The organism is Ruegeria sp. C8, from assembly GCF_056537565.1.
Genome location: NZ_JBQFRV010000006.1, coordinates 1 through 57671, shown reverse-complemented (window position 1 = coordinate 57671; position 57671 = coordinate 1). Strand labels below are relative to the sequence as shown.

Here is a 57671-nt window from a genome sequence, read left to right as displayed (position 1 = left end):
GAAGAAATCGGAACTCATGACTATGACCGGCAGCAATATCACCAAAGCCAAGAAACCCCACTTTAGCGCGGCGCTTTCGACCTTTTGACCAAATGCCGTTCCTCGACCAAAGATGACAGCGTCGCCTAGCCACCCGAGCAGCAGAGCGTTGGCAACAAAGACTGTCGCGAACATGCCTGGTCGATCCAATGACAACTCAAGACCAGGTAGAGCAAAGTAGCAAACTGGAAAGAACGCAACGATCCAAACGTAGTATGCGATCCGTCCAATCATGTCAGGTCTCCTGCGAAAGCTTTGTGACCGTCCGGCTAAGGCGCTCTAGTTTTGTTCCGGTACGGCTTATTACGCTGCTTAGGTAGCGTAACGCCAGGGGAGATGTTCGTCGAGGCGTGTGATCTTGTGGTCTGCGAATTGGGTAAGGACCCAGGTGAGGCAAGCCTGTTGTGCGATGGCTTCGAGCTCGTTTACGGATGCGTTCAAGGGGTTACCCCCCCTTTTTCCTCGCCAAGGAAAAAAGGGGGTAAACCGGGGGTAGCCCAAGCGAGTCTTCAACGGTTCTTCCCAAGTTTCTAAATTGGCGGGTTTAGCTACCTGCTCTGAACGGAGCTCATCGGAGAACACCGGTTATCTTTTCTATATTTTATCTTTTCTATATTTTCTCTTTTCTAAAGTTTCTCTTTTCTAAAGTTTCTCAGTTCTATCTTTTTCACTTTTCTATCTTTTTGCCTTTCGAATTCATATCTGGCCTCAAGCAAGTTACTTAAAAAATATAATATAATCAATATGTTACGTTGATTTTTTGTTGACATGCAGTTTTAGACATGTCAAAAGAACTGCGTGAAAACAATCAAATGGAGATGCGCATGCTTGAGTATATTCGAACCGCCTACCATCAACTTCACGTCGCAGCAGTTATCATTCATGTTCTGCTTGTTTTCGGCGAACTGCTTCACATTCTGCCACATGCATAAGGACCCCCAAGTGACCTGTACGCACTTTGATATAGCCATGCAGGTGCAGCCTCTCCTTCGACACCGTATTATTTCAGCCTAACGGGCTTGATACGCGGTCGGCGTCGAATGAAAGGCTGCACCGGCTTCTGCTCCTCGATCATAGAAAAAGTCAAAAGAAAGTACCTTTTCCCGTTCGTATCGCGGCACATCCAACATCCGACCGCAAAGCGTTGCTGGTGGATTATTGCGATTCCAAAAAGGTGCGGCTCGCTCTCCTCGGTTCTGTTATGAAAGACCTCAAGCTTTGCTTTTTGGCTGGTTCGCACACCAGAGCGCCTTTCATGAATCTCCAAAAAAAGTGCTGCGTCGGATGGAGAAAAAATCTCTACAAATCCTGTAACAAAATTTCTTTTGCCGCAAATATCCAGCACGCCAAGCCAAGCAGAGCATTCATTGTGATTGGGTATCCCATTTGGGTACAGCTTTGCAGATCCTGTCTTTGTCATATTGCATAACCTCATTTGCTCGATGGCAAATGTATGTGCGGACGCAAGCAACAACGGCCCGTCCCGCGGTTGTTGGTAAGTTGTTTGTTGCAATGTCGTTACCAAACTTCTGGCTACGCGAACGTCCAACAACAAGTTGTGCCGCTAGCCAAATGGAGTTTACGCGATGGGAAAAGCTGCCCGGAGTTCAAAGACCCGACAAACTGAACTCATTGGAGTTAGGTTGAACTCGGATTTGAAAAGCCTGTTGGATGAACGGGCCAAGGAAAATGGTATCTCACCTACTTCACAGGCTCGCGTCCTGCTTGCACGTTCACTGGGGTTCTCAAACGAAGTGGAAACGCGGCCACCATCTCGGCGTTGCAGTCAAAAAACGATCTCACAAGATCTAAAACGCGCCGTCTGTTTTCTGGATCTTTTGCAGGACATGCGCAGGGAACTTCAATACCTCGCGCATACCCTAACGCGCACTCATAACGATCCTTCTGAAAGCCGCGCCATTGCTGCTGCTCTGGCCAACATATCTGCTTCCCTACATGGCATCCAAATCCACGTGACAGGAGGCAACACATGATCATCAAAACATTTCGTGTCCCTACCGGTCATACCAACAAGATTGCCAAATACCTTGCCGCCAAAGGCGAAAACGAGCGGGTTGATTGGCTTTGCGGTCATCCTGATGACATCCAAATCATGGGTGAGATTTCGAAGCTCTCGGGAAAAGCTTTCTCAGTAAGACACGTGGTTCTGGCACCCCAGGTCCGTTTAGATCACACTCAGCTCGCGCAAGTGATCAAGGCATATTGCCAAGAGTATCGAGTACCCAATTCCAGCGTAAGACGCCTTTGCCTGATCAAGCATATGAAACCGCGTGCTTCCATGAAGTGCACAAATGTTCACTGGCATCTTGCGATACCGGAGACAGATTCCCTTAGTTTGAGAGTACTCAATAGTTCCTTCACACGAATCCGAGACGAGAAGTTGTCCCGAATGTCCGAATTAATGCTCGGCCACCCTATTGTGCCAGGGCGTTTCACGACACAGGTTTTCGAAGTTCTACAGAAGGAGCGTCCTGACCTCGATCTCTCCGCATACAGAATTGCTTTGTCCCAGGCTCGCCCGAAGCCTGATCACTATAATTGTGCTCGGAGCACAGGTGAGGCTGAGCGACGTTTCGATCTCTGATCTCCAGCTTCATTGCATCAGCATCGCACAGATTGTGGCATAACAACTGAGACCTTTCTTAGTCTTCAGGTGCTACCAAACGTCCTTGATCATCCAGTTTTAACGCCGCGAATTTGCGTCCAGAATACCCTGGCCACTTGTCCGCATAATCTAAACAAATGATCAGAACGTTTTCGCCCCGCAGTGACTTGAGCTTGCCTTGCTGTTTACCGGGAACCCTAAATATTGCCCATGCGCCTTTCGTTTGAAGGCCGTATGTTCGGAAGTCACTTGTAAAAATCAAACCCTTGTGCTGCTGGACCAATTCACGAATGCTCTCCAGCGCTTCGCGCCGAGAGGCCGTCCAGGATCCGTCTGAGTTCACCGTCTGGAGAAGATTCTTGATTTCTCCGTGCGGTTTTGAAGAAAGCTTTTGGTCTAAAATTCGAACCATTATTCTCTCAAGTCTGATATTCGTTTGACCCAGAGAATGAGTCAAATTCGCTGCTAAACGTGAAATTCCGAGCAACTTCTTTCAAAGCTGCCAACAACGTTGAAATCCAGTTCAATAGCTGGCTAAGCGTCCCCGCTTCAGACTCCCGCAAAACTTCTTCCGTTTGTAGGATGGTATCTTTCCATGCGTTTCCAAAGATCGTTGTCCACGCGTGCGGTATGTGAATAACCAGTTTAATCATGATATCTTAATAGGTGATTGAGAAACCTCAATAACGCTGAATTCACCATCTTCATCTTTTGCAGCTGCCAAATGCTCCCCTCGATACGTCACCTCTTCGGACCACCAGGGACCACCAATGCCACCTGGTAAGTCGGCCCAAACATACCACTTTCCATCTTGGTCCTGCTCCAGTGTCCAATCGAAATGAGGCTCACCAAAAGGCCCCTCAAAAAGGCCGGCGGATTTCGCAGCCCCTTCCCTAAGGGCGGCTTTCCCAAGGCGCAGCAGATCAGCGATCCGCAGCTCGCCGGTTAGCTGAAAGGTTTCAAAGTTATAGGGGCAAGAGGCTTCCCACATAACAGTCGCCCATTCAGCGTCGGGAACATCAATAAGACGATCAGCGGATGAGATACTCTTTGTCATCAATCTTCTTGAATCAGGATAACGTTGCAGGCGCGCCTATGCTCGCGAAGCGACAGTTGCATCGGCACTAGATCAAGAATTTGACGCCATGCGTCAAACATATCAAAGTCTTTGCTCATCGATCCGCCGAACGCTTCATACGGCTGCTATTTATACTCGTGCGCGAGGCTGCTCAAGACACGATGGCGCCCCTTGTATGGCTTCGAACATTCATGTTTGTCCAATACCTCTTCGATCTCCGATTTGTAGATCTCGCGTTTCTCAACCAGAAGAGCGCTCAAATTTTCGATGACGGCTCGGTTTTTTTCGATGACGTCCTTCGCCCGAGAATTGGCCGTTTCCAAACGTTGCAAGACGTTGCGCCGAATTTGTTCATCCTGAAGGATGTTAGTAAGGTTCGTCACTTCGACTGGCCGCCACAGCAAAGGATTTGCGCCAAGTCCAAACATCTCTTCCAGGCGCGTCGCAAGAAGTGTCGCTTGCGCAAGGTCACTTTGCGCACTGCCGCCAGAGCCAGTAGAAACCGATCCAAGAAAAGCCATTTCCGCTTCGCGCCCCGCAAGAAGCATTGCCAGCTTCGCTTCAAGCTCAGCGAGCAATGGAAATGGGCTCTTTTTCTCAAAGGACACGACCCCACCTCCAGTTCGGATCTCGGCACGATCAGGCACGCCAAGCCCGAGAAGGCTCCCGGCAACAATGTGACCCGCTTCATGATAAGCAGCCCGCAGCAGATCCGATTGCGAACTCTCAGGTACAATATTCTCCGCGGCAGTCCACAGATGAGCATCTTCCAACGTGGCTCCTTTGTATCTCGCCAAACTGCGGGCTTGTCGCACAATCGCCGCCGCATCCGCGCCTGTGCAGCCAATAAGATGTGCAGCCACGTCCTTAATCGTGCGCAGCGTAATTTCATCACCGCAATGATCTAAAAGAATGTCGACAAGTGCGTCTTTTCCGGGCTGTGACATCTCAATTTTCAGATCAAAACGCCCCGAGCGCACCAACGCGGCATCCAGTTTTTCTGGATGGTTACACGCCCCAACAACCAAGACACCCTGACGCTGATTGGCTTTGTCCATTGCCTCAAGGAGGGCATTGAGGGCCGATCTGGTATAGTTTGCATTCTCACCGCTTGCGGTTGCACGATCCTCAAAAGAATCGATTTCATCGATGAACAGTACCGTTGGCGACCTTCTGCACGCTTCATCGAAGGATTTGTTCATTGCCGCCAGAAAATCGCCCAGGTGGCCATGTTGCTGCCAGTCGGCGTAGCTCGTCGCAATGAAATGCGCACCGATCTGACTGGCAAGCCTCGAAGCGGCAAAAGTCTTACCTGTGCCCGGGGCACCAAACATGAGAATACCTCTGGGAATTTCCGACCAATCCAATTGACCGCCTCTCCATGTTTGAATGTCGGCAGACAGTTGCTTCAGAACCGCTTTGGTCGAACCCAGGCCCTTTACTGCGTCAAGCGCTGACTCATCGGCCGCAATCGAGTTGTCATCGGCAAATCGAACAAGCGCTTCCACCATCTTCTTGGTGTCCGACTGTCTCACTGCGGTGGTCAGCTGTTCCAGCGTCAAACACTGCAACGCCTGTGCTTGAGGCAGTTGCCCCAGGATCGGTTGGAATTCCGGGTTACAGCATGGACGGTGCAGTACTTGATGGAGTTTTAGAACGATTTGCTGAGAGACATCCGCTAGCCGCACAACTTGTGTTGCCGCCTGTCGGATTGTTTCAGGAATTTCCTCCAAACACTCGACAATGCACAGGAGCGGCAGTGGCTCCGCCATGCGATCAGACAAGTTTTTCTCAAACTCATCTTTCCCTTTGGCCCGGCGCGATGAATAGGTCCTGGAAGTCCGAGTAATAAGGCTGATCTTTGGAAGGTGCTTCTGAGAGTTCTTTGCTGCTGGCATGAGGCCGCGTTCAAAAGCGTCCTCGACATGCTCAACCCATGCCGGATCACCGGTTTCAACGACGGTGAACCCATATGGGGCATACAAGCTTTCGATGACGGTCTTTTGGTCCTCGGGGAAGCTTGCAAACAGCCGGATCAAAGCTGCCGCAGAGTGGATATCGAGTTTTGGTGAGCAAGCGAACCACTTCGTCCCCACACCCGCTTTTCCCTCATCTGCGCCCCAAGCATTTTCTTGAAAATCGGCAGAGCATAGTTCACGCAGCGCGTCATCGAACCAGGTGTTGAGTTGTCTTAGAAAACTGGAAGAAGTCTTAGATCCTCGTGGCATCGAGCACCCCTTTTGTCGGATTCAATCTGAAGCAGCTTGGAACGGTCGAACTACGACCAGGGACTATCCAAGCGATATCAGCCGCACGCTGGGGCGACTGAACAGTTCAGGTTGTTTCACAACAAAAGTCATCAATATTTCCAATTTGGGATCAGCAATTTAGCGCTGTTTGGCTACGAGTACAAGACCCGACTAACTACCTTCGTCAGGGTTCAAGAATCCGGATTTTTGTCCATAATTTTGTCTCATTATTTAGATACCCAGACATGGTGCCAGAACAAGGTTAACTTGGGATTAACGTTTTCAGCAGAGTTTGTCGTTGAGCGTTGACAGAGGCGATAGGGCTCAAGCCTTTTGGGGTACTTCGCCGGGGCCATGCATAGTCAAAAATCTAATTTGAGATATACTTTTTATATAAAAATTATATAACTTGTTGCACTCGGGTTTTCCCTGGGTAGTATCACCTTGAGATTGAAAGGTTGAATTCCTATGCCTACGACCATGGTCATTTTCACAAGCAAGAAGCCAGCAGACGTCGCGAACTTGGGCGGGACTGGGTGGTGGAAAGTTGACCCCGTAAAGGCACGGGGCGCGACCCATGTTGTCCTTACTCACAACGCCTTCGACAAGAGGCGACCTGGGGATCCAGAGCATCACGGTGAATCGTTCATGGTAGCGACGATAAAAGATGTCTTGCAGGATGAGGACGGTCGTTGGCTTATTCAGTTTGATCAGTATGCAATGACAAGTGCAGGGCTGAAGTGGCCCGGCTATAGAAACCCTGTCAACTATACGGACACTGAGATAGTTCTCGATCAGCTTGAGATCGGCGATTGGCAAAAAGTGCAAGAGGTCTCATTTAAGGACGCGCAGGCAATAAGGCGGCGTGACGATGCCTCCGCGACGCGCATGCAAGCGAGGCAGGCTGCAACATCAGGCACCGGCGAGCTGACATTTGGCGAGATCATCGAACTGTACCGTGAACGCATTGCAGTTGATCTCGGTGTCGAGCCAACGGCCGTAAAAATCACGATAGAGACCTCAAAATGAGCACCGCGCTTGGCACGAAATCACAAAACTATGTCAGCAAAAGATTATCCGTGAGCGGACTTTATGCATACATGAAGGCTGGCTTTGCATGATCATCTGCGAACGGGTTGATCATAGTCGTTCAATCTACTTTAACGCACCAAGGCCGCCACTTAACTACCGCCAGGATTGCTTGGCGAAACTGAAGATACCTGGAGGACTCCAACAAGTGTTCCGAAGAAGACTACTTAGATTTTTGCAGGGTAGACTTGCGCCGCACGTACAGCCTGGAACCTTGTCGATTGTCACAGAGTAAGCCGCTACGCCCTACTCAACGCACCAAACACACCGAAGCTCGCTGGTGAGCGTTTAAGCCAAGCCAAAAAGCAAGACTATTTTCGGAGCCCGAAATGAATCCCATCCCACAACCCGGTTCGGTCGTCAAAGTACGCTCAGCCATCTGGAAAGTATTGGGTCTTACGCAACTGAAAGGCGGCGACAGCGAAGTCCACTGTCGTGGGGTGTCCGGACTTGTCAGGGACAAAGAAGCTCGCTTTATCTGGCGGGTTGAAACAGGATCTCAAGTTCTAGATCCGGCCGAGGTCAGGCTCGAACATGATAGCTCACCGGGGCTCATGGACACAAAACTCTTCCTCGAAGCGGCCTTTAGACAAACCGCAACAACGACAAGGCAACCTTTGACCTTTGGACAAGCCGCCATCGATGACCTCAGTTTCCAGCATTTACCTGTTGAAAGGGCTCTTTCTCAGGACCGCGTCCGGTTGCTTATTGCTGACGATGTTGGCCTTGGGAAAACACTTGAAGCTGGACTTATCACCTCGGAGCTAGCACTCCGAGGGCGGGCCAACAGGATTCTTGTTGTAACTACACGCGCGATGCTAACGCAGTTTCAGAAGGAATTCTGGACACGATTTTCCATCCCGCTTTCAAGGCTGGATAGCGCCGCAATTCGCCGAATGCGGAACAAAATACCGGCGCATTACAACGTTTTCGACCAATTTGATCGCTCTATTGTATCCATCGATACTTTGAAGCGAGATGCGCAAATCCGGGCCGCAATCGATGCATCCTATTGGGACCTGATTATTATCGACGAAGCCCATAATGCGGCCCGCCGCAAAAACACAGCTGGCACCAACTCTCAACGGGCTGAGCTTGCGAAACTGCTTTCGCGACGAACAGACTCACTACTCTTGCTAACAGCAACACCGCATGATGGATCACACGAAAGCTTTGCAAGCTTGATCGAAATGCTTGATCCAACTCGCGTGCCCGATCCTACTAAGCTCAAGCGCGAAGACATCGAAGATTTGGTCGTTAGGCGCTTTCGATCATCACCCGAGGTCATAGAAGATCTGGGAGAAATCGTGCCGCAGAGAAAACTGATCAGAAGAGATTTCCCTCTCAGCCCCGAAGAAGAGGCTGCATATCAATTGATTGCGGATCTTCATCTGGATCTTGACGAAGAAAACAAACGCGGTCGCGCAATTGATCTCTTTCGAACAACCTTGGCTAAGGCCATTTTTTCTAGCCCTGCCGCCTGTCTGGAGACACTGAACAATCGCATTCGGGGTATCGAGAAAGGAACGTCTCGCGGCACCGAAGAGGATCAAGAACGCCTGCAAGCGCTTGCCGATCAGGTTGAGAAAATTGGTGTTAGCGAATTCAGCAAGTATCAGGATTTGCTGGAGGCTTTGAAGGCGGCAAAATGGACTGGAAGCAAGAAGCGCGACCGCCTTGTTGTTTTCTCAGAGCGCATCGCCACTGTGTCCTGGCTTGCCGAACGGATGCGAGAGGATCTAGGGCTCAAAGAAGATCAGATTGCTCGAATTGACGGCGGTAGCGTTGAAGCCGACATCAAAACCCAGAAGGTCATTGAGGATTTTGGGCAAGAAAACTCATCTATCCGGGTTTTGATTGCATCCGATATGGCCTCCGAAGGCCTTAACCTCCACTTCCAATGTCACCGGCTTATCCATTTTGATCTGCCTTGGTCTCTACTGCGGTTTCAGCAACGCAACGGTCGGATCGACCGTTACGGGCAAGATCGTGCACCGCAGATCACATATTTTGTCGGCGAAAGCAGCCACCCAAAAGTTCGCCAGATGTGGGTTTTGGACAAGCTCGTTGAAAGAGATGAGAAAGCCCAGGAGGGTGTAGGCGACCCTGCTGTTTTCCTTGGCCAAGGGGATGCCGAAGGTGAGGAGGTTATCGTCGCAGAGGCTGTCGCGTCAGGGGTCGGCGAAGACGCCTTTGCTCGAGATATGGATGAGCGTGCTTCGCAAGCAAAGGCTCTTGATGATGCATTTGACGCGATCTTTGGGGACTATGCCGACAACGTGGAAGAACAAACGAGTGCCGCCTCAACTACAGAGGCGAAGCCTCCGAGATTGTTTGAAGACACGTTCTCTTATACAGGCAGCATGTTGGAACGGCTCGGTCGACCTGAAGAGCGGGTTTTTAACACACCCCCAAGCATCTCTGAGGCCCAACGCATCATAAAGTTCCAGATACCAGACGATATGAAAGCGCGTGACGGCTTCGGTTATGCAAGTGCTGGGGCGGTTGATGGGCGATACATGCCGGAAGAGGCAGTGGACCGCTCTGGTAAGATCGAACTGACAGATCAGGCGGATACAATTACTAGGGCCATTGATGAAGCTAAAATGAGAGAGCGGTCCTGGCCAGACGTCCAGTATCTTTGGGACGGCCACCCAATTCTGGAATGGTTTGCCGACCGCTCAAATACGTTCTTTCCTCAACACTCGGCGCCGATTGCCTCGCTAAAGGGCCGACTTGCTGATGGTGAAATAGCTTTCGTCATGCACGGAGCCGTACCCAATTCGCTGGGCGCACCTGTCGTCGACCGGTGGGCCGTTGTTGTTCGGAGCGCGGATGGCGAATTTTGGATTGAAGAGATAGCGGAATTTCTCAGCCGCACCCAACTTAATGGGAGCACACCAAGTCAGCCAATTTCGCGCCAAGAAGACGCACAAAACGCACTGCGCTCGGCCGTTGATTGCTTCCAAACGCATCTACGTCAACTTCGAAACCAAAAGGCACAAGACATTGAAGCTGAAATGAATACTGTTTTGGCACGCTTGTCAGACTTGGAAAATCGCCACAAAGCCCAGTTGGACTTTGATTTAGGGGAAGTCACGTTCAATGAAGGCGCTTTGACTACGGCACAAAAGCGCGCACTGACTCTGCGGCAAAACAAAGAGAAGAGAATAAATCGTCTTTTTGAGGACTGGACCGAGTGGTTCGAAAGAACGCGCAAAGTTATTGATGACCCAAATCCGCATGTCGACGTCAAAGCAGTGTTCGTAGGGTAAGCTTATGGAACTCATTGGAATTGAGAATGAAGCAGAGTTTTTTCCTTCCGGGACCCTGTCAGACGTTCTGAAAGAAGAATTGGCCGATATCACCGCCCGTTGGTCTGGGTTAGATAAAAAAAGGCACCCCATCGACCGTTTGCAGGGTGTTTCTGGCAAGACGTTGGATGCTTACCGACAAATTCGGGCATCCAGTGAAGCGCCGAAGAGACTTGGGCTCACCCAAGAAGCTCGCTTCAAGGTTTTAGAAGCACTCGGCTATGAGTGGAAACGGGAAGCGATGCCCGCGGGTTTGGATGGCCAAACACTGATACCGCTTCTGGGCAAAGTCTCAAATGCAGATGGTAAAGATGCGCTTTGGATAATCGAAGCCCCGGTTCCGAGTAACGAAGACGAAGCGTCCGACCCACTGGATGCGAAGTTTTCCAAAGATCAGTTTGCAGAAGAGGACCGGGACGCGGCTCTATTGGACCAGACAATCGGCGAGTTTTTAGCCAAAGGCGTGTTTGAATTACCGGATGGACCTAGAAATGTATTGATTGTTGGTCTTTCCCAACTTGTCCTTGTAGATAAACGCAAATGGCCTGCGCGGTCGGTACTACGCTTCAATTTGCAAGAGATCTTTGCACGATCCGAACGTGACACGCTGGTTTTGACGGCTTGCCTGATTGCAAGAGAGGCTCGGGTGCCTGAGCAAGGCGTGCCGATTTCCGATAGGCTTGAAGAAGAGGCTCAGCGAAACGCCAATGCGGTGACATCATCGCTTAAGAAAACAGTGCGAGATGCTATTGAGCTGCTGGGGCAAGAAGTTCTCGAAGTCACCGAAGGCAAGTTTCCGTCGAATTATCCTATAAAATCCAAACGCGGTGTCTGGATCGAAGGACCGGATCTGTCTCGAGAATGTTTGCGATACATGTATCGCTTGCTGTTCATGTTCTATGCCGAAGCCAACCCGCGGCTCAGCTTGCTTGATTTAAAAAACCCGATTTACAACTCTGGATACTCTCTGGAAGGCCTGCGCGATTTGGAATCCGTTCCGCTTAGAACCACCGCGGATCGAACCGGGACGTTCCTTTGGGAAAGCGTGCAAACGACTTTAAGCTTGCTCTACACTGGCCTTGATCTGGTAGATGACGCCAAGTGTACGGGGCTCCGCCTACCTGCGGTGAAAGTGTCCCTGCTTGATCCGCGGAGCACGCCGCTCCTGAACAGCCTTAGTCTCCGCAATGAGGCTATTCAGAAGGTCATTCGGCTTCTGTCCCTGCGTTCCACCAACAAAAGTACGGGACGCATTTCCTATGCCAAACTCGGTATCGGACAGTTAGGTGCCGTCTATGAAACACTGATTTCCTTTACTGGGGTTGTCGCCAAGAATGATCTGATTGAACTCCTCCCAAACAAAAGCAAAAAGTCCGTTGCCGATCCAGACGTTCCAGTAAACCGCGTAGATGACGTCGATCCGCTTGCACCCAGTTGGTTTGTCGAGCGCCGTCGTCTTCTGAACGGTGAGTTCACCTCTGAAGAGGTGGTGTTCAAAGGCAGCGAAGCACTCATCTATCCGAAGGGGACATTCATCTATCGCCTCGCGGGTCGGGATCGAGAAAAATCCGCGTCTTACTATACGCCAGAACCGCTTGCCCGTTTGCTGGTTAAACACGCTCTCATGGAGCGCTGCAAAGACCTCACAGCAGATGAACTGCTGAAGCTGAAGATCCTCGAGCCCGCGATGGGGTCGGCGGCCTTCCTGGTCGAGACCACTAACCAACTGGCGGACCTCTATCTGGACCGCAAACAACAGGAGTTGGGCAAAACCATTCCGCAAGACCAAATCGTCGTCGAGAAGCAAAAGGTCCGCAGTTTCATCGCCGACCGAAATTGCTTCGGTGTCGACTTGAACCCTATTGCGGTTGAACTCGGCGCGATCTCGCTTTGGCTTAACGGGCTGCACAACAGCGCGTTTTCGCCTTGGTTCGGAGACCAGTTGCACGCCGGGAACTCGTTGCTGGGCGCACGCAGAGCGTCCTATGATCCGCGTTTAACGACAGCGTCTCGGGCAGCAGACCTCTGGCTCAATGCCAAACCACAGGAGATTGGCTGGCGGAACAAGCTGCCAGATGGTCAGATTTGGCAATGGCTGCTGCCGGCCAAAGACATGGCGAAGTTTGAAACCGACGCTTCGATCCGCCCTTTTGCAGGTGAGGCCCAAGCCAAAATCCGCACTTGGCGCCAAGGAGGTTTCTTCAAAAAGCTTGAAAAGCACGAAGTCCAATTGGTCCAGAAACTCAGCAAAGTGGCTGAAGCTTTGTTCGAGCAAGTCGCCGATGATCTGGAAAAGACTCGTATTTCTTCCAACGACGAGATTACCATTTGGCCCGGTCGTGAAATGGCTGGCAACAAGCGGATGGATTTCCATGCCAAGGCAAAGCTGACCGCGCATTTGGTCGGCGATGATCATGCCACGAATACCCTACCTTACAAGCGGCTCAAAACGGCGATGGACGCATGGTGCGCACTGTGGCTTTGGCCGTTGGATCAGGCGGACAAACTGCCATCGCGGCTCGAGTTTCTGAACGGTATGGCAATGATCCTTGAAGGCGGGTTTTCTGCGGACGGATCGCTTGAAGCGCCAAGCATGTCAGAGTTCTCGGACCCGGAACTGGATTTCTTTGAGCAGCTTGAACCGGATGCCCCCGCGCGTGATCTGTTCAAAGCGGCGGACAAGACCCAAGACCTGCTATTCCGCGAAACCAATGTCGAGGCGTTGATCGAAACCTTCGATTGGCTTGGCGTAGCGACCGAAGTGGCAGAGCGGGAACGCTTTGTGCATTTTGATTTGATATTTGCCGACGTGATGCGCGCCCGTGGTGGGTTTGACGTGATTGTCGGGAACCCGCCTTGGGCAAAGCCTTCATGGAACGAAGGGTTGGTGCTGGCGGATATTGACCCCTATCATCGTGGACTTTCGGCTACTGAAGCAAAGAATGTGCTTGGAGAAGCACTTGAAAAGGCAAAGGGAGTTGCGCGGTTCTCACAAGAATATGTTTCCACCAAGGGCGCAATGGCGATCACAGCCTCGGAAGTAATGCAGCCTTTTGCCGGCGGTGGGTCGAACAATCTCTATCGGTGCTTTGTTGATCTCTCTTTCCGGTTGACCGCGCCTCAGGGCTATGCCGCGCTTATCCACCAAGATGGGCATCTTGGGGATCCCAATTCTGGGGAGTTCCGGTCGCATTGGTATGCGAGAACAGTTAGCCACTTCGAATTTATTAACAGAATGAAATCACGCAATTTTGCAGAAGTTGACCACAACGTTCGATTTAGTTTGAACATCTATCGCGGCGAACCAACTTTCGACGGGTTTGATAAGTTCACATATGCGTTTGCAGCTTCTCAAGTGGAAGACTCTTATGCTGATCAAGACGGGTTGGGTGACCTCCCAGGTATCAAGAACGCCGAGGGAAACTGGGATACACGCGGTCACCGTGACCGGATCATGCGGATTGATCGTGATGCGCTGTCTGTCATTCATGCGCTCTCAGAAGAGGCAGATGTTCCCGTCGAACAAGCTCGGTTTATTCAACCGTTTTCGGCCCGCACGCTAGATGTGTTTAAGCAAATGGCAAAGTTCCCGAAGCTGGACGCCGCCATTCCAAAGAAGAAGATGCTAGGTGGTGAAGAGGTGCCGCTGTGGCAGATGTCAGCGCATTGGCACGAAACCGGAGCGCAAAAGGATGGTACAATCAAACGCGCGACCGAATTTCGAACTGCGGAAGCATCTGTGCTGCAAGGGCCGCTCTTTCACGTTGGTAACCCACTAAATAAAACACCCCGTACCGTCAGCCGAACCAATGCCGATTACGATGTGATCGACCTGACCTCTGCGCCGGATGACTATTTGCCGCGCACGAATTATGGGCCCGCGGTGGAGATGTCGGAGTATCGACGCCGCATGACTCGGTGTCGATGGGACCCCAGCAAAAGCCACGCAGATTTTTATCGGGTCGCCTACAGGCGGATGATTGCGCTCAACGGTGAACGGAGTTTGATATCAGCTCTTCTCCCGCCAGGTGTTGGCCACGTGAACACTGTGGAAAGTGTGGGGTTTTTCGATGAAAAAAACACGCTGGAGCTGCTGTCTTTCTCAGTTTCGCTGATTGGCGACTTTATGATCAAGGCCGCGGGCCGCGGCGATTTGTTTGAATCTACAGTCTCGGGATTTCCATGGGTGGATGTAGGTCCAACGGCCCATCATCGCGCACTCCGCCTCAATTGTCTGACGTCTGCGTACGCTGAACTCTGGAACCGAAACGCGCCTACGTTAAAACCAATGCCTTGGTCCACTGAAGACCCACGTCTTGTCCTTGAAGGCCCATTTGAAGGTTCGGCAACTTGGGAACGTAGCGCAGGTCTACGCACCGAATTCGCCCGTCGTTTGGCTCTTGTTGAAATTGACGTGCTGGTAGCACAAGCACTTGGCCTAACTCTTGAACAGCTGATCGAGATCTACGGCATCTATTTCCCTATTTTGCAAGAAAACGAAGAAGGCACTTGGTACGATCAACAGGGACGCATTGTCTGGACCTGCTCCAAAGGTCTGCCCGGTGTAGGCCATCTGGTGCAAGACAATCGCGGTAGCTGGAAAAGCCCTGGCCGCGCGGCGTGGGAGGCAATTTTGGCCTCAGAGCCCGATGAGTTGGTCAGTCAAGCGATTGACGACACCCAACCCGGCGGTCCTCGTGAGGTCACCCGCCGCTTTGTCGGCCCCTTCACCCGTTGCGACCGGATCGAAGATTATAAACGCGCCTGGGCACATTTCGAAGCGCTGAAGGCGCAAGGGGGCAACTGATATGAACCCGATCCTGCTCAACCGGCACGTGCAACAAAGCTTGCACGAACTGGTGCATTCCACGCTCAACACCTCCAGCAAGTCGTTCGAGGGGATCGTGGATCGGTTTCTCGACACGCCGGGCAATTTCATCAAGGGCCCGTGGATTTCGGTCGATATGCCTTTCCGTCAGATTGGCGGGGCCGCGGATGGGAAGTGGGATCAACCCTTTCCCGGGGTGCCGCTGAAATTTCCACCCTATCAGCACCAGATGGACGCCTTTGCGCGACTGAGCGGCGACAGGATGCGCTCGACGCTTGTGGCGACTGGCACGGGGTCTGGTAAGACGGAAAGCTACCTCTGGCCGATTTTGGAGCATTGCCGGCAGAACAAGGGCGAGCCTGGGATCAAGGCGATCCTGATCTACCCGATGAACGCTTTGGCAAGTGACCAGGCGCGGCGGATCGCGGCGGCGATCAACGATTTACCGGGATTGAATGGCGTTAGAGCAGGCATCTACGCCGATGCCGAACCAAAAAACCCTACGATGGATGTGACGCCGGACAGTGTAATCACCCATCGCGATACCATGCGAAAGAACCCGCCAGATATCCTGCTGACCAACTACAAAATGTTGGACTACTTGCTGCTGCGAGGGCGGGATAAACCGCTGTGGGATCAGAATGCGCCGGAAACTTTGAAGTTTCTTGTCGTAGACGAGATGCACACTTTCGACGGCGCACAAGGGGCCGACCTAGCGTTGTTGATACGGCGCCTGAAGAACCGCCTGAATACTCCGGACGGGCATCTGACTTGCGTTGGCTCATCCGCCACATTGGGCTCGGGCGAAGGAGCTAAAAAAGAGCTGCGCGAGTACGCGCAAACGATTTTTGGGGAGACGTTTGATGAAGATGCCGTAGTTACGGAAACGCGGCAGTCTGCTTCGGAAGTTTTTGATCACCCTGAATACACAGATCGACCTGATCCAGCTGATGTAAGGGCGGCGTTAACTTCTGCCGAAGATATGAGCCAGGCTGATGCGGCGAAACACCTGGCTCTGTGCCTCTTTCCAGACGTTTCTGATCCTGAATTGGAGGCGCTTTATTCTGGAGACCCATCATCGCCTGAATGGCGCTTATTACTGGGCAATCTGTTAAAGGAGCAACAGCTCGCACAACGTACGTTGATGATCATTGCTGAGCACACGGGGCCTGCATCGCTGGAAGATGTGGCCAACGGGTTGTCATCAGTCAAAGCTCTGAGAGGCTGGTCCGAAGGCGATTACCATGCTTTGGCAGAAATGATTGTTGCCTTGGTGGCATGGGCAAGATCAGAAGGCGGGAGACCCCTATTCAACGTTCGGCTCCAGGTTTGGATTCGTGAAATGGCGCGGATGGTTGCGAACCTGCCAAGGTTGCAAGCAGGGTTGAAGAAATCTCCAATTGATCTGATCCATGCCATCGACCTTGATTTGCAAGCTTTGCGCGGGACGCTGCCCGTCGTGAATTGCAACAGATGTGGAACAAGCGCGCATCTGGGACGTCAAAATGCAAACTCTACGTCGTGCTGGGCGCCTCTGGAGCAACTTTATGAAGAGTTCTTTTCCTACGACGATGGCGGTCGGTTGCGGCTCTTTTTTCATGAAGACCTAGATCGCAATCTTACTGCCACATCAACTGGTAACCGGATTGTTCCTGGTATGCTGGATTCTGAAAGCATGGAGTTTAGCCCCTCGAACCATGATGATTTAGAGGTTGGGCCAGCCTCGCCCGTTTGGATGTATGATCCAACAGATGACAGTGGGCGAATGGATGCGACATGCCCCGCCTGTGGCCAATCTCGTGGCCTACTGCTTTTTGGCATGCGGGCGGCACGGCTCACGACTGGCATTACTGGAACTATGTACTCCTCCGAGCAGAACGAGGAGAGTGCGGAGGCCAAGCCCCGATTTCTGGTCTTTTCAGACTCTGTTCAGGATGCGGCTCATCGCGCCTCTGTTGCAGAAACTCGCAATACGCTTTCTGTCTACCAAAAGTCATTGTTCCAGGCTTTGACCAAGGCCTCTGAGGGAAAACTGTCTCTGGATGACGTTATCCAGACTGTTCCACAGGAACACATGGCAAATCTCGGCGGAGACAAATTTACCGCCACGTTCATTCCCAAAGAACAAACCTGGCGCCACCCTTATGTGGATCTTGTTGAACACGGTGTATCCATCAACGACCCGGTGTTTCTGGATCATATGGCTATGAGGTTGGGCTGGGAGTATTTCGTTGATCTGAGTTACAGATCCCACTTCAACCACACATTGGAACTCAACGGCGCAGCAGCAGCGGATGTGCCAGCGGAACAGTTGCGAGACAGTGCTGACAAACTCGCTCGGCAGCTCAAAAATGCGTTCAGCGGCGCCCCTGATATTCCAGCCACGGAAATGATGCGGTTTCTAATGGGCCTTTTGCAACGTATGCGACGACAAGGATCTGTTGCCCACCCGTATGTTGAACTCGCAGCTGAAGCATCTAGCGGTTCCTTTGGGATGAACTGGTTTAGTGCAAGCAGCAGGCTTGGCCTTCGGCGCACAGGCACTCTTCCGATACCTAGCGCGGTTCGAGGCGCGGCACCAATTCCGATCACCTTGGGAAAAGCGTTGACAGGTGTTGAGAAAATCACTCGAAAGCATATCACGAACTGGTATCGGGACTGGCTATTTCGTTGCTTGTCGGAGGTAGATATTCGCATCGCAACAGACCCCGATGAGGTGTACAAACTCGCGCTTGACCGCCTGTGGTCTGACGGTCTCATCAAGAGGGTCGATGGTGCGGATGGTTCTAGGCATGTTTGGCTTGTTGATCCTAAGAACATCGCGGTGGCCTTGGCAACTTCTTCATTGACCTGTGATACTTGTGGCCGTCGCGAGTTAACGCTTTCAGAAAATCAGGAGCTTCTTGTCGGCTCGAACTGCCCCAAAATTGGTTGCAAGGGGCACCTCTATGCAGCCAACACACCGGATCGTCCTGCATTGAGGCGTTCATTGCATTCTGATCGAAATCACCGCGTCGTTGCCCGTGAGCATACCGGTCTCTTGGATGCGGACCAGAGGCATCTGGTCGAAACAGGCTATATCAATGAAGAGACGGCTTGGGCTCCAAATTTGATTTCTGCGACGCCTACCCTCGAAATGGGTATCGACATTGGGGATTTGTCCACTCTGCTGCTCGGTTCCGTGCCGCCTGAGGAAGCCAACTACGTACAACGCATGGGACGAAGTGGGCGAAGGGACGGCAACGCCCTGAACCTGGTTATGGCAAATGCAAGGCCCCATGACATTCAGTTCTGGGAAGACCCTACGCCCATGCTGGCAGGACAGGTCAGCCCGCCAGGAGTGTTTCTTGCGGCCGAGGAAGTGCTTCTTAGACAGGTGACGGCATTCACACTTGATGTCTATGTCCTCACGGTCGGCGGCACTGACGACTACGGCAAAGTGCGAGACGTCCTCAAATCCAGAAAAGGCGGAATGACAACCGGGTTTCCGATTGAATGGCTCGAGATGGTCAAAGCCAATGGAGCGGATCTCGCAGAGCGGTTCATCATGCGTCTGCCAGAAGACGTGCAAGCCAGAACTGATTTGTGCGACCGCGTTAAACATTTCCTGACAGCATCAGATGACCGTTCTCTTCCGTGGCGCATCATGTCTGTTTTTGACGGTGCCGAAGAGGAGCGCACCCGATTGGCCGAAAAACGAGACGAGGCGACCCAGGAACTTGCAAGACTGAAAAGGCGTGAAGCGGAGCTTACCAAAGAGGAGTTTGAACAGCGGAAAAGTGACATTGAGCGGGATCGAAGAGAGATCAACGCAATGATCCGCCAAGGAATCGAAGACGTTCAAGTGATCAAATACCTTACAGACAAAGGCGTTTTACCCAATTATGCATTCCCTGAAGAAGGTGTGAAACTCACATCGATATTGTTCCGTCAGGATAAGAATTCCGGGCAACCTGATGAGCCTCATCAACTCGAATACTCGCGCCCGGCCAGTTCAGCTCTGTCCGAGTTTGCGCCGGGTCAGTATTTTTATGCCAATGGCCGACAGGTTCGGATAGAGCGCATCGAGATCGGTAAGGAGGACTTGTCAGTTTGGACGTTCTGCCAATCCTGCTCATACGTTGCTCCGCGCCTTGAATCGGGAGGTGCAACAGCAAACTGCCCTAAATGCGGAGACAATATGTGGATCGACAGTGGATCCGAGCACAATGTTGTTAAACTGAAATCCGTTATTGCCGCGAGCAGCGAGGAAAAAGCCGCTATCCGGGACGGGGACCAGCGGGATCAGCAGCTCTTTGACCGGGAGTTGACACCTTTCCACGCGGAAGCCGACATATTGTCCTCCTGGTTCACAGACAAGGATGCCGGTGCACCTTTTGGGTTCGAATTCATACCAGATTGTACCTTCCGAGACTTCAATTATGGATCGAAGTCTTCTGCTCCGATTGGACCAACCATTGCTGGGTCAAAGCGTGAATCCCTACCGTTTCGGATTTGCAAACACTGTGGGACCATACAAAAACCGCCTCGCCAAGACGATGATCCCGGTGTGCATCCTCCCAGCTGCAAAGCTTTGCGAGACGGCATCGAACGCCCAGAATGGGAAACCGAGGTATTCCTGATGAGAAGCTTCGAGACCGAAGCGATGCGCATTATCATTCCAGTGGCCGGGGACGCTGATCACAATGACCTCAAGAGCTTTGTTGCAGCCATTAATCTTGGCATGCGGCGCCATTTTGCGGGCAAGGTGGATCACATCCGGTCGACGGTCTATGAAGCCCGGCTTGATAGCCAGGTTTCGGTTCGAAGTTTGTATCTTTATGACGCAGTTCCCGGGGGCTCCGGTTATCTTCGACAAATAGCTGAGCATCCCGACACCATGAAATCGATTGTTGTAAACGCAATCGAAGCTTTGAGGGAATGCCGTTGCAATCACGATGTGCCGGAGAAAGATGGGTGTTTCCGTTGTGTGAAACCCTATCGAAGTCAGTTTGGACGGGGCGAACCTAGTCGGGATCGCGCCCGGGCACTTATGGAGAGCACGCTAGGTAAATGGAATAGCCTGACCCAAACAGCGAGAAACATCGACGAATCCATCATGGGTGCATTGGTCGACAGCAAGTTGGAGGCACGCTTTCTCAACGCGCTTATGAAGGTCTACGGTGAATCCGCTTTGAAGCCTCAAGTTTTAGAAGGAGGGAGTCGAGGATATATTCTTCGGGCAGGAACTGCGGGTGACGCCAAACTTTGGACAATTGAACCTCAGGTTCAATTGGAGACCCGTTTTAAGGGGGTTCCCAAAAAGCGCGTCGATTTCCTGATGACTCCGGTAACAGATGCGGCCCGTCCGCCTGTTGTCATCGAAATGGACGGCTATGAGTATCACGCCGACACAATTGAACAGGATCTCTTGGACCGCATTGAGATGGTCCGTTCGGATGAGGTCAGGGTCTGGACACTTGGCTGGAAAGATCTCGATGAAACGGCAGATTTTCCGGTAAACCCCTTCGCAGAAAAAACCTATACTGCCCGCCAGGCCGGAACGCTGGGAAAGGTTCTCGCAATTCCTGGTTTTGATAGGCACAAAGAGCCCATCAAAGACTTGCAGTCCCTTTCCAGTTTTGAGGGGCTCGTGAACTTCATAAACTGTGGTGACGAAACTGATTTAAGCGCTTGGTCAGTACTCATGCGCTGCTTTGTGAAGTCGGAAAATCGCGTTTTTGATGATCTTCCAAATGTTGCCCAACTAAGCGACGCAAGCAGGGTTTTTCTGCAAGATGCGACCGCTGCCTCTCACTTTGGCAATCGGCAACTCGAATTGTTTGTGTCATGTAATGACCGGCCGCACCCAGAATGGAGCAACGAGTTTGGTGATCTGCGCTGCGTGTTGAAAGCCCATCTTCCAATCTCTTCCGGTTCAACCACTTCCAAACAAGTTTTGGAAGACATCTGGAGAGGGCTGTGGAGGGCTGTGAACCTCCTACAGTCTGTACCAGGCTTGCACGTCGACATTGCAGGTCTCGACACGCTTCTGCCGCCGAGTCTGACAACCGGCCCGGACTCTGGAGAGTCTGAAGATGAGGCATGGCTTGAAGCGCGCACCTTGTGTGATGAAGTCTTCCATCCTTTGATAGACGCGCTTATCGCGGCTGGAGTGACAGGCCCGGATAAGATCGGCGACGATCTCATGGTGTCTGGCCGGGTCGTCGGTGCAATGGAGTTCGGCTGGTCCAAGTATAACTTCTGCGTGTCAGAAGAAGCTCACGACAATACAGGGTGGACACTTCTGACCTTTATTCCAGAAAAAAGTCACGTAAGCGAAACCATCGCCGAAGTCCTGAAGGCGATTGAGGAGACAAGCAAATGAATCAGCCAATTGCGAAACGTGTCTCGTACGATATCGGATGCATGAAGAGCCTCAGGAAGCTTCCAGACAAAGTTTCGCTTAGATTTATGGATATGATGACCCGTTACATGTCGGCCCCCGAAAGCAACGGGTTGAACCTTGAGACGGTCGAAGGTTCAAAAGACAGTTCCATTAAGTCTTTGCGGGTGGACCAAGGCTACCGGGCGATAGCTTTTGAGCTGGGCCGTGACATCATGTTTGTGCATGTTGGCGAGCATGACAAGGCGTACCGATGGGCGACAGGGCGGCGGGTGAAGCTCGACCCCGGGACCAATCGTGTCCGTATAATCCAGGAAATTGACGCTGAAACGGAAAAGCAGACCACTGCTGCTCAACTTGGATTGTTTGATGATTTTGCGGATAAGAAACTTCGCGCTCTGGGCGTACCGGACGAAGAACTACCCGCCATTCGGCAAATTGCCTCGTTGGAAGAACTTGAGACGGACGAAGACAAATTTGATCCCCTCAGCTATCAGGTCCTTTACGCGCTAGCAGCGGGGTACTCCGAAGAAGAAGTCTACGCGATGACGGGCGTCGCCGAAAGTATTGAGGGCGAGGCTGAACAGGGTAGCGCGGACGTTTCGTTTGACAAGCTAATTGAGACCGATGAAAGCCGGCAGACCATTTTCATTCCTGAAAGTGAAGCGGAGCTGAGGCGCGTGTTCGAGGAAGGGCTGGAAGGCTGGCGTGTCTTCCTGCATCCCGAGCAGCGAAAGCTAGCCTATCGCGATTATAACGGCCCGGCCATGGTACGCGGAGGTGCTGGCACCGGCAAAACCGTTGTCGCAATGCATCGTGCGAAACATCTCGCGGATCAAATCGCGGCTGATCCCAGGCGGGTCGGAGAGAAGGTTCTATTCACAACCTTCACGACAAGCCTGGTGCAAGATATTCTCAACAATCTTCGCACACTCTGCCCTGAACATTTAGATTCAAAGCCGGCAAGGATTGAAGTGATTAACTTGGATCGTTGGGTGTCGCAGTTTCTGAGACGAAAAGACTTTGGCCGGCAAGTTGCGTATTTTGGCGAAGCGCGTAATCAACTCGAAGAGATCTGGGGGGAAGTGTTTGAAGCACATGATTTGCCAGAAAACCTGACGGAGGACTTTGCAAAAGCTGAATGGGTTCAGGTTGTTCAGGCGAAAGGACTGACAGACAAAAGGGCTTACCTGAAGGTTTCCAGGGCGGGGCGCGGCACGCCGCTTGATCGACGAAAAAGGGCTGCTTTGTGGGATATATTCTCGGATTTTAGAGCCCGCATGATTAGCGCGGGTTTGGCCGAACCAGATGATGCTTACCGCGAGGCGACCGCACTGTTGCTGTCTGAAGCGCCAAACCTGCCTTATGTCGCCGTAGTTGTGGATGAAGCACAGGATATGGGTGAACAGGCTTTCAAACTGATTAGAGCCATTGTCCCAGAAAAATCTACCGGCGATAGTAACACGATCTTTATCGTTGGAGATGCTCATCAACGAATTTACGCGCGTCGTGCCAGCATGTCTGCTTGCGGTATAAGCATTCGCGGCCGCTCACGCCGACTGCGACTAAATTATCGTACAACGCAGGAAATCCGAGCTTGGGCCGTATCAATTCTGGAAGGCGTGAGCGTCGATGACCTTGATGAAGGCACGGATACGCTTGACGGTTACGTAAGTCTTATGAAGGGGCCAAACCCGGAGCTTTCGTCCTATCCATCTGAAATTGAGGAGCTTCAAGGTCTGTCTGGATGGGTGGGAAAAGTGATCTCTGCTGGTACAGCTCCGGAAGAAATTGGTATTCTTTGCAGCAGAAGAAAGGATATTTCCCGGGTTGAAGATGCTCTTCACCGTGTAGAAATTCAGACATTCGAACTGAAGGCTGGCGAGCCAGACAGCCGTGAAAAGCCTGGTGTGCGGGTAACCACAATGCATCGAGCGAAAGGCTTGGAGTACTTTGCTGTCGCGATTCCTTTCCTTTCCGAAACTAATTTCCCCCCTCGAGCAGCAACAAGGGCAGCAGCGGATGACGCCGACCGAAGTGACATCCTCGATCAATATCGTTCACTACTGCACGTGGCCGCGACGCGAGCCAAGCGAGAGTTAATGCTTTCTTGGTCTGGTCAACCTTCAATCCTAGCGGCCCCGGGGGCTACCAACGACGACTGACGTTGGAGACAAACGCCCTCCCATCAAACATTTTGTTTGGAAGACACTAGCTCGGCTAAGAAACAAGTAGAAGAAAAAGAATGCAAAAATATTCAGTAAATCAACATCTTATCGAAACACTGCTTGCATGGGTAAAGTCGGGCGAAATTGCTATCCCCGAAATTCAGCGCCCATTTGTATGGGAAGCGACAAAAGTTCGGGATTTGCTCGATAGCCTCTACAAGGGCTATCCTGTCGGCTACATCATCGTTTGGAAAAATCCTGATGTTCGCCTCAAGGATGGGTCCACCTCAGCCGGCAAGAAAGTACTGATCGACGGACAACAGCGCGTTACTGCGCTCACGGCATCTTTGCTCGGCCAAAAAGTGGTCAACAAAGAATACAAGCCAGTCAACATCGTGATCGCGTTCAATCCAAAAAAGGAAGCATTCGAGGTCAGCAACCCCGCAATCCGTAAGGACAAGGCTTGGATACCTGATATTGCTCCCTTGATGCACGGCGAGACCAGCTTGCTGAAACTGATCCGGCAATACGTCGCTGACAATCCAGAAATGGACGAGGATGATCTTGAGCGAATTCTGACCCGTCTGACTGGAATTTCAAAAAAGCAGATCGGTATGATCGAGCTGGACGCAGAATTGGATATCGAAACGGTTACGGAAATATTCATTCGAATTAACCGGGAGGGTGTGACACTCAGCCAGGCTGACTTTGCGATGTCAAAGATAGCGGCAAACGAAAACTTTGGTGGAAACCAGATGCGCAAAGCTATCGACTACTTTTGTCATCTAGCTGTAGCGCCAGAGTTCTACGGCCATATTGAAGGCAACGACAAGGATTTCTCCGAAACCGATTACTTTTCGTCTATGCGCTGGCTGCGAAACGAGAATGAAGATCTCTACGACCCGTCGTATAACGACATGCTTCGCGTCGCGTATACGTCCCAGTTTTCCAGAGGCAAACTGGCGGACTTGGTAGGGCTGCTTTCGGGTCGAAACTTCGAAACCCGAAAGTTTGAGAACGAAATAGCAGAGAAGGCGTTTTCCGATCTTCACGACGGTCTGCTGGACTTCATGAATGAAACGAACTTCAAGAGATTTCTCATGATCCTAAAGTCTGCGGGCTTCGTCGACAGCAGTCTCATCAGCGGGCAAGCACCGTTGAACTTTGCCTACATCTTGTTCCTGAGGCTTCGCAAAGACGGCACAGCGCCCGAGTTAATTGAGCGTTTCGTGCGAAAGTGGTTCGCTCTTTCATTGTTGACAGTACGGTACTCAGGATCGATGGAGACGCGCTTCGATCAGGACATTCGGCAGATTTCCGAAATAGGGATGGGACCTTACCTGGACAGCATTGAAAAGGCGGAGCTCTCAGAAGCTTTTTGGGATGTTGGGTTGGTGCAGGCACTGACTACCTCTAACAGCAAACATCCAGCCTTCAAGACTTTTCTAGCGGCCCAGGTCAAGTCAAGCGCCAGAGGTTTCTTATCCAAGGAGATCACTGTCCGCAGCATGCTGGAACACCGAGGCGATGTTCATCACATCTTCCCGAAGGACCACCTCAAAAAGTCGCTTGGACTTTCTCAGGCCCAGTACAATCAAGTGGCCAATTTGGTCTACACCCAACAAGAGATAAACATTGCAGTAGGCAACGCTTCCCCATCAGAGTATTTCTTGGACCTTCGAGAACAGTGCACGACGGGGAACGCGAAGTACGGCGGTATCGTAGATTATGCTGATCTTGAAGAAAACTGTATTGAAAATGCGGTTCCGCAGGAACTGTTGACTGGCCAACTAACTGACTATCAAGAGTTTTTGAGAATGCGCCGGCAGCGCATGGCATCGGTTCTGAAAGGCTACTATTCTTCGCTTTAGCGAAGAATAGTAGCCTCATCCGTTTCCAGTTCAGTCAGGGACGGGCACTGACTGCCGGGTTGAGCCCGATCAGTAAACTATTTGCACCACCTTTCCATACGATTACGCTGATCTGCTACGATCTCTTCCGGCACTCCATGCACATTCGGAAAGTTTCCTTCCAAAGTGATAACGGTGACGTGTGGCGTTAAACTGAAGTAAGCGTCAACCTCCCAAAGCCTAGTGAACGTATTAGCCACAGCAACATTGTCGCCGAGCTCAAGTGCCTCGCGAGTTAGCCTTCGGCATTCTGAGTGACAGAAGTGCAACCGTTCGCGGCTGAATGAGTAGTTTCCATACTCGTCAAACATGAACTGATCCGCTTCGAATACATGGTCCACGACGCCTGCTTTCAACAGAGTATTTGCAAAGGTTGATTTGCCGGCCCCCGCCGGCCCCCTAAGTAGAAAGAGCAAAAATGCCTCCTGAGTTTTGTTGTAGAGAAAAAGCAACTGCGCACTTTTTGCGGCTAAGGCTTCCAAAGTTCCAACTGAACAATTTGACAGGCCTTTGAAGGAGTCTTGTAAGCTGACGTAGTCATTCTGATTGGGCCTCCATTTGGTCTAGCCACCGACGGAAGACCGCCTCAGCTTCTTCCAAAAGGTGAGGAGCAGGACCAGAAAAGTCGACCAATTCATCGAAGCCCCAGCAGGCGATTTGTTGAATTTCATTGTCAAAGTAGACACCGCCTTCTCCGACTTTCTCAGGGTACGGGATTGACCGCGCGACCACGTAGAGCTCTTTTTGGTCTTTTCGGAATATTTCCCCCAGGATCTTGAATTCCCAATATGAACTTACAGTTCCATTTTCCTCGGTTTTGTTTTTGTGGTCTTTCATATTCACACCTTACGATTTGCATGACTCCAAAGGCCCCCGCTCACTTGCAGATACAGCGGGAGCGTGTGATGAGCTGATGTTCATCACCGTTCATTTGTTTTTCTTGTTTGGAAGCTAGTTAGTCGCTCTGTTAGAGCGCGAGATCCGAGCCACCACGCCGCCTGCCAACTTCGATCTGGTCGCCATCATATAGTTCTGCGATGTGTCTCAAAGTAAGACCGCTGATCATAACTTGATTTCATTGATTTGACCTCGGCAGACATTGACACAGTGTTCAACTAGGCAGCTTCATCGCTGTGGACAGAAATTGAAGCCATTGCTGCGCAAACGATGTTGTCACGGGCAGCCTTTGAAACGGTCAGCTTCGAGTGCGCTTTTTGATTGCACCAAGAATTGTCTCGATGTGCCCCTACCAACCGCCAACCATCTGCCACACGAAGCATCTGTACGAACGTCGTGATTTGAGGGCCTGCCTTTCGAGCGTATGTGGAATTAGCTTCTTTGCCGGCTGGGCGGAACTCAAATTGAGAGCCGACTCGATTTTTAGCCGTTACGCCCTTCTCTGAAAGTTTTTGCTCTGCTTCCACAGCCAACGCAATGACATCTGGAGCACTCAGCACGTGGGTGTGCGCCTTTCCGTTTACGTTGTCCAAATGCTCATTCAAGGCATCGATGACTGAGGCTTCAAGTGTCAGTTTTTCCTTCTCCAAGCTTTTCTGCTCTGCCAAGATGTCTGCCAACTCAACTTCACATTGGCACACCCGAGCGCGCAGTTTTTTGGCGTATTCAGTCTGGTCGCGTTCGACTTCGGCAAGTTGCCTACTTAAGCTGTCGAACAACCTTTGGCTGTCGGAAAGTCTGTATTGTAGACGTGTCAGCTCTTGCTCAACCTTCCTTACTTTGCGTTCGAGTTTTGCGCTCGTAACGATGATCTTTTTTGCCATTCTAGCCCTTTCCTGTCTGAAGCACTGGGTATGGTCAAAGAGTTAAGCGGCCTTCCAATACACTTTCAACCCCTCTACCAGCGCGAACTGGTGTCAGAAAAATCTTTGTAATTTAATTACTTATCGGAAAAGTTGTGAATGACGACAGCCTATCCTTGCGTCCCAAGAATAGGCAAGAATAGCTATCTTTGGCTGAACCTGAACTTTTAGATCATGCGGCGTCGAAATCCTGGTTCGACAAGGATAAAAAAAATTTCAACTTTTTTTGGCGAAATATTGTTGCTCTCTCGTTTAAGTAACAGATCTCGCACCCAGCGCAGATATCCAAGATAACCACGCCGTCGGAAGATCAAGTTCTCAAAATGATGACCACCAGGAATCCCAGCTGGTTATTTGAACAAAAAGGACTGTCAGTGTTGGGTAAAACTCGAGTCCAACCGAATCCTGTTGCAATCATCGGTATCAACAAGTGGTTTCGCTCACCGCATCGCCATTGGCTTTATTCTGAACTACACAAATCTTTAGATGAAATTAAATGGTACGGAGATGGTAAATCGTGGTAACCGGACGTGAATCAGGTGTCAGGCGACTCTAAAAAAGATAACGTTATTAATGGCTTAAATGGTGCCCGGGGGCGGAATCGAACCACCGACACGAGGATTTTCAATCCACTGCTCTACCCCTGAGCTACCCGGGCACGGGAATGGCAATAGCCATTAGGTGGAGGCCTTCTATGACTTGCACCAAGCAGTGTCCAGAGGCTTTTTGACATTTTTTCAGTGTGGACGGCGCGGGATGTCTTCGGGTTCGGAAATCGCGTCCTCGGTATCCTCTTCGCGTTGCGAGGGCACGGCGTAGGATCCGTTCAGCCACTTTGCCAAGTCCAGGTCCGCACAGCGTTTCGAGCAGAACGGGCGGTATTTGGAAACCGTCTTTTCCTGACAGATCGGGCAGGTCATCCAAGCACCTCGCTCAGAGGGATACGCCCGCGTTTGCGTTGCAGCTCGAAATGGCCCAGCGGCGTCCAACCTGCGAGCGTTGTTTCGATCCCGTCCGCCTTGAACGCGGCACGTAGGGCTTGCTCCAGACCACGACGGTCTTTCTTGGGCATCGGAGCCATGTCGATCGTGATTTGACCGCCCAGACCGCGCACCCTCAGGGCGCGTGGAAGGGTCTTGGCGCAGGCGAAATTGGCTTTTGTACCGGCTGCGAGCGAAGTGTCGGAGCCCGTGTTCACATCCACCGCAATAAGCGCGCGGGTGGGTTCGATGTATAGATGCCCTCCGCCCGGCAGGGGCTCGGCAATGCCGCGGGCAATGTCCAGCGCGTCCAGAACGCCGTGATGTTCGAAACCACCGGCCTCGGTCACGACATCTGCCGGGTCGGTCCAATCCCGCCAGGCCAGGATATGAGGGCCGTCACCTTCGGCCAGGGTTTCAGGCTCGGTGCCCGGATCGTTCAGGACCTGTTCGGCCTGCGTCAGCATGGCGCCGATGTCTTCGGCGATGTCATCTGCATCCGCACCAACGCAGCATGACCGCAGAATCAGACCGTAGATGCTGTCGCCCATGACCTCGTGGGCGATTTCCAGCAGGTGGTCGCGCTCATCCTCATCCTTGATGCTGCGCGAGATGTTCAGACCCGGAGCCTCGGGTGTGACAATCGCATAGCGGCTTTTGAACAGAACGCGGTCGGTGACCGGAACGGCTTTGCCGGGTTCGGCAAAACCTGTCACCTGCACCGGAAGTAGCGCTCCGGGTGCGAGACCCTTGACCTGGCGCAGAAAGGCTGGCCCGTCCGGGGTTGTAAGGAACATGCCGCCTTGGCCTTTGACCGGGCGATCCGCGCGGGCGCGGTAGATTGTGCCGGGGGGCGGCGCGTCTCCGGCGATCAGAAAATCGTCGAGCTTGCCGTCGACCATCAGCGCGGCTGCTTCGCGGTCTTCAATATGGTCCAGAACGATTGTGCGGCCTTTCATGGCGCCTCTCTGTACAATGGGTAGCCGATTGCCTGCAAAAGTGCGGCGGTCTCGGACAGGGGCAGGCCCACGATGCCGGTGAACGATCCGGAAATCCAGGGAATGAACGCCCCGGCCGGGCCTTGGATGGCATAACCACCCGCCTTGCCTTGCCAGTCATCTGTTGCAAGATAGGCGTTCACCTCGACATCCGACAAGCGTTTCATCTTGACTTGAGAGACCACGTCACGCTGAAACACCCGACCTCCGCAGCGCACCGCGACCGAGGTCACGACCCGGTGCCGACGCCCGGACAGAGCATGCAGAAACTCGGCCGCTTCGCCTGCGTTTTCGGGTTTGCCCAGAATGCGACGCCCCAGCGCCACCGTGGTATCTGCGCACAAGACAATATCTGCACGATCCGCCTGAACTGCCTGCGCTTTTTCGCGCGCAATACGGCTGCAATAGGGAACCGGAAGTTCGCCCTTCAAAGGCGTTTCGTCAATGTCAGGAGGGCGCACGGCATCGGGCTGCACGCCAAGCTGCGCCAGCAGGTCCAGCCGCCTTGGGCTGCCCGATCCGAGGATAAACGCCATGAGGTAAGGCGTTACTTGAAGCGGTAGTTGATCCGACCCTTGGTCAGATCGTAAGGGGTCATCTCGACCTGAACTTTGTCGCCGGCCAGAACACGGATGCGGTTTTTGCGCATCTTGCCTGCCGTATGTGCGATGATCTCATGGCCGTTTTCCAGCTCGACCCGAAACGTCGCATTAGGCAGGAGTTCCTTCACGACACCGGGAAATTCGAGCGTATCTTCCTTGGCCATGTTGTCTCCATCATTACGTTGCACTCGCAGAATCTGCGAGGATGTGCGCTTAAATGAGCCTATTTTTCCCTTATTTCAAGGGCGGAATCATTAAAGCGCGGAGAATGTGACAGATTCGACTCGGGGGGATTGCTCGTCCCAGTGAGTTCGATTCAGGACATGCCCGTCGGCGCGGACATCGGCAATGGCGCTCAGGTCGATATCGGCATAGGTCCAGCCCGGTTGGTTCAGCGTCCCTTCGGCCAGAACGCCGGTTTGCGGAAAGCCCTTGTCAGGTGGGCCAAAAATGCCGCCCGTCCCGGTGTTCATATCCACGGCCTCGGACCAGTCATTGTTCCCCACCAGCGATGCCATGACCGTAACACATTGATTTTCCAAGGCACGCGACATCGCCCCAATGCGCACGCGCCAATATCCGGCGAGCGCTTCGGTGCATGAGGGGACAAGGATCAGATCCGCTTCGCTCAGGGCATGGCCCAGCAGAGGGAACTCGCTGTCATAGCAAATCAGCACGCCGATCTTGCCCAATGCCGTGTCGAACAGTTTGAGAGGGCCGCCGGGGGCGATATCCCATTGCTCGCGCTCGAACCGGGTCATGATCTGCTTGTCCTGATGATCCTGACGACCATCCGGCGCATAAAGTTCCGCCCGGTTCACCGGACGCCCAGAACCTGTAACAACCGGAGCCGAGGCCGCGAGGATGTATGTCTTGTATTCCTTCGCCACGCGCCGGTGCAGGTTTTGCACATCCTCCATCCGGTCCGAGACCGCCTGAATCGACCGCTCCAGATCGCCTGCCACGTCGACCCCATCCAGTGTCGACAGCTCCATTGCGCCGTATTCGGGAAAGACCAGAAACTCGGCTCCGTTCCCAGCGGCCTGCGCTACCCATGCGTTCAGCTTGTCCTCATACTGCGCCCAACTGTCGAGCCAATCGAGGTCATAGGCGGCGGTGGCGACTCTCATCGATCTGTCCTTCGATACTGATTTGTCGGGACACTAAGTGACGATGGCTGGGCGTGTACAGGCCCAACCTTTCGGTCTGATGAAACGACGACAAAGTGAATTGGAGGTCTCAGGCCCATGTGGTTTAATCGAACCCGGAGGACACCATGCAAAAACCGGAAAGCTTCGAGAAGTTCTATTTCGCCAAGGTCGGCATGGGCGAGGCCTGCGGCTGCGCTGAACGTGTCATTGACGTGTATGAGTTCAACCGCAAAGGCGGCGCCCAGAGCAAAGACAGTGTGGTCCCGAAAAAGCGCAAAACCGGGTCTCTCCGCGGCTGGGCCGTCAAATACGGTTTGATCAGTCGAAGGCGTCAAGGTTGAGAAGTAGAGATTTCTGAAGGCCTTGATTGGCATCACAACAACGGTGTTGCGTGCGCCTTTAGAGAATGGCAACCATCGCGCATGGTTCGAATTGCATTTCACATTCTCATCGTTTTGGTTTTAACGCTTCTGACACAAATTGGCGGCATCGCTTGGGTGATTTCACGTTTCTTCAAACGGCATCTATTGGCATTTCTAGCCACCTACGCAGCTCTTTCTTTGGCAAGCATCTGGATCGCGCCGCATTTCGGGCGCGTGGCGCTGAGTTGTTCGAAAGAGGGTCCTTTAGAAGTACAAAGTTGGATGTACTGTGCGTTGAACAGAAACTACGTCTCTCCAGAGATGTATGACGTCCTGACCAGCACTGCGGAGGAAATGGACAAAAGGCATCCGGGCACAGTTACCGTTGTGCTTGACGCCAACTTTCCCTTCTTAGATGGATTTCCGCTGCTGCCTCATCTGTCGCATGATGACGGGGAAAAGGCAGACCTTGCATTCTACTACGCGGGCGAAACGGGCTATTTGAAAGGCGCGACGCGTTCACCGATCGGCTATTTCGCGTTCGAACAGGGGCCAAAAGAGTGTTCAAAGACGTGGCCCACACTCAGATGGGATTTCGATGCGCTGCAACCCCTCTGGCACGACTACGGCATCGATGAAGACCGCAACCGATCCGTGCTAGAGGTTCTGGTCGAAGATGACCGTGTCGGGAAAGTCTTTGTCGAGCCCCACCTTGTGGATCGCTTGGGCGCTTCGCATCCGAAAATCAGGTTCCAAGGGTGTCGCGCGGCGCGCCATGATGATCATATCCACTTTCAGTTGTAGGCCGGATTCCATCTCTGTGTCGATGCTCACAAATCCCGGATCCAAAACTGCAATGGCTTGAGCGTCTCGCCTTCGTCCCCGACATCTTTCCACGAGAATTGAGCGATCGCGCCAGGCAATGGTTCGTAGCCGCGGGATTTCCAGAACGTATCAAGCGGGCGATAGGTTGCAGGCCGCATGGGGTGATCTTCCGGGCGTTGGACGCTGCAGAAGGCACATTTGGTGAAACCCTGCGCGCGGGCGTGGGCCTCGCGCTGGTCGAAGAATTTGTGGCCGACGCCTTGGCCTCGGTAGTCGGACAGAAGAACGGATTCGGCACAGTAGAAGATCTGTGACAAGTCCAGACCCGTATCTTGAAACGCGGCGGCGAAATCGTCGGCGTGGTCGGTCAAAGGCGCGCCCGTCGAGGCTCCGATCAGGCGGTCATTGTCGAAGGTGCCGACAACGATGGCCTTGTCGCTATCGCGATAGGATTGCAGATAGCTGCGCTCGTATTCCAGATCGCCATCATAGAGGTAAGGCCAGGCCCGAAACACCTCGATCCGCAGGCGCGCGACGTCGTCCAGACTGGCCTCGAGCGCCGCTCCGGTCAGGGGCCGGACGGATGTAACCTCAGCCATTCGAGACCTGTTTGGTCCAGTCCGCAAGGTTGTAGAAGGTGGTAACGCGAGTGATCTTGCCGTCTTTTAGGTCAAAGAACGAGCCCGCGGGCAGGCGATAGCCCTGGCCATGCGCCTCGGGCAGGCCCTCGTCGGTTTCCAGATAGGTGCCGTTGACTATGAACTCTGCCGCGGCGCGGGTGCCGCCTTCGGCATCGAACACAACGATATCGGTCAGGTTCTCTTTGTAGCAGTGGTTCATATGGGCGCAGAAAGCTGCGAATTTCTCTTTGCCGACGCGGATCTTGCCTTCGTTCACATGGTGGGCCACGTCATCGGACAGACAGGCCAGCATGCCATCGACATCACCGGCGTTGAAGGCGTCGAAATAGGTCTTCACGGTCTGGTTCATGGGTCACTCCGTTGGTTCGCCCCAGCGGTCTTTCAGATGCTTGATGATCTGATCGCGGGTCTGTCGGTAGTGATGTAGCTTTGATTCCCGTGTCTCGCCCATCCCGGTAGGGTCCATTATTGGCCAATAATCGACATCGAGGTGGAAAATCCGGGTCAGCTCCAGCGCTTTGCGCTGACTGGCCGGGGACAAAGCGACGATCAGATCGAACGAGCTGAGGTCGTCGCCCCATTCCTGCATCTCGTCAAAGGATCGGGTGCGGTGGCGGGACAGTTCAACGCCCATTTCCTGACAGACGGCGATACAGAAGCCGTCGATGTCCAGATCGTTACGTACGCCAGCGGATTGCACATAGGTGCCGGTGCCGTAGAACTTTTTCATGATGCCTTCGGCCATCGGAGACCGAACCGAGTTGTGGTCGCAACAGAACAGAATGGACTGCGGCAGAGGCGTCACCCGTTAGCCTCCGAAATGTAGCACGCAGATCAGCGTGAACAGGCGTCGGGCGGTATCGGTGTCTACGTCGGCCTTGCCTTCCAGCCGTTCCTGCAAAACCCGGCTGCCTTCGTTGTGAATGCCGCGCCGGGCCATGTCGATGGTTTCGATCTGGCTGGGCGGCAGAGATTTGACCGCGTCGAAATAGCTTTGGCAGATCTGGAAATAGTCTTTCACCACCTGCCGGAACGGCCCGAGGGACAGGTGGAATTCGGCCGCTTTCTGGCTGTCTTCGGTGCTGATATCAAACACCAGTCGTTTGTCGCGGATCGAAAGCTGCAGGTGATAGGGGCCGTCGGGAATGGCACGATCTTCCCGCTGAGGCAGGTCAAAGCTGTTCTCCTCAAGCAGATCATAAATGGCGACCTTGCGCTCCTGCTCGATCTCGGGGGTCGGCGGGGGCAGGTTCCGGTCATCCAGTTCGATATGCGAGATATGGGTCATTTTAACGGTCACAATCCTTCACGTCTGCTCAGACCTATAACAATGGATTTCAATGGGCAACGCACAGATACGCCACAAGCTGGCGATCTTTGCGCCCTATCAGCCGTTCAGCCGGTTCAGACGTGCGGTGACGGACAAACCATGTGCCTCGAGGCTTTCCGATTGCGCCAATGTCTCGGCTGCAGGGCCGATTGCACGTAGGGCTTCGGGGGTCATCTGGCTGAGCGTTGTACGCTTGAGGAAATCCATCACGCTGAGGCCGGATGAGAACCGCGCGGAGCGTGCGGTGGGAAGCACATGGTTAGGACCGCCGACATAGTCTCCGATGGCCTCCGGCGTGTATTGCCCAAGGAAAATCGCGCCTGCGTGGATGGTCTGTTCGCTCAGAGTGACCGGGTCGGCCACGCAGAGTTCCAAGTGTTCCGGCGCGATGCGGTTCGAAAGTGCGGCGGCCTCATCCAGATCGCGCACGGTGATGATCGCGCCAAAGTCCCGCCAGCTGGCGCCGGCGATGGCGCGGCGCTGTAGGGTCTCAAGTCGTTTTTCGACGGCCTGCGCCACGGCTTGACCGAAACCGGCATCATCCGTGATCAGGATAGACTGCGCGCTTTCATCATGTTCGGCCTGGCTGAGCAGATCCAGCGCGATCCAGTCGGGCTCATTGTCCTTGTCGGCAATTACGAGGATCTCCGAGGGACCCGCGATCATGTCAATGCCAACCTTGCCGAACACCCGACGTTTGGCGGCAGCGACAAAGGCGTTGCCCGGGCCGGTGATCTTGTCGACCGGAGCGATGCTTTCGGTGCCATAGGCCAGCGCGGCAACGGCCTGCGCGCCGCCGACGCGATAAATTTCATCCACCCCCGATAGCTGCGCGGCCAGCAGAACCAGCGGGTTTGCCTGCCCGTCCGGGGTGGGTACGACGATAGCCAACCGCTCGACCCCTGCCACCTTGGCCGGGATTGCGTTCATCAGAACTGATGAAGGGTAGGAGGCCAATCCGCCCGGCACGTAAAGGCCCGCGGCCGAGACAGCCGACCAGCGCCAGCCCAATGTCGCGTTGGTCTCATCGGTCCATTGGTGATCCTCCGGCATCTGCTTTTCGTGATAGGCGCGGATGCGCTCTGCGGCCAGTTCAAGCGCGGCGCGGGCTTCGGGGGTCACCTGTGCGACGGCTTCGGCAATTTCGTCAGCCGAAAAGGCCAGTGTCTCGGGCGTCAGTTCCAGCCGGTCGAATTTCGCGGTCAGCTCGATCACCGCCGCATCGCCACGGCTTCGGACATCGTCGATGATCCCGGCCACCACTGCATCCACATCCGGGCTGTCTTCGCGCTTGGCCGATAGCAGCGTTTGAAAGGCGGCCTCAAACTCGGGCGAGGTGGTGTCGAGAAAAACGGGCATGATCTGGCACTCCGGAGCGTTTCACGGGGACATATCGCCCGTAAGGGTTGGTCTCAACCCTTCTCGGCCTGGTGCAGCGATTTGCGCAGGGGGAATTGGGTCATCCCATGCCACTCTTCCTCATCACCCGCCGAAACCCAGCCATATCTGAGGTAGAAGGCCCGTGCTGTGTGAGTGGCATCCAAATAGGCCTGTGCGCAGCCTTGATCCGCCAGCTCCTGTTCAAGCCGGGCCAGCAGGGCCCGCCCGATACCACGCCGCACATGGCCGGGATCGACATAAAGCAGTGAGATCATCGAACCGTGGCGCAGCCCTCCGACGGCCACGATCTGTCCGTCTAGCTCAGCCACCCAGATATCCGAGCCGCCTTGTATCCAGCCGCGAACGGTCTGCGGGTCTTTGTTGGCGGTCCACAGCGCCACAAGTTCGGGGTCTTTGTGGTGATCCGCCGCGCAGAGATGGGTGATAGAGCGGATCAACACCTGGCTGATCTGAAACACATCAAACACGGTCGCACGGCGCAGCTCCAGACCCGAGGCGGGTCCGGAGAAGGCCTGCGATATGCCGCGTTTATTCTGGATGATGCGGTGCCTGGCCCGAAGGGGCCCGATAGGGGCGCGTCACGTCTTTCAGGGTGGCTTCAATTGCCTCGACCGTCAGGCGGATCGCGCCGTCGCCCGCAAGGGTCAGCAGGATCTGGCCTGCGCCGTCCTCGCTGGCCTCGAAATCGACCGAGAGCAGCGACATCACCATATCCGTGTCGCGGCGGTCGATCCCCTGACTGGCAACCGACAACACCGAGTCGAACACCAGAACCGACTGCACGCGCTCAAATGGGCGGTCGCGGCGCGTGGCGGCATCCTTGTCCTCCCACCGGAAGCGGTTCAACAACAGCCCGAAACGGCGCTGCGAAGGCTGCCACTTCATCTCGGTCACCGGGAACACCGCATCCTGTGCAAGCGATGAGATCACCTGTAGGTCGTCGCCGTCTTCGGCACCCAGATTCAGCGGCGCTTCGCGGCCGTCTTCAAAACTTGCGTCTGTCATTCGCCCTTGATCCGTTCGATTTTGGCACCCACGCCTTCCAGCTTGCGCACCACATGCTCATATCCGCGGTCCAGATGATAGACCCGGCTGACGGTTGTTTCCCCTTCTGCCGCCAGACCTGCAAGGATCAGCGAGACCGAGGCCCGCAGGTCCGTCGCCATCACCGGCGCGCCTTTGAGGTTTTCAACACCGGTGACAGTCGCCGTACCGCCATGCACCTCGATATTCGCGCCCATGCGGACAAGTTCGGGCGCGTGCATGAAGCGGTTCTCAAAAATGCGCTCTTCCAGAACCGAGGTTCCTTCGGCTGTGCACATCAGCGCCATCATCTGCGCCTGCAGGTCAGTGGGGAAGCCGGGGAACGGCTCGGTGACCACGTCCACGGCCCGCACGCGACCATTCTTGCGCGCAACTTTCAGGCCTTTTTCGGTTTCCGAAACGCTGACGCCTGCGGCTTCGAGTTTTTCCACGAAGGAGCCGACCAGCGACATGCGCCCGCCCAGCAGTTCTACCTCGCCACCGCAGATCGCAGGGGCCAGCATATAGGTGCCCAACTCAATCCGGTCTGTCACCACCTGATGGGTGGCACCATGCAGGCGGTCGACGCCCTGAATTTCGATCGTCGATGTCCCTTCGCCCGAAATTTGAGCGCCCATCTTACGCAAACACTCCACCAGATCGACAATCTCGGGCTCGCGCGCGGCGTTCTTCAGAACAGTGGTGCCTTTGGCCAAAGTTGCAGCCATGACGATGTTCTCGGTCGCCCCGACCGAGGCAAAGCGCATCTCATGCACCGCGCCTTTCAACCCACCCGGGGCCTTGGCGTGCAGATACCCGTCTTTCAGTTCGATCTCGGCGCCCAAGGCCTCCAGCCCTTCGACATGCAAATCCATCGGCCGCGCGCCAATGGCACAGCCACCCGGCAGCGACACGACCGCCTGCCCGAATCGCGCCAGCAACGGCCCCAGCACCAGATTTGAGGCCCGCATCTTGCGCACGATGTCATAATCCGCCGTCTGGCTGGTCAGATCATGGCTGGACATCGCGATCACCTGACCGTCCTGCAGCGCGGAGACCTCAGCCCCCAGCGATTGCAGCAGCGCTGTCATGGTCTTGATGTCGCTGAGGCGTGGCGCATTGGTCAGCGTCAGCGGTTCTTCGCTGAGAAGCGTCGCGGGCATCAGCGTCAGGCACGCATTCTTAGCCCCCGCAATCGGTATCTGACCGTTCAGCGGCCCGTTGCCCGTCACCAGAATCGAATCCATCTGCTCTTATCCCTCGTCCTTGTCGGCTTTGTCATCCGAGGCCGCCCGCGCCTTGGCCTGCGCCTTGCGCCGCGCCATGTTGGCCTTGAGCGCTGCTTTCAGCCGCTCTTCCCGCGCATCACCGGAATTGCCGTGTTTTTTAGGTGTATCTTTGTCTGCCATGGTCTTTCTCTACAGGAGGCGAAAAAAACCGTCCAGACACCCTTGCGCCGCGTTTCGTTTGAGTCTAATCACCCGCCCACGATGCTGCTGTAGCTCAGAGGTAGAGCACTCCCTTGGTAAGGGAGAGGTCGAGAGTTCAATTCTCTCCAGCAGCACCACCTTTTCAAAATGTTACGCTATCTTTTGGCTTTAGCCGTGTCGCCTTGGCGACCACATGGCGACCACGGACCAAGCTTTGATGTAAAGTTGTAGCGTTGGAGGACACATCCAGTGAAAAAGCCTCTTTGCCTCGTCGCCGATATCGCAACTTAACTGGACTGCTTGTAAGGGACTGACCTCCGCCCCCTAGCTACCCTCTTTGCTTGATGTTCCCGAACAAGCGAGGTTCTAATGGCAGCCGAGCCGTATTTTTCCTCAAAGGCCATCTACTCTGGGGTAAGCCCACTCAAGAAGATCGCGCCGACCTTCGAGCCTCGTTTCGGGGGCGAAGAGTTATTCACAAGAAGACAAATGTTCATTGGCCCACACAGATGGCCTTAGATGAGCAAAAGCCACAGAGTCTGCCGCTGTGTGTATTTTTTTGAACGGGCGGTTGGGAGCAAAACTCGTAAGCATCCCCGTGGTGCCGCCGGCTCTGTTCGGTAATGCATTGTTTTTATTATCGGCCATTCTTTTTTTACTTTCTGCCAATGCATTGAAATTTGACCATCAAATCTTCACATTTGTGTGAGAGCGACACAACCTGTGATTGGGTTGGGCTCAACCGGGTGAAAGGGTCCGGGTTCCGTTTACGACGGTTAGAAACGTTAAGTGTGTCCCACAATTTTGGTTGTAGGACGATGTGGTTTTGGATTGGGATATGCAAGAACTTCAAGAGTATTTCGAGTATCTATCTGCTGAAATTAGCGCAGAAGCCAGCGATTTGGGTATCGACGTCGAAGCAGCATTCCTCGAGCGCATGGGATCGCAGCTTGAAGCTGAAGGGGAATTGGTCACTCTGGATCGTGTTGGCTTCCAAGGTACCCGCGCTGGTAAGACGCTTCGAATAGATGGAATTGGTGGGGACCCGAGAGAAGCCGAAAGCGTTCTTAGCGTTGTCGTAAGCGACTATCACTCGGATGCATCACCTCAAAAAATCAACGCTGCCGAAGCAAAGAGACGCTTCTCTCACCTAGTTAATTTTATCACCGCTGCTCTTACGGGTAAACTTTCAAATGAACTAGAAGAAGGAAGCCTTGAAGCTGGGGCGGCGAGCATAATTGCCGACGCTTGGAGCTCGACTACCAAGGTTAAACTAATTGTTTTAACAAACGACATTTATAGTGCTTACACAGATGCGGTTCTGGCGGGAAAAATCGCGGATGTGCCAGTAACATATAATATTTGGGACCTTACTCGTTTCCACCGCTATGAGACATCGGGGCAGCTTCGAGAGAAACTTACTGTAAACTTCGCCGAGGAATTCGGAACTCCAATACCCGCACTGGCGGCGTCCTCGAACGAGGAGTCTCTTCAAAGCTACTTGACTGTTGTCGGCGGCGAGCAGCTCGCAGAGATCTATGAAAAATGGGGTGCCCGATTACTTGAGTCGAATGTGCGCAGCTTTCTCCAAGCTCGTGGCGCGGTAAACCGCGGTATCAGGGATACCATAAAAAACGAGCCTAGTATGTTCTTCAGTTACAACAACGGCCTTAGCGCGACCGCGGATAGCGTTGAACTTAAAAATACGCCAGAAGGACTCCAAATCGCGTCAGCAGTAAACCTTCAAATTGTGAATGGCGGTCAGACGACAGCGTCGCTGCACGCAGCACGGAAGACGTCCCCTGAGACTCTAAAAGACGTATTTGTGCAGATGAAGCTTACCGTCGTTCCAGAGCAAACCTCTGAAGAACTTGTTCCAAATATTTCCAAGTACGCTAACAGCCAGAATAAGGTGAGTGCGGCTGACTTCTTTTCGAACCATCCCTTTCACATGCGTATGGAAGAGTTTTCGCGACGTGTTTTGGCCCCAGCTGCCGAAGGCACCAACCGAGAAACCAAGTGGTTCTACGAGCGCGCGCGCGGTCAGTACCTTGTTGAACGATCCAAGAGATCTCAAGCTGCGCGGCGTCACTTCGATATGGAGTACCCGAAAGCCCAGTACTTCGTCAAAACTGACTTGGCTAAGGTGGAAATGAGTTTCAGAATGCACCCGGACATGGTCAGCAAGGGTGCTCAAAAAAACTTTGGAGCTTTTGCGCAGGAAATCGGCGCCGCATGGATAAGAGGCGAGCGGCAATTCGATAGAACCTGGTTCCGGCGGTTGATAGCCAAACTCATTGTTTTTCGCCACTTGGAGAAAGCTGTTCCAAAACAGGATTGGTACCCCGGTGGTTTTCGCGCGAACATTGTAACCTATGCGATTGCCAAAGTTATGGCTGATGTCGCAGACACCGATCTTGAGATCGATTTCGATGCAATTTGGCGCAAACAGGGCCTCCCAGACGAAATTGCTGTGATTTTTCTGAGAGCTGCGGAAAAGGCTGCAACTGTGATCACAAATCCAGAGGCGGGCATCAACAACGTTACTGAATGGGCAAAAAAGCAGGCTTGCTGGGCTACTCTGAAGCGCCTCGACGTTGATTACCAAGTGGACCTTAAGTCTTTCTTAATTGAGCCAAGCGAAGCCGAGGTAGAACGCCGCGATGAAATCAGGGAAGTAGCCCTCGTTACTGGAATCGAAGCCCAAGCAAAAGTAGTAGAATACGGTGGTGATTTCTGGAAAAGACTTAAACAATGGTCAGCTTCAAAGAAAATCCTCTCCGAGAAAGAAGCCGGAATCCTAACCACGTGCGGCGCGGTACCAAACCGAATTCCGAGCGAAAAGCAATCCTTAATAGCTGTTGAAGTGCTGGGTAGAGCCCGTTCCGAGGGCTACCTGGATAGAGATGAGGCGCCCAAAATCAAGATTAGTGCCATGAGCAGAGTACACTAGCCACGGCTCAAAAAAACCGCCATGAAACAGGTTGAACTATCAAGGTAAGACAATGAACGATCTGATAAACGAACCGGATGCAACCCGCTTGATATTCGGACTCCGGGATACTGGATACAACGTCCGAACCGCAGCCGCCGATATTATCGACAACTCAGTTGCCGCAAAGGCTGACAAGATTAATGTTGAAATCGTGCTCCATCAAGATGGTCGGAAACTCGTATACTTCGGCGACAATGGTGAAGGCATGGATGCGGCCGGAGTTCATCGGGCGATGCGGTATGGAGCGCCGGTAAGAGATAACCCAGAAAGCCTTGGTAAATTCGGTCTCGGGCTCAAAACCGCTTCGAGTTCAGTTTGCCGAAAGTTCACCCTTGTTTCTCGGGCGAGCGTTGATCAGCCTCTTGCGAAGTTGGCTTGGGATCTCGACCACGTGGCTCAACTAGACAGATGGGAAATGCTGCGGGAACCCGTAACTCCGGATGAAGACGAAATGTTCGAAGAACTGTGCGGCGAGACAGGAACACTCGTTGTATGGGAAAAATGCGACCGGATACTTTCTAAAGAGTACGAAGCCGGCGGCGCCCGTGAGCAGGCTGCGATAAAAAGACTAGCCGACACTCTAAGTAAGCACCTATCGCTAGTTTATCATCGTTTTCTAGAGAAGACCGATCAACGCGAACGTGACATTGATATTTTCGTGAACACAAGCCCCGTGGTGCCATGGAATCCATTCTACCCACAACGTTCCGACCAAGTTTTAACTGAAGCCAAACAGAAACTCATCATTGAATTGCCAGACGGCACTGAAGAAATCGCAAATATCAAAGCTTGGATTCTTCCACATCGTAGCGACATGACAAAAGACGAAGCGCGAGACTATGCAAGAATAAGCAATAGGGCGCAGGGCTTTTATGTATTCCGTGAAGGTCGCTTGATCCAAGATGGTGGTTGGATGGATGTATTTGGTTCACCCGAACCTCATACATCGCTCCTTAGAATTGAGTTTGATTTCGGGCACCGATTGGATGACGCGTTCAGAATAGACGTCAAGAAGTCTCGGATACTATTTCATAGAGACCTCGAGGACGGGTTGAAGGAGCTTTTACAACCCATCTATCGGGAGGCTGGAAACAGATACAGGCGAACAAGCCGTGCTCACGCAAACACGGCCAGACAAGTCGATCACAGTAGCGCGAACAACAACATCGCTGGCACGCCCAATGCAGCAAAGCCTTTAGTAAGCTCTGTGGATGTTAGCTCGCAGTCTGCAATTGTCTCAAACAACATGGGGCAACGGATACGAATTAAGTCACCAATTGAGAACAACGTCAGCCCGCAAACGGTCCATGTAGAGGCTGTCGAGACAATCAACAGCGGAGAGCTGTGGCAGCCGGCGCTTCGGAGTTCAAGCGAAGATGGTCATGTGCCTTCTGTCTTGCTCAACAAACACCACGATTTCTATCAAAAGATTTATCATCGAGCAGCCGCCAATGGGTTTGCAGTTGAGGGAATGGATCTATTACTTTGGGCGTTTGCCGTTGCGGAGCAGAACAATACCAATGATGAATTGGAGCCAGTTTTTGAGGATATTCGGACTGAGATCTCAAATAATCTAAAAAAGCTTCTGCGTAGCATGCCGGATCCCGAGCCGAATGAACTCACCGACGACGCCAATTCCTAATGATCATTGAGAAAAAACGCCTGATCATTGACGAGCTCGAAAAAGGTACAGGTGCTGTATTCGACCTTGAACCGGACACTTCTGGCATTCGCTCAGCGATGAAAGTTTGGTTTGCGGAACTTGGAAAAAACGGAGGCCCAATTGCGTCTCTGAAACCGTACGGATTGAAGGGGCACAAAGTTACCCTCAGGTTTGGGTCATTCGCTGGGGGATTAATCAACCAGATTCAAAGAGCAAGTGCAGAGGACATCCACCTGGCTAGAGCCTTGGTGGACTCTATTGACGGTAGTTGCAGTCTCGAGATCGCCGGTCAGGAACGCCGGAACTGGTGCGTCGCCGATGGTAGTTTCCTTGTTGAAGCTACTGTCAGAGACTTAAATGCGCCCAATTCTGACGCTGCGGTTGTCAAGACTTGCCGTGAGATCATAATCCCTTTGATGGCGGCAATGGCGGAACTGATCGGTTATGACGTCATCGAAGAACCCGATGAAAACGATATTGCTCTTCTTGAAGGGGCGATCAAACAATCAGTGGTTACACGTCGCGAACGAAACCCAAGAAGCAGGCTGCTTTGTGTAAGAATGCACGGATATGATTGCACAGCTTGCGGGAAAGATCCTCGGAGCATCTATGGTAGTGCGGGTGACATAATTGAAGTGCATCACTTGGAACCTCTTTCTTTACTGAATGAACCCAAGCCTTACGATCCAAAAACAGATCTTGTTCCACTCTGTCCATCATGTCATCGAGCTGTCCACTCCAGACGCCCAATCCCATGGTCAATTGAAGAAATTCGAAATTTCTTAGTGACACAAAATGGTTAATTATTCTGACTTGCCACGTAGTTTCGAGGAACTGAAGGATTCTTTGCCAGCAGACCACGTTGTGTCTGAAAGACTCATAGAGCCCACTATTTTACTAAGTCGCAAAGCCAATAGACTAATTGCTTGCCTTGGAGGCACGCGCAAGAGTAAGGGTCAGAGATACGAGCTTGTTGCTCCCTCAAACGAGCACTGCTGGGTCGTAGACGGTGCCGTCGTTCGCCCACTGCCTCGCGACGCAGCAACGCTTTTTGCCGACATTCTTGCCGACGCGGATCCGACAAATCTGAGTTTCGCTAAAGCAATTCAGCTAATTCGGGCCGAGGATTCCCTTTTCTCGGTTAATGCTGCGAGAAATGTTCTCCAGACAGGCAACGAAGCTGCGAAACAAAACAATGGGGCAATTTCAATCGCTGGGCTTGAAGCCAAGCTCTTTCCGTATCAAGCTCGAGGTGTGCAATGGATGAATGACACCATTACTCGCACGAATGGCCTCATTCTAGCAGACGAGATGGGGCTTGGGAAAACTCTACAAATAATTGCACTTCTTTTGATTTCGCCTCCGCAGACTTCTTCTCCTGCCCTAATTGTTTGCCCGACCAGTTTGATTGCCAATTGGGTTCGGGAAATCGAGCGTTTCGCACCAACACTTAGCTACATGGTCCACAGAGGGGCGCACCGCACCGGCATCGTCTCGGGTCTTCAATCCGCCCAGGTCGTCATTACGACCTATGACACTCTGGTGAATGATGTAGCCGTATTTACCTCGATGGAGTGGTCTTGGGTGATTTGCGATGAAGCGCAGGCTATAAAGAACCCAAGCTCTAATAGGCGGAAGGCACTTGCCGCAGTTCCGCGTCGCTGTTCTATACCAATGACCGGCACTCCAGTTGAAAACTCACTAATGGACCTTTGGTCCCTTGCGGATTTCGCAGTTCCCGGTTTGCTCGGGACAAAGACCGAGTTCGAGTTCGAATTTCCCGACAGCCTTGAAGCTGCGCAGCAGCTAGGCCAACTGACCGACCCAATAATACTTAAGAGGCGCGTATCAGAAGTTGCTGCAGATTTGCCAGAACGCCTCGATATCGACATCCCGTTGGAGCTGGATGACAGACTAGTAGATCACTACCGGGAAGTGCGGCAGGCTACTCTTGCGAAGTACCCAGTGGCAGGGGCACTTGTAGCGACTCTTCAACTCCAGTTGCTCTGCGCTCATCCTTGGTTGAGAAAGGAAGACGACGGCGATGAGGAGAATGCTTCACTGATCCCTTCAGACTCCATGCCCATAACGACTCCAAAGGTCGAGCGCGCGCTTGATTTGCTATCTGAGGCGTTTCGAAATGGGCGAAAGGTTCTAGTCTTTTCGCTCTTCAACAAGATCGGCGAGATCCTGAAGACAGCTGGCAGCGAATTGCCTTCAGCGTTTTGGGGTGCAATCAATGGAGGGACAGCGCAAGAAGACCGCCAACAGATTGTGGACCAATTTGCGGAGTTTGATGGGCCTGCCTGTTTGGTTCTAAATCCAAAAGCGGCCGGCGCAGGATTGAATATTACAGCTGCAACTATGGTCATTCACTTTACCCCTGTCTGGAACCCCGCACTCGAAATGCAGGCAAGCGCGCGTGCACACAGAAGAGGGCAAACTGAACCGGTCTCGATCTATCGGCTTTTTTACAAAGAAACCGTTGAAGAGGTCATGATCGAACGTTCAGCTTGGAAGCAAGATCTGGCTAATGAAACAGTCCCAGTGTCAACGCGCGATGCCGGAGATCTGAACAAAGCGCTTGAAATCATGCCAAGGAAACAATGATGAAAAAGACGTTCCGAAAGACACTTACCGCCAATGACGTCGGCGCGACTGGGGGGCACCAAGCTGGTGTGCATATCCCAAAGAAGGAATTGGAATTACTAGATATGTTGCCACCTTTACCACCTGAAGTTAAAAATCCGGATGCGTGGATATTATGTATTGACGACGCCGGTAACGAGCTGAAATTTCGCTACATTTACTACAATAACAAGCTGCACGACGAAAAAGGCACAAGAAACGAGTACCGCGTCACACATATGATGAAGTGGTTCAAAGATGTTGGGGCCAGTGCCGGGGATGAGTTTGAGATATCCCGTGAAGAAGAATCTGATCAGTTCTCAATTAGGTTGCTCAAGAAAGAACGCGCTGCAGCCACGAATGATGAGGGTGCTGTAAGAATTAGACTGACCAACTGGCGAAGAGTGCACTAAAAAATTACTCATTTTGCGAAACTAAAACCAAAACTGATTTGCTAGGCGGACCGAAGGTGGACAGGCTAGCAGTTTCCCGCCTACTTGGCAGCAAAGGTGTATCCTCGCATAGGCAAAGTATTCATCGTTGTCCCCGGTGAAAAATTGTCTTTCTTTTTGATTTGGATTTGGTACCACCCCCCAACACTGCTCAGACCGGCAAGCAATGTTGTTTTCCAACCGCCTTATGCTGATGGCTTTGGCCCTATCAACTTTGGCGCTGAGCAATTCGATGCTAAACTGCTGAAGGCATAAGACCCGCGTACAGGTTTAGTATTTTCGTCATCATTGAGCTTTCATGCAATCCTGGACCTTCCGCTAGATAAGGTAAGCGCACACAGCAAATCACTATATGTGCTCAGATTGTTCTTGTTGAGCGGGCAACTTACAGCCATAGTGTCAGAAAAATACCCAGGGTGGAGCAGTTATGACGGATTTCGAAATCCTTCTTCGGAAGGCGGGATATTCTGCCCCCGAAGCAGCGAAACACCTCGGTTACTCTGAAGGTCATATCTACAGATGGATCCGCGGTGATGAGAAGCCAAGGGATAGCATAATCCGATTGCTTAATATTGAAATCGAACAGCGCCGTCCGGTCGACAGCGAAGCCAGTTTTTCGTTTGTCGATCTCTTTGCCGGAATCGGCGGGCTTCGGAAAGCTATGGAAGGAGCTGGCGGACGTTGTGTGTTTACATCCGAATGGGACCGTTTCGCGCAGCAGACCTATATGGCGAACTTCCCTGACAACCGGTCGATAGCTGGTGATATTCGCGACATTGACGCAAGTACGATCCCAGCGCACGATGTGCTTGTTGCAGGATTCCCGTGCCAACCATTTTCGATCGCAGGTGTTTCAAAAAAGAACGCGCTTGGTCGCCTACATGGATTTGATGACGAAACCCAAGGCACCCTCTTCTTCGATGTCTTGCGCATTTTAAAGCATCATCGCCCCGCGGCATTCCTTTTGGAAAATGTCAAAAACCTAAAAAGCCATGACAAAGGTCGAACGTTTGAAGTCATTAAGCGGAAACTTAAGGACGAACTCGGATACTCAATCCATACACGGATCATAGATGCGGCCCACTTTGTTCCGCAACACCGCGAGCGGATAGTGATCGTTGGGTTTCGGGAAGAAGTGCCGTTCGACTTTGACGAGATACATCTCCCCGAGCGTGGGCATCGGTTAATGAGAGATATACTGCACCCAGAGAATGGGCTTGAAGACCCTGAAGCGCACTACACACTAGGAGAAAACGCGGCCGTCAGCGAGAAGTACACCCTTTCTGATAAATTGTGGCGTTACCTGCAAGACTATGCCGCCAAGCACCGGGCGAGAGGTAACGGGTTCGGCTATGGGCTTGTTGAACGGGATAGCATCGCACGAACATTGTCAGCGCGTTATTACAAGGATGGTTCAGAGATCCTTGTGAACCGGGGCAAGGCCCGGAACCCACGTCGGTTGACCCCTCGTGAGTGTGCTCGCCTCATGGGCTACGATGAAGACTTTCGAATCCCAGTCTCAGATACTCAAGCATACAAACAGTTCGGAAATTCTGTTGCAGTTCCGGTATTCGCTGAGGTTGCACGTATTATGCGACCGCATATTCTGTCATTGATAGAAATCGAAACGGAGTCCTTACTCAGATTTGGTTGATGTACACGACAACGCCGCCCGAAGCCGTAACATGGCTGCAATACGTGGCGCCGACACGAAGCCAGAAATGTTTATCCGTCGCGGATTGCACGCCCGGGGTTTCCGCTTCCGCCTACATAATCGGAACCTGCCTGGGCGCCCTGACCTGGTTTTCCCAAAATACCGTGCGACGCTTTTCGTGAATGGTTGTTTCTGGCATGGCCACGGCTGCAATCTCTTTAAGTGGCCGCAGACCCGGGTGGAATTCTGGCGTCAGAAGATCGAAACTAACGTCGCTCGGCATAAGACCAACACACTGATGCTAAGGGAAACAGGCTGGCGCGTAGGAGTCGTTTGGGAGTGTGCACTTAAAGGGCGCAAACGACGAAGCGTTGAAGATGTGCTAAACATAGTATCCGATTGGCTTAACGAACCGAGTGGCGATTTGGAACTTAAGGGGCTGCCTTAAAATAAGAAATTGGCGACATTCTCTTGAAGGTTAACGCGCTGCTAGGCCTTTCTGAAGCGCGGCTACCAAGTTGCCGACCGAGGTCCAAACAGTTTGCCACGGGTCAGTCTTATTGCACCGCGGAAGCTAAGGATTGTGAAATGCACAGCGTTAGGTTTTCTCCAACGAAGTACCCCGAATTGCAATGTACCGCCAAGTCCAAACGTAGTGGTAACCGCTGCAAGCGATGCCGGCGACCCGGATGGAACGTGTGCCGGATGCATGGAGCCGGGGGACGAAACCCTCGAGCGCGCCAGACACCAGAGCCTGCCAAAGGTCCAAACAACGAGCGCAACCGGATGATTAAGATGCAACGGCGCTTTGCGCGCGCGGAAACGGGACATGTACCAAGGGATGTCGAGCGTGAATTCGCTCGTAATTGGGCAACGCGAATTTCACACGCTGATCATGAGAGATTCTTGCTTTCGCTTTGGGCGCGCATGGAAGGCCGATTGCAAACACGTGATTGGATCGACGCTCAGAGGCAAGTTGGCCTCTTGGATGAGAGGTTGAAAGCTAGTTAGGGGGGCTTGCGGGGATGAAAGAAGCGCAGATGTGCCCATCACAATCGTCAGGTGGCGCAATTGTGGTGACACCGGCGCCTTCTTATGTCCCAGATCATAGGATGGAATGTCTCGAGAATGACCAAGAGAAATCAAAAGAACTTGGTTCCTAAATTCCTATTAGCGCGCTCTCAACTTCAAGAGACACGAAAAAACACATTTGATTGAAAGCAGATCGGCATGAACCTATCTGTTTTTCGTTAATTTTAAGCGGAAATTTTAGATACTAAACTAAATCCAGTGTTGATTAACTCAATATCGAACACACACAGAAACGCACACACAAAACCCTATAGGGTTTTTGTGTGTGTGCGTGCCCGTGTTAGGTCATTGACTTTCTTGTGGCGTAAAAATCGAGGGTGGTCCCACCTGACTTCACGCGCGGCCTTCCGTCCTTCCCATCACCTCTCACAATCGCTATGCGTCCTGCTTCCAGCAGCTGATCGATGCCCGCAACCACGTCCACCTTTTTTCGACCGTCGAGCCTCTGCATAACTATCGAAATTAGGCCACTTTCGGCGCGAGTTTGTGTCGTGGGGTGTTTACCCAGCCTCTCCTGCCCTTCAAGTATATCATAAACTTTGTTTGCGAGTTCCGCCCGACGCGTTTCGATATGCATGTGAGTGTCTTCGGGTAGCATGACATCAATGGCGCCATCTTCCCATTTAGCGAACAGCGCTTTGGCTTGTTGTGAGTACTGATGTTTTTTCTGTCGCAATTCCACCGTATGTGTGTCTCGGTCGAGCCTTGCCCAAATTCGGTAACGTGCCTTGTTGTTCCATGCGGTAGAACCAGAATACTCGCTGTCCTCTGACTTTCCAGGGTGCCCGATCAAGATGATGGCTATGTTTTGATCTAATGCCAGATTGTGCATTAGACGCATGAAGCTGCTGACCTGCATGCGGTCATTCTCGTTCAGCTCGAACAGATCGCTCAAAGGATCAAGGATGACGATGTCAGGAGCTTCCTGTTTTATCACGTTCAATAGAACGTGATAAAATGCAGATGGGACAACAGTCGATCTGGCACTTTTGTCATTGGTTTCCCTAACCATACTCATATTGACCCGTTCCACATCCGGCAGGCGCAGGTTTTCTTTAAGCGTTTCGTATTCTTCACCGTCTATCCCCAACCTTGAGATGATCGATCGCAGCCTACGCCCTGTTTGTTTCCGACCATCCTCAGAAGAAAAGAACAACACCTTAAATGGCAGCTGCGGTAGTTCATTGAAAACCGAGCGACCGATAGCGAGACGTGCGGCGGTAGTTAGCATAAGGGCCGTCTTGCCGGTTCCTCCGGCTCCGTACAACAACGTCAAGCACCCACGCGGCACCCAACCGGGAATCACAAACTCTTCTGGGACGCTCCCTGCCAATAAAAGCGCGTCCAAGTCCGGGATTTGCAACGGCTTACCGAACGCGTCTACCGATTTCAGCTTGCGTCTGGACAATCGCTCTTCCATTTTTTCCTGATAGTCCGGCAAAGCACTCAACCCGCCCAGAGGTTCATTGATGAAAGTAAACTCCTGCCCTTCTTCGTTGGTCAGGGTGATGGTGGAGTGCCCCTCGTATTGTCCCTCTTCACGCGTCCAACCGTCAGGCAGGTCGCGCCCTCCATATAGCGCTTTTATTATTTGTGTGGGTTTGCTCCACTGCTCTCGCGGATAACTCTTCTGCTCCATTCGCTAACTCCGCTCAGGCCAGTTTTTTTGGCCTTCACCGTATTTCAAAGTCTTTACCATTCTTTGAGAATTCCGATTGGTTCAAACGCCATCTTCCGAAATGGCATTGCCGGCTGGCAGCCCGTTTACCCAACGCATTATGTCGGTGCCGCGGTATCGGATCTTGCGCTGACCAATGCGTACGAACTGCGGACCGGTGCGGTTTGCCCGCCAACGACGAACAGAATGCACCGACACTCCACAAAATGCGGCTACGTCGTGATCAGCATAGAGATGGTCAGGTTGTATGGTCATGACTGTCTTCTCCCGGGAGGAAGCAGACAATTTCGGCATACCGCTCCTCCCCTCGTGTTGGGGATGGATGAGGATGCCGAACGACCTCTACAAGCTATCTAAACCTGACGTTAACGCTTCATATCCGGTTGTCAATGCGCGGAAGACTGCAATCAGTGGCGCTGAAATCGAGGCCGCCCGACCACTACTCATCTGAATACACTAGGCGTAGGTTCGATGGTCGCGCCGCGCAGGTTAGGGAACATGTGTTGGATGCGTTTCAGACGCTGTAGATCGAGCCAGAACAAGTGCGACATGGACGATCCTCCTACCGCCCTTGAAACATGATGGCGTCACCGATGGAGTCGGATAAACCAATGGCCGCTCAGAACGGCGAACCCGTCGTCCGACGAAAATCTTTAGATGACGGCAGTGAGCCCATAGCAGACAAACAGAAGGGCGGCACTACGAGGTAGTTGCCGCCCTCCCCATGTTGTTGTCGCGTTATTCGGGATACGCACTCACATGGCACGACATCTCTTTCTCGATAGCGAACTGTTTCGGCGCCAAATTGACAGTCTATCACTTCATAAGTTCGATCTCGCCCGGTCGCCACGATCCGTCAAACCAAGGCTCGAGGGGGCCATACAAACGCAATACGGTCGACCACGATTTGCCCGGCATCGTCTGTATCCAGTTGCCTTCTTTGCCTTCAGGCGCTTCAGGCGCCAACCAGACAGTGTAACTTCCGTCTTCATTCGCTTCCAAGGTCGGTTGGTTGCTGTCGACCCCTGCGAGTTTCTGATCAGTTTCGAGCAGAGAACGGGTCTGGGTGTCGTAGACGACGAAAGACCAGTAATCCTGCGCGGGCGGATTTGGCGGGATGGTGACGGAATAGGTTTTGCTCCCGTCGAAGTAGTTCCCGTCACTGTCCCGGTTTGCCAGCGCATATTGCGACCCGACACCAACCTTTTGTGCAACCATGGCAGGCGTAATGCCAGTCGCGTAGTAGTGGAACAGGGTTCGCGCATCGAGGATCTTCACGTCCCCCGCCTGGAACTCATGATTGCCACCCACGAACGCTGTCTTCCAATACCCTTCGTCATAATAGAAGGGCGCACGCGAACGAGGAGCAAAGTTCAACGACTTAGCCGCCGCCGTACCCAATGCGACTGCCTCTGTGAGCAGCAGCCTCAATTCGTCATCGGGTTCAAATGGTTCACCTTTCCGGATACCCAGCGAGAACATTGCTCCCATCAACTCATCGGGAAGGGCTCCTTCCGCTTCGCTGTCGACAACGGCCTTCATCTCTTCAAAGAAGGAAAAGTCGTTGGCGTGGATCGTGTTGAACTGACGATCAGTCAGGTTCACGAATTCCTGATCGGGCGGAGCGTCGCGGTCTTCCCACCGGTAAACACGAAGCGTTTCCTTCACACGATCCACTGCGGCTTCTACGCCGTCTTCCCCATAAAACGCACGCAACAGAAACCAGTTCCGATAGCTTGGCGGCTCGACAATATAGTAACCTTCGTCCGGCAACTCGCCTTCATAGTCGGGCGGAACGATCAAGAACTTCCCGCCCTCACCAGCGTCAGGCCCAGCGTTCCCGATATCAGTGACATAACGCATATAGGCATCGTTCACGAACCCCAGCATGCCCGGCGGTACGTCGTAGACCACTGGCCCTTCGGACAGGTCCGTACAATTGAGAATGTAGATTGTCGTGGTGTTCGGCGTGAGAAGAAGCGAACGCGCGTTATACAGGTCTTCAAAGATCCCGATCTTCATCGGATCAACGCCGGCGCCCTCTTCGAGCCCGTGACACATTGCATATGTTGAGGCTGCAGGCATTCCATCCATGAACACCTGCATGCCACGCATGAAGTTCAGTGCGTTATACGACAGCTTAGCTGTATCCGGCGTCGGCAAGCCGTCAAAATACTCCAACGTTCCAAATCGTGTCTCCACCTGATCCGGTACGATTATGCTATCCGGCACTTCAGCCTTGTACTCTTGGGCTGGAGATTGCGATGCGAGTACCAGGGTAGTCAGCACGGCTAACGACTTTGTTTTCATTGTTCGCTCCATCGGGAATTTTTGTCTGTTTTGATCAGTTTACTTTTTCTAAATCGCCCAGCATCCAGCCACTCTCCAACCATCCGTCCTGCGGCCCATATAGACGGAACAAAAGGAAGTACGGTTCTGTGGTTGGTATCCAGTTGCTTTCCATGCCTTCCGGTGCCTCTGGTCCAAAAAAGATGTCGTAAGAACCGTCTTCATTGGCTTGCATAGAGTCTGTGTCGCGCTCGGAAAGACCCACTGGATCAACGTTCCGGATGAAGCTCTTGGTCTCCATCGAATAAACTATCACGGACCAGAAATCGTCGGCAGGTGTGTCCGCTGGGACGTTCAGTCTGTAGTTCTGATTGTGGTCGTACATTTCACCGTCGCTGTCGCGAAGGCCCGTCAGATAAAATGTACCGCCACCGAGTTGTTTCGGCAGGTACGTGATCCAGAAGTAGCTGCCGCCCGCACGCGCATCCACAAGTACCTCTGTCTCAGTCTCATACGGGAATCCTGCCTCGGGTTGACCTTCGGCAAAGTCCCATATCAACCACTGGCTCTTCATCTCGCCGCTATCGTCGACCCAGAGCGGGATCATGGCTTTGCCGGGCGTTACAAAGTAGTTCTGCATTGAGGCATACGCCAACAACAAACCCTCATTCATAGCTTGCATCTGAAATTCCGATGGCTCGAAAGGTTTTCCCTTTTCGATCCCGAGATCCTTCAGGAAGTTTATCATGACCTTGTCTTGTGGTCTGACGGGGTTGTTTTGAACGTAATCGTTCAAGTCCTGAAAGAATGTCTCGTTGTAGTATGGAAGCGAGTCGTACGGCACTTCTGACGCTTCGAGATAGTTGTTGGGTGGCGGATTGTCGGCCTCAGACAGGTAGTACACTTTGATCGTCTGAGCGTACTCGGCCGCATCGGCGTCCGTTCCGCCATTCGTCAGTTTTGGCCGGAACGAAAACCCATATTCGTAGGTATCTGTTTCAAAGGGAAGGTATCCCGCCTCAGTTAATTCCTCCAGGGACATATCCCCTTCGTAGCCTGGGGGGAGCATGAGGTACTTGCCGCCGGCACCTTCATCGAAACCATCGGGACCAACGTCCACAATAGGAACATCCCAAGCATTCACGATTGTACCGAAGTAGTTCACCTTGTCGGTGGCAGCAGGCACTTCAATGACAAGGGGACCGGGTTCGGAGGTCATTGAAGCCCAAGCATAGGCCGTAACGTCGTTGGCCGTAAGAAACCCATGTTTGGAGTCGAACGGCTTGTTGAGATAAATGATGTCGTTGTAGTCGCCACCGAGGTCGCGGCGAATGCCCTTCAGAAAATCGATCATACCAGCGGCGGGCATTCCCCAGATAGCAGTCTGAGTGGCGCGCTGCACCATGATCTTGTACTCGATGTTCTCGACTTCGGCTGATCGTGCAAGGATGTCACCCGTGTCGTTGAAAGACTGGGAAAGAACTGGCGAGGAAGAAATACCTACAAAAAGCGCCACGCCAAAAAGATGCGTCGACAAACCGCTGTGTGATGGCCCAAGTATCTTCATGGCGCAATGCTCCCTGCTGTTTGTGGAAAGCTTGCACATCCGACCAGCCGATGCGTATCATTTCACGACACGCGGGCGAAAAAGCGGGTTGACGGATTGAACCTACCACCGATGATTTCGGCCAAGGCCTTGGGCGCGATGCCCCAGTTTGTGCTTGAGGCCGCTGGGGAAAGACGCCTGTTACGTGCTTTTGACTCGGCCGATCTTCCTGTTCACTTCATTGAGGAAAGAGGCGGTTACATCTCGGAGCATGTCTTGGCGACCTTTGTGCACGAAGCCGCACGATCCACGGGACAACAAAACATCGGATTGTTGTGGTCACCGTATCTCACCGTCGCGGACTACGGCGCCTGGGGTAGTTACGTTCTTTCTGCTCCAACGCTGGGGGCAGCGCTAATACGAGCTTCTGCCGTCATGCCATTTCATTCGTCCACGGATCGCGCGTGGCTTGAAACTTCGGGCACAAGCGCGCGCTACTGTTATCGTTTTGGACTTCGCTCGCATTTCGCGTATCCGGACATCGGTTTCTCGGCCGTTGGGGTTTTTCTGAGCATATTCCGCGCGTATTTAGGAAACGACTGGAAGCCATCGGCCGTGCTCTTGGACTTCCCGAAAGTTCCTGGATTTGTCGAGGCAGAAGACACCTACGCTTGTCCTGTAATCTGGAACGCCACCCGGCTTGGGGTTGAGTTTGAAGCATCGGCTTTGCGAGCCGAAGCCACGCCCAAAAAACTTAGCAGCGGCTCGACAACTGTCGGAGATATTTCTCGCGAACGATTGGGCGGCCCACCTCAAACACTTAGAGGACAAGTCGAGGAAGTGGTTTGGCAACAACTTCACCGGGAGGAAATGTCGATTGATGCCACCGCGCGTTCGCTCGATCTTGGCGTTCGCACACTACAACGGAAGTTAGCAAGCGAAGGGGTTCGTTTTCGCGAAATCGTCAACGATGTCAGGGTAGCAAGGGCTGAGGAACTCCTCGCAGATACGCGCGAGACAGTCTCCAGTATCTCCTCCATGCTAGGATATGAAACCGCAAATAATTTCAGCCGCGCATTTAGGAAGGTGACGGGACTGACGCCCTCTGACTATCGCAAGATGAACTCCGACTAGAGTTAACTTGTGGGTCGCGAGAGCATTCTTCCAATGTCCGATTCGTCCCGCATTGCGGTCTTTGCCCCGTTTTCAGCCAACGTCCGCTTCTAATAAGAAGCCGACGTTGACGTTAAGCCTTTTTGTGGATCCTTACCCTAGGGAACTAACCAGAACTCGCCGAGTTCAGACAGCGTATCCTCCCATCGAAATTGGGCTTCGAAACGCCGGTCGATAATGGTGGATTTGTCATAGGTTCCAGCTAGCCCAGGGCGCTTGTGGCCGATCATTCTTTCGGCAGTGTCAAAGTCGATCCCAAGTTCGCTCAAGCCGGTACGGTATGTGCGGCGCAGGCCGTGGATAGACAGGCGGTCGTCGCCGAATGCTTTACGGACCGGAATGATCCGCTTTGACCAGCCGGACATTGGCGATCCGGGTTTGCGATGACTCGAGAAGATCAAGTCGTCGGTTTCACCGATGATCGCGCAAGCAACCTCCGCGAGATTTTCCAGCAACGCGCGGGACAGAAGACCGAGCGGGACTGTGTGCTCAGTCCCGCTCTTGGTACGGTCTGCGGGGACTGTCCAGATCGAGAGATTGGCGTCGAGCTCCGTCCAACGCATGTGAGCGACTTCGTTGCGGCGTTGGCCGGTCAGAAGTGTGAAGCGCAGAAATGCTTGGAATATCGGATCATGAGAGGAGCTGACAGCCTTCAGGAACCGCTTAATCTGGTCTGGGGTATTCATGGTCCATTGGCTGCCCGAGAGGCGCTGCGCGCGTGTCTGGCGCGGTCTACGGTAGCCTGCGAGGGGCGAGACAGGGATATGTCCCTTGTCTGCTGCGAAGTTCAGAAATCCAGTGGCGTTCTTGCGGAAGTAGTCGGCAGCGCCGGGACGACCGGATTTCTGGATACCGTCAATGATCGCGGTCAGGTCGAGGCGTGTCAGATCACCGATTGGACGCGAGCGGTGCGGGTTTAGGTTCGCGCGCAGCGATTGCATCATGTCGTTCGTACGGACGATCTGGCGCGCGATCAGGTCCTGTTCGTAAAGGTCTAAAAGCTGGGCGGTTCGGATCGCGCCGATCTGAGGGACGCGCGGATCGATACCGTTGCGCAGATCGAGGATATTGGCGCGTGCGAGGTTGCGCGCCTGTTTGAGAGTGATTGCGCGGGTGTCACCGATCTTGATCTGGACGCGCTTGGCTTGACGACCGGTCCCGAGGCGTGAGCGGAGGATGTAGACCTTAGTGTCGGTCCCGATGCGCACCGCGAGGCCGGGAACATCCGTGTCATTGATTTCGTGTCGTTGGGCGCCTGGTTTTGCTGCGCGGACCTTAGATTCGGTTAGGGCCTCGCGCTGGGCGCTGGGTTTGGGGCTGACCGGAACGATCTTTAGAGCAGTTTGGGTCATAAACCGTTTTCCTTTTTTTGGCGACCACATGGCGACCACCGTTACGCTCACTTATCGCAACATAACATAACCTAACGCAATAAAATGATAAAGAATTCAATTTATTCTAACTACTCTACGCGACCCAGCGCATATCAGAGCACTCCCTTGGTAAGGGAGAGGTCGAGAGTTCAATTCTCTCCAGCAGCACCATCTAATCACTCTTGTTTTATGGCTCCCCTTGTATTTTAGGGTGTGACGCCGCCGTGTCTGATACATGGAGGTGGTACATTGAAGCGAGTGAAGATAGTGCCGAACCCTGTCTTACGAGATAACGGGACCTATTACCTGTGGGTTGCGGCTCCTGCAGACGTCGCAAAAAAAGCACAGGAGACGTTCTTGACTATCCCCATCGGTGACACCACAACGCGAGCCAAGATCAACACTCATGCCAAAGCGTATCTGAGGACGAAAGAACTGACGGAAGCGCGGAAGCGGTTCCCAGCAGCATTGGCCGCAGTTGAAGCCCACTGAGACAGCTTGAGGAGAGGGCCAATTGAGTTGAGCCACAAACAGGCACTGGCACTTGCTGGCGAGGTTCGGAGGGCTTGTTGATGCGGCTCTCGGCAAGCGCCACCTGAGCATCACTTCAGCTTCGCGCATGAAATTACTGGGCCACTTGTCAACTGCAATGAACGAAGCGTCAGCGGTCAATGAGGCAAAGGCGTTTGGCGATTACTCAGACATCGGCCAGACTGACAAATACCCTGAATACGTTGAGCCGAAGGCACAGGAAAGAGAAAATGAAAATGGCGATACCAGCAAAACCCTAGGGTCAGGACCCATTGATTTCCGCTTTGCTGCGTGATTCACGGTTCGAAAATCGAGCGGTGACCATGTCTGATCTTTTCTGGCTGACGG

Annotated in this window: 47 protein-coding genes and 2 tRNA genes (1 of these 49 running past the window's edge); 21 read left to right on the top strand and 28 right to left on the bottom strand. The window is 52.9% G+C overall.

What is annotated here, in order from left to right:
• Positions 1-273, bottom strand: partial view of a hypothetical protein gene (locus tag ACR0KL_RS09795; RefSeq protein WP_480776948.1) — the 5' portion only. It extends 9 nt beyond the left edge of the window; only the first 273 of its 282 coding nucleotides appear in the window; its start codon is at positions 271-273; the stop codon falls past the left edge of the window.
• A gap of 766 nt (positions 274-1039) precedes the next feature.
• Positions 1040-1459: a hypothetical protein gene (locus tag ACR0KL_RS09790; protein WP_480776947.1), complete on the bottom strand. Its 420-nt coding sequence runs from the start codon at positions 1457-1459 to the stop codon at positions 1040-1042.
• Between the two features lie 166 nt (positions 1460-1625).
• Here ACR0KL_RS09790 and ACR0KL_RS09785 point away from each other — a divergent pair, with 166 nt between their 5' ends.
• Both ACR0KL_RS09785 and ACR0KL_RS09780 read left to right on the top strand, forming a co-directional pair.
• Complete coding sequence (locus ACR0KL_RS09785) at positions 1626-2033, top strand: hypothetical protein (RefSeq protein ID WP_480776946.1); 408 nt, start codon at positions 1626-1628, stop codon at positions 2031-2033.
• Positions 2030-2644 carry a hypothetical protein gene (locus ACR0KL_RS09780; RefSeq protein WP_480776945.1) on the top strand — a complete coding sequence of 205 codons (615 nt, stop codon included), beginning with the start codon at positions 2030-2032 and terminating at the stop codon, positions 2642-2644. Before ACR0KL_RS09785 ends, ACR0KL_RS09780 begins: the two co-directional genes overlap by 4 nt.
• A 58-nt stretch (positions 2645-2702) precedes the next feature.
• On the opposite strand, the gene ACR0KL_RS09775 is transcribed toward ACR0KL_RS09780, so the two are convergent.
• The 3 genes from ACR0KL_RS09775 to ACR0KL_RS09765 form a co-directional block, all read right to left on the bottom strand.
• The gene (locus ACR0KL_RS09775) at positions 2703-3077 is read right to left on the bottom strand and encodes a hypothetical protein (RefSeq protein ID WP_480776944.1); all 375 of its coding nucleotides are present in this window, start codon (positions 3075-3077) and stop codon (positions 2703-2705) included.
• A gap of 237 nt (positions 3078-3314) precedes the next feature.
• Positions 3315-3722 (bottom strand): hypothetical protein, encoded by a 408-nt coding sequence (locus tag ACR0KL_RS09770; protein ID WP_480776943.1) that lies wholly within the window; start codon positions 3720-3722, stop codon positions 3315-3317.
• A gap of 146 nt (positions 3723-3868) precedes the next feature.
• Entirely contained in the window at positions 3869-5971 is a 2103-nt protein-coding gene (locus ACR0KL_RS09765; RefSeq protein ID WP_480776942.1) for an AAA family ATPase, read from the bottom strand.
• Positions 5972-6640: 669 nt separating this feature from the next.
• Between ACR0KL_RS09765 and ACR0KL_RS09760 the strand changes: the two genes are divergently transcribed.
• The 6 genes from ACR0KL_RS09760 to ACR0KL_RS09735 all read left to right on the top strand — a co-directional run bounded on the left by ACR0KL_RS09760 (position 6641) and on the right by ACR0KL_RS09735 (position 25647).
• A complete protein-coding gene (locus ACR0KL_RS09760; RefSeq protein ID WP_480776941.1) occupies positions 6641-7021 on the top strand; it encodes a hypothetical protein in 381 nt (126 codons plus the stop codon).
• Between the two features lie 389 nt (positions 7022-7410).
• Positions 7411-10356, top strand: a complete 2946-nt coding sequence (locus tag ACR0KL_RS09755; protein WP_480776940.1) for a helicase-related protein — start codon at positions 7411-7413, stop codon at positions 10354-10356.
• Positions 10357-10360: 4 nt separating this feature from the next.
• Entirely contained in the window at positions 10361-15202 is a 4842-nt protein-coding gene (locus ACR0KL_RS09750) for an Eco57I restriction-modification methylase domain-containing protein (RefSeq protein ID WP_480776939.1), read from the top strand.
• A 1-nt stretch (position 15203) separates the two neighbouring features.
• Positions 15204-21590 (top strand): DEAD/DEAH box helicase, encoded by a 6387-nt coding sequence (locus tag ACR0KL_RS09745; protein ID WP_480776938.1) that lies wholly within the window; start codon positions 15204-15206, stop codon positions 21588-21590.
• Complete coding sequence (locus ACR0KL_RS09740) at positions 21587-23773, top strand: UvrD-helicase domain-containing protein (protein ID WP_480776937.1); 2187 nt, start codon at positions 21587-21589, stop codon at positions 23771-23773. Before ACR0KL_RS09745 ends, ACR0KL_RS09740 begins: the two co-directional genes overlap by 4 nt.
• An 80-nt stretch (positions 23774-23853) precedes the next feature.
• On the top strand, positions 23854-25647 hold the full coding sequence (locus ACR0KL_RS09735; protein ID WP_480776936.1) for a GmrSD restriction endonuclease domain-containing protein: 1794 nt from the start codon (positions 23854-23856) through the stop codon (positions 25645-25647).
• Positions 25648-25724: 77 nt separating this feature from the next.
• Here ACR0KL_RS09735 and ACR0KL_RS09730 read toward each other — a convergent pair whose 3' ends face one another.
• The 9 genes from ACR0KL_RS09730 to ACR0KL_RS09690 form a co-directional block, all read right to left on the bottom strand.
• Entirely contained in the window at positions 25725-26168 is a 444-nt protein-coding gene (locus ACR0KL_RS09730) for an AAA family ATPase (RefSeq protein WP_480776935.1), read from the bottom strand.
• 55 nt (positions 26169-26223) lie between these two features.
• Positions 26224-26523: a hypothetical protein gene (locus ACR0KL_RS09725; RefSeq protein WP_480776934.1), complete on the bottom strand. Its 300-nt coding sequence runs from the start codon at positions 26521-26523 to the stop codon at positions 26224-26226.
• Positions 26524-26801: 278 nt separating this feature from the next.
• On the bottom strand, positions 26802-27467 hold the full coding sequence (locus ACR0KL_RS09720) for a hypothetical protein (protein ID WP_480776933.1): 666 nt from the start codon (positions 27465-27467) through the stop codon (positions 26802-26804).
• A 622-nt stretch (positions 27468-28089) separates the two neighbouring features.
• Positions 28090-28164: transfer RNA gene (locus ACR0KL_RS09715), tRNA-Phe, on the bottom strand.
• A gap of 79 nt (positions 28165-28243) precedes the next feature.
• Positions 28244-28426, bottom strand: coding sequence for a DNA gyrase inhibitor YacG (locus tag ACR0KL_RS09710; RefSeq protein WP_170641041.1), 183 nt, complete (start codon positions 28424-28426; stop codon positions 28244-28246).
• Positions 28423-29445 carry a ribonuclease E/G gene (locus ACR0KL_RS09705; RefSeq protein ID WP_170680808.1) on the bottom strand — a complete coding sequence of 341 codons (1023 nt, stop codon included), beginning with the start codon at positions 29443-29445 and terminating at the stop codon, positions 28423-28425. The genes ACR0KL_RS09710 and ACR0KL_RS09705 overlap by 4 nt, the downstream gene beginning before the upstream one ends.
• Entirely contained in the window at positions 29442-30020 is a 579-nt protein-coding gene (locus tag ACR0KL_RS09700) for a Maf family protein (RefSeq protein WP_170680810.1), read from the bottom strand. Before ACR0KL_RS09700 ends, ACR0KL_RS09705 begins: the two co-directional genes overlap by 4 nt.
• Before the next feature lie 11 nt (positions 30021-30031).
• Positions 30032-30250: a translation initiation factor IF-1 gene (gene infA / locus ACR0KL_RS09695; RefSeq protein WP_005978431.1), complete on the bottom strand. Its 219-nt coding sequence runs from the start codon at positions 30248-30250 to the stop codon at positions 30032-30034.
• A gap of 90 nt (positions 30251-30340) precedes the next feature.
• Positions 30341-31216, bottom strand: coding sequence for a carbon-nitrogen hydrolase family protein (locus ACR0KL_RS09690; protein WP_170680812.1), 876 nt, complete (start codon positions 31214-31216; stop codon positions 30341-30343).
• A gap of 146 nt (positions 31217-31362) precedes the next feature.
• On the opposite strand from ACR0KL_RS09690, the gene ACR0KL_RS09685 reads away from it, so the two are divergent.
• Both ACR0KL_RS09685 and ACR0KL_RS09680 read left to right on the top strand, forming a co-directional pair.
• Positions 31363-31578: a hypothetical protein gene (locus tag ACR0KL_RS09685; RefSeq protein ID WP_170641047.1), complete on the top strand. Its 216-nt coding sequence runs from the start codon at positions 31363-31365 to the stop codon at positions 31576-31578.
• 315 nt (positions 31579-31893) lie between these two features.
• On the top strand, positions 31894-32403 hold the full coding sequence (locus ACR0KL_RS09680; RefSeq protein WP_480555385.1) for a hypothetical protein: 510 nt from the start codon (positions 31894-31896) through the stop codon (positions 32401-32403).
• A gap of 26 nt (positions 32404-32429) precedes the next feature.
• Here the strand turns inward: ACR0KL_RS09680 and ACR0KL_RS09675 are convergent, their stop codons facing one another.
• The 9 genes from ACR0KL_RS09675 to ACR0KL_RS09635 form a co-directional block, all read right to left on the bottom strand.
• Entirely contained in the window at positions 32430-33023 is a 594-nt protein-coding gene (locus ACR0KL_RS09675; protein WP_170680816.1) for a GNAT family N-acetyltransferase, read from the bottom strand.
• Positions 33016-33414: a ketosteroid isomerase-related protein gene (locus ACR0KL_RS09670; protein ID WP_170680818.1), complete on the bottom strand. Its 399-nt coding sequence runs from the start codon at positions 33412-33414 to the stop codon at positions 33016-33018. Before ACR0KL_RS09670 ends, ACR0KL_RS09675 begins: the two co-directional genes overlap by 8 nt.
• A 3-nt stretch (positions 33415-33417) precedes the next feature.
• Positions 33418-33870, bottom strand: a complete 453-nt coding sequence (locus ACR0KL_RS09665; RefSeq protein ID WP_170462968.1) for an arsenate-mycothiol transferase ArsC — start codon at positions 33868-33870, stop codon at positions 33418-33420.
• Positions 33871-33873: 3 nt separating this feature from the next.
• Positions 33874-34353, bottom strand: a complete 480-nt coding sequence (locus tag ACR0KL_RS09660) for a UPF0262 family protein (RefSeq protein WP_170680820.1) — start codon at positions 34351-34353, stop codon at positions 33874-33876.
• 99 nt (positions 34354-34452) lie between these two features.
• Positions 34453-35754, bottom strand: a complete 1302-nt coding sequence (hisD, locus tag ACR0KL_RS09655; RefSeq protein ID WP_480776932.1) for a histidinol dehydrogenase — start codon at positions 35752-35754, stop codon at positions 34453-34455.
• A 53-nt stretch (positions 35755-35807) separates the two neighbouring features.
• The gene (locus tag ACR0KL_RS09650) at positions 35808-36263 is read right to left on the bottom strand and encodes a GNAT family N-acetyltransferase (protein ID WP_480555387.1); all 456 of its coding nucleotides are present in this window, start codon (positions 36261-36263) and stop codon (positions 35808-35810) included.
• 61 nt (positions 36264-36324) lie between these two features.
• Positions 36325-36801 carry a DUF2948 family protein gene (locus ACR0KL_RS09645; protein ID WP_170680824.1) on the bottom strand — a complete coding sequence of 159 codons (477 nt, stop codon included), beginning with the start codon at positions 36799-36801 and terminating at the stop codon, positions 36325-36327.
• On the bottom strand, positions 36798-38066 hold the full coding sequence (gene murA, locus ACR0KL_RS09640) for a UDP-N-acetylglucosamine 1-carboxyvinyltransferase (RefSeq protein ID WP_170680826.1): 1269 nt from the start codon (positions 38064-38066) through the stop codon (positions 36798-36800). Before murA ends, ACR0KL_RS09645 begins: the two co-directional genes overlap by 4 nt.
• Before the next feature lie 6 nt (positions 38067-38072).
• Complete coding sequence (locus tag ACR0KL_RS09635) at positions 38073-38228, bottom strand: hypothetical protein (protein WP_170680828.1); 156 nt, start codon at positions 38226-38228, stop codon at positions 38073-38075.
• Positions 38229-38311: 83 nt separating this feature from the next.
• On the opposite strand from ACR0KL_RS09635, the gene ACR0KL_RS09630 reads away from it, so the two are divergent.
• The 8 genes from ACR0KL_RS09630 (at position 38312) to ACR0KL_RS09595 (ending at position 48089) form a co-directional block, all read left to right on the top strand.
• A tRNA-Thr gene (locus ACR0KL_RS09630) sits at positions 38312-38386 on the top strand.
• Between the two features lie 701 nt (positions 38387-39087).
• Positions 39088-41202: an AIPR family protein gene (locus tag ACR0KL_RS09625; protein ID WP_480776931.1), complete on the top strand. Its 2115-nt coding sequence runs from the start codon at positions 39088-39090 to the stop codon at positions 41200-41202.
• 52 nt (positions 41203-41254) lie between these two features.
• Complete coding sequence (locus tag ACR0KL_RS09620; RefSeq protein ID WP_171231010.1) at positions 41255-42886, top strand: ATP-binding protein; 1632 nt, start codon at positions 41255-41257, stop codon at positions 42884-42886.
• Positions 42886-43710, top strand: coding sequence for an HNH endonuclease (locus ACR0KL_RS09615; RefSeq protein ID WP_480776930.1), 825 nt, complete (start codon positions 42886-42888; stop codon positions 43708-43710). Before ACR0KL_RS09620 ends, ACR0KL_RS09615 begins: the two co-directional genes overlap by 1 nt.
• Positions 43703-45517 (top strand): DEAD/DEAH box helicase, encoded by a 1815-nt coding sequence (locus ACR0KL_RS09610; protein WP_480776929.1) that lies wholly within the window; start codon positions 43703-43705, stop codon positions 45515-45517. Before ACR0KL_RS09615 ends, ACR0KL_RS09610 begins: the two co-directional genes overlap by 8 nt.
• Positions 45517-45948, top strand: coding sequence for an EcoRII N-terminal effector-binding domain-containing protein (locus ACR0KL_RS09605; RefSeq protein WP_254444442.1), 432 nt, complete (start codon positions 45517-45519; stop codon positions 45946-45948). The genes ACR0KL_RS09610 and ACR0KL_RS09605 overlap by 1 nt, the downstream gene beginning before the upstream one ends.
• Positions 45949-46414: 466 nt before the next feature.
• Positions 46415-47641 (top strand): DNA (cytosine-5-)-methyltransferase, encoded by a 1227-nt coding sequence (gene dcm / locus ACR0KL_RS09600; RefSeq protein WP_480776928.1) that lies wholly within the window; start codon positions 46415-46417, stop codon positions 47639-47641.
• Complete coding sequence (locus ACR0KL_RS09595) at positions 47634-48089, top strand: very short patch repair endonuclease (RefSeq protein WP_480776927.1); 456 nt, start codon at positions 47634-47636, stop codon at positions 48087-48089. The genes dcm and ACR0KL_RS09595 overlap by 8 nt, the downstream gene beginning before the upstream one ends.
• Before the next feature lie 924 nt (positions 48090-49013).
• On the opposite strand, the gene ACR0KL_RS09590 is transcribed toward ACR0KL_RS09595, so the two are convergent.
• From ACR0KL_RS09590 to ACR0KL_RS09575, 4 genes are all read right to left on the bottom strand, one after another.
• The gene (locus ACR0KL_RS09590; protein WP_480776926.1) at positions 49014-50372 is read right to left on the bottom strand and encodes an AAA family ATPase; all 1359 of its coding nucleotides are present in this window, start codon (positions 50370-50372) and stop codon (positions 49014-49016) included.
• A gap of 81 nt (positions 50373-50453) precedes the next feature.
• Positions 50454-50666: a helix-turn-helix transcriptional regulator gene (locus ACR0KL_RS09585; protein WP_171231017.1), complete on the bottom strand. Its 213-nt coding sequence runs from the start codon at positions 50664-50666 to the stop codon at positions 50454-50456.
• A gap of 561 nt (positions 50667-51227) precedes the next feature.
• Positions 51228-52721 carry a DUF1254 domain-containing protein gene (locus tag ACR0KL_RS09580; protein WP_217360953.1) on the bottom strand — a complete coding sequence of 498 codons (1494 nt, stop codon included), beginning with the start codon at positions 52719-52721 and terminating at the stop codon, positions 51228-51230.
• Positions 52722-52755: 34 nt separating this feature from the next.
• Positions 52756-54267, bottom strand: a complete 1512-nt coding sequence (locus tag ACR0KL_RS09575) for a DUF1214 domain-containing protein (RefSeq protein WP_480776925.1) — start codon at positions 54265-54267, stop codon at positions 52756-52758.
• Positions 54268-54363: 96 nt separating this feature from the next.
• On the opposite strand from ACR0KL_RS09575, the gene ACR0KL_RS09570 reads away from it, so the two are divergent.
• Positions 54364-55380: a helix-turn-helix domain-containing protein gene (locus tag ACR0KL_RS09570; protein WP_480776924.1), complete on the top strand. Its 1017-nt coding sequence runs from the start codon at positions 54364-54366 to the stop codon at positions 55378-55380.
• 137 nt (positions 55381-55517) lie between these two features.
• Here the strand turns inward: ACR0KL_RS09570 and ACR0KL_RS09565 are convergent, their stop codons facing one another.
• The gene (locus ACR0KL_RS09565) at positions 55518-56771 is read right to left on the bottom strand and encodes a tyrosine-type recombinase/integrase (RefSeq protein WP_480776923.1); all 1254 of its coding nucleotides are present in this window, start codon (positions 56769-56771) and stop codon (positions 55518-55520) included.
• 378 nt (positions 56772-57149) lie between these two features.
• Here ACR0KL_RS09565 and ACR0KL_RS09560 point away from each other — a divergent pair, with 378 nt between their 5' ends.
• On the top strand, positions 57150-57284 hold the full coding sequence (locus ACR0KL_RS09560; RefSeq protein WP_480555389.1) for a hypothetical protein: 135 nt from the start codon (positions 57150-57152) through the stop codon (positions 57282-57284).
• Positions 57285-57336: 52 nt separating this feature from the next.
• Complete coding sequence (locus ACR0KL_RS09555; RefSeq protein ID WP_170680830.1) at positions 57337-57618, top strand: hypothetical protein; 282 nt, start codon at positions 57337-57339, stop codon at positions 57616-57618.
• Positions 57619-57671 lie beyond the last annotated feature (53 nt).

Bases quoted from the DNA above. Each gene is read 5' to 3' on its own strand.
- ACR0KL_RS09790 (WP_480776947.1), bottom strand. From the start codon at position 1,459: ATGACAAAGACAGGATCTGCAAAGCTGTACCCAAATGGGATACCCAAT.
- ACR0KL_RS09785 (WP_480776946.1), top strand. From the start codon at position 1,626: ATGGGAAAAGCTGCCCGGAGTTCAAAGACCCGACAAACTGAACTCATT.
- ACR0KL_RS09780 (WP_480776945.1), top strand. From the start codon at position 2,030: ATGATCATCAAAACATTTCGTGTCCCTACCGGTCATACCAACAAGATT.
- ACR0KL_RS09775 (WP_480776944.1), bottom strand. From the start codon at position 3,077: ATGGTTCGAATTTTAGACCAAAAGCTTTCTTCAAAACCGCACGGAGAA.
- ACR0KL_RS09770 (WP_480776943.1), bottom strand. From the start codon at position 3,722: ATGACAAAGAGTATCTCATCCGCTGATCGTCTTATTGATGTTCCCGAC.
- ACR0KL_RS09765 (WP_480776942.1), bottom strand. From the start codon at position 5,971: ATGCCACGAGGATCTAAGACTTCTTCCAGTTTTCTAAGACAACTCAAC.
- ACR0KL_RS09760 (WP_480776941.1), top strand. From the start codon at position 6,641: ATGGTAGCGACGATAAAAGATGTCTTGCAGGATGAGGACGGTCGTTGG.
- ACR0KL_RS09755 (WP_480776940.1), top strand. From the start codon at position 7,411: ATGAATCCCATCCCACAACCCGGTTCGGTCGTCAAAGTACGCTCAGCC.
- ACR0KL_RS09750 (WP_480776939.1), top strand. From the start codon at position 10,361: ATGGAACTCATTGGAATTGAGAATGAAGCAGAGTTTTTTCCTTCCGGG.
- ACR0KL_RS09745 (WP_480776938.1), top strand. From the start codon at position 15,204: ATGAACCCGATCCTGCTCAACCGGCACGTGCAACAAAGCTTGCACGAA.
- ACR0KL_RS09740 (WP_480776937.1), top strand. From the start codon at position 21,587: ATGAATCAGCCAATTGCGAAACGTGTCTCGTACGATATCGGATGCATG.
- ACR0KL_RS09735 (WP_480776936.1), top strand. From the start codon at position 23,854: ATGCAAAAATATTCAGTAAATCAACATCTTATCGAAACACTGCTTGCA.
- ACR0KL_RS09725 (WP_480776934.1), bottom strand. From the start codon at position 26,523: ATGAAAGACCACAAAAACAAAACCGAGGAAAATGGAACTGTAAGTTCA.
- ACR0KL_RS09720 (WP_480776933.1), bottom strand. From the start codon at position 27,467: ATGGCAAAAAAGATCATCGTTACGAGCGCAAAACTCGAACGCAAAGTA.
- ACR0KL_RS09710 (WP_170641041.1), bottom strand. From the start codon at position 28,426: ATGACCTGCCCGATCTGTCAGGAAAAGACGGTTTCCAAATACCGCCCG.
- ACR0KL_RS09705 (WP_170680808.1), bottom strand. From the start codon at position 29,445: ATGAAAGGCCGCACAATCGTTCTGGACCATATTGAAGACCGCGAAGCA.
- ACR0KL_RS09700 (WP_170680810.1), bottom strand. From the start codon at position 30,020: ATGGCGTTTATCCTCGGATCGGGCAGCCCAAGGCGGCTGGACCTGCTG.
- infA (WP_005978431.1), bottom strand. From the start codon at position 30,250: ATGGCCAAGGAAGATACGCTCGAATTTCCCGGTGTCGTGAAGGAACTC.
- ACR0KL_RS09690 (WP_170680812.1), bottom strand. From the start codon at position 31,216: ATGAGAGTCGCCACCGCCGCCTATGACCTCGATTGGCTCGACAGTTGG.
- ACR0KL_RS09685 (WP_170641047.1), top strand. From the start codon at position 31,363: ATGCAAAAACCGGAAAGCTTCGAGAAGTTCTATTTCGCCAAGGTCGGC.
- ACR0KL_RS09675 (WP_170680816.1), bottom strand. From the start codon at position 33,023: ATGGCTGAGGTTACATCCGTCCGGCCCCTGACCGGAGCGGCGCTCGAG.
- ACR0KL_RS09670 (WP_170680818.1), bottom strand. From the start codon at position 33,414: ATGAACCAGACCGTGAAGACCTATTTCGACGCCTTCAACGCCGGTGAT.
- ACR0KL_RS09660 (WP_170680820.1), bottom strand. From the start codon at position 34,353: ATGACCCATATCTCGCATATCGAACTGGATGACCGGAACCTGCCCCCG.
- hisD (WP_480776932.1), bottom strand. From the start codon at position 35,754: ATGCCCGTTTTTCTCGACACCACCTCGCCCGAGTTTGAGGCCGCCTTT.
- ACR0KL_RS09645 (WP_170680824.1), bottom strand. From the start codon at position 36,801: ATGACAGACGCAAGTTTTGAAGACGGCCGCGAAGCGCCGCTGAATCTG.
- murA (WP_170680826.1), bottom strand. From the start codon at position 38,066: ATGGATTCGATTCTGGTGACGGGCAACGGGCCGCTGAACGGTCAGATA.
- ACR0KL_RS09635 (WP_170680828.1), bottom strand. From the start codon at position 38,228: ATGGCAGACAAAGATACACCTAAAAAACACGGCAATTCCGGTGATGCG.
- ACR0KL_RS09625 (WP_480776931.1), top strand. From the start codon at position 39,088: ATGCAAGAACTTCAAGAGTATTTCGAGTATCTATCTGCTGAAATTAGC.
- ACR0KL_RS09620 (WP_171231010.1), top strand. From the start codon at position 41,255: ATGAACGATCTGATAAACGAACCGGATGCAACCCGCTTGATATTCGGA.
- ACR0KL_RS09615 (WP_480776930.1), top strand. From the start codon at position 42,886: ATGATCATTGAGAAAAAACGCCTGATCATTGACGAGCTCGAAAAAGGT.
- ACR0KL_RS09610 (WP_480776929.1), top strand. From the start codon at position 43,703: ATGGTTAATTATTCTGACTTGCCACGTAGTTTCGAGGAACTGAAGGAT.
- ACR0KL_RS09605 (WP_254444442.1), top strand. From the start codon at position 45,517: ATGAAAAAGACGTTCCGAAAGACACTTACCGCCAATGACGTCGGCGCG.
- dcm (WP_480776928.1), top strand. From the start codon at position 46,415: ATGACGGATTTCGAAATCCTTCTTCGGAAGGCGGGATATTCTGCCCCC.
- ACR0KL_RS09590 (WP_480776926.1), bottom strand. From the start codon at position 50,372: ATGGAGCAGAAGAGTTATCCGCGAGAGCAGTGGAGCAAACCCACACAA.
- ACR0KL_RS09585 (WP_171231017.1), bottom strand. From the start codon at position 50,666: ATGACCATACAACCTGACCATCTCTATGCTGATCACGACGTAGCCGCA.
- ACR0KL_RS09580 (WP_217360953.1), bottom strand. From the start codon at position 52,721: ATGAAAACAAAGTCGTTAGCCGTGCTGACTACCCTGGTACTCGCATCG.
- ACR0KL_RS09575 (WP_480776925.1), bottom strand. From the start codon at position 54,267: ATGAAGATACTTGGGCCATCACACAGCGGTTTGTCGACGCATCTTTTT.
- ACR0KL_RS09565 (WP_480776923.1), bottom strand. From the start codon at position 56,771: ATGACCCAAACTGCTCTAAAGATCGTTCCGGTCAGCCCCAAACCCAGC.